The organism is Mycobacterium sp. 852002-40037_SCH5390672 (assembly GCF_001665875.1).
In the GTDB taxonomy this organism is placed as follows: domain Bacteria; phylum Actinomycetota; class Actinomycetes; order Mycobacteriales; family Mycobacteriaceae; genus Mycobacterium.
The window spans coordinates 1-56137 of sequence record NZ_LZTA01000097.1 but is presented as its reverse complement, the minus strand read 5'-3'; the positions used below and the strand labels follow the sequence as shown (position 1 = coordinate 56137).

General features: G+C 67.1%; 63 protein-coding genes and 3 pseudogenes (1 of these 66 cut by a window edge). 52 read left to right on the top strand and 14 right to left on the bottom strand.

Features of this window, described 5'->3' with window-relative positions; genetic code table 11:
• The 4 genes from A5782_RS17370 to A5782_RS17355 form a co-directional block, all read left to right on the top strand.
• Positions 1 to 198: the end of a PE family protein gene (locus A5782_RS17370; protein WP_231986712.1), read on the top strand. Its footprint begins 573 nt before the window's first position; 198 of the gene's 771 nt are visible here — the last part of the coding sequence; its start codon lies off the left edge, out of view; its stop codon occupies positions 196 to 198.
• A gap of 91 nt (positions 199 to 289) precedes the next feature.
• Positions 290 to 1126 carry an SHOCT domain-containing protein gene (locus A5782_RS17365; RefSeq protein WP_067102809.1) on the top strand — a complete coding sequence of 279 codons (837 nt, stop codon included), beginning with the start codon at positions 290 to 292 and terminating at the stop codon, positions 1124 to 1126.
• Positions 1127 to 1217: 91 nt separating this feature from the next.
• A complete protein-coding gene (locus tag A5782_RS17360) occupies positions 1218 to 2045 on the top strand; it encodes a mycofactocin-coupled SDR family oxidoreductase (RefSeq protein ID WP_067102807.1) in 828 nt (275 codons plus the stop codon).
• A gap of 25 nt (positions 2046 to 2070) precedes the next feature.
• Positions 2071 to 3258, top strand: a complete 1188-nt coding sequence (locus A5782_RS17355) for an NAD(P)/FAD-dependent oxidoreductase (RefSeq protein ID WP_067102805.1) — start codon at positions 2071 to 2073, stop codon at positions 3256 to 3258.
• A 7-nt stretch (positions 3259 to 3265) separates the two neighbouring features.
• Here the strand turns inward: A5782_RS17355 and A5782_RS17350 are convergent, their stop codons facing one another.
• Entirely contained in the window at positions 3266 to 4093 is an 828-nt protein-coding gene (locus tag A5782_RS17350) for an inositol monophosphatase family protein (protein WP_067102803.1), read from the bottom strand.
• 542 nt (positions 4094 to 4635) lie between these two features.
• Here A5782_RS17350 and A5782_RS17345 point away from each other — a divergent pair.
• On the top strand, positions 4636 to 5496 hold the full coding sequence (locus A5782_RS17345) for an aldo/keto reductase (RefSeq protein WP_082942987.1): 861 nt from the start codon (positions 4636 to 4638) through the stop codon (positions 5494 to 5496).
• A 60-nt stretch (positions 5497 to 5556) separates the two neighbouring features.
• Here the strand turns inward: A5782_RS17345 and A5782_RS17340 are convergent, their stop codons facing one another.
• The gene (locus A5782_RS17340; RefSeq protein WP_067102801.1) at positions 5557 to 6612 is read right to left on the bottom strand and encodes a DUF2332 domain-containing protein; all 1056 of its coding nucleotides are present in this window, start codon (positions 6610 to 6612) and stop codon (positions 5557 to 5559) included.
• On the bottom strand, positions 6609 to 7205 hold the full coding sequence (gene mftR / locus A5782_RS17335; protein WP_197694261.1) for a mycofactocin system transcriptional regulator: 597 nt from the start codon (positions 7203 to 7205) through the stop codon (positions 6609 to 6611). The genes A5782_RS17340 and mftR overlap by 4 nt, the downstream gene beginning before the upstream one ends.
• Before the next feature lie 99 nt (positions 7206 to 7304).
• Between mftR and mftA the strand changes: the two genes are divergently transcribed.
• The 7 genes from mftA to mftG all read left to right on the top strand — a co-directional run bounded on the left by mftA (position 7305) and on the right by mftG (position 13930).
• Complete coding sequence (gene mftA, locus A5782_RS17330) at positions 7305 to 7394, top strand: mycofactocin precursor MftA (RefSeq protein ID WP_007773607.1); 90 nt, start codon at positions 7305 to 7307, stop codon at positions 7392 to 7394.
• Positions 7379 to 7705, top strand: coding sequence for a mycofactocin biosynthesis chaperone MftB (gene mftB / locus A5782_RS17325; protein ID WP_197694260.1), 327 nt, complete (start codon positions 7379 to 7381; stop codon positions 7703 to 7705). Before mftA ends, mftB begins: the two co-directional genes overlap by 16 nt.
• Positions 7702 to 8925, top strand: a complete 1224-nt coding sequence (gene mftC / locus A5782_RS17320; RefSeq protein WP_067102795.1) for a mycofactocin radical SAM maturase — start codon at positions 7702 to 7704, stop codon at positions 8923 to 8925. The genes mftB and mftC overlap by 4 nt, the downstream gene beginning before the upstream one ends.
• Positions 8926 to 8927: 2 nt before the next feature.
• Positions 8928 to 10115, top strand: a complete 1188-nt coding sequence (gene mftD, locus A5782_RS17315) for a pre-mycofactocin synthase MftD (protein ID WP_067102793.1) — start codon at positions 8928 to 8930, stop codon at positions 10113 to 10115.
• A gap of 163 nt (positions 10116 to 10278) precedes the next feature.
• Positions 10279 to 11022: a mycofactocin biosynthesis peptidyl-dipeptidase MftE gene (gene mftE, locus A5782_RS17310; RefSeq protein ID WP_067102791.1), complete on the top strand. Its 744-nt coding sequence runs from the start codon at positions 10279 to 10281 to the stop codon at positions 11020 to 11022.
• Positions 11023 to 11071: 49 nt separating this feature from the next.
• Entirely contained in the window at positions 11072 to 12484 is a 1413-nt protein-coding gene (mftF, locus tag A5782_RS17305) for a mycofactocin biosynthesis glycosyltransferase MftF (RefSeq protein ID WP_067102789.1), read from the top strand.
• Positions 12485 to 12493: 9 nt separating this feature from the next.
• Positions 12494 to 13930: a mycofactocin system GMC family oxidoreductase MftG gene (gene mftG, locus A5782_RS17300; RefSeq protein WP_067102787.1), complete on the top strand. Its 1437-nt coding sequence runs from the start codon at positions 12494 to 12496 to the stop codon at positions 13928 to 13930.
• On the opposite strand, the gene A5782_RS17295 is transcribed toward mftG, so the two are convergent.
• Complete coding sequence (locus A5782_RS17295) at positions 13924 to 15513, bottom strand: MFS transporter (protein WP_067102785.1); 1590 nt, start codon at positions 15511 to 15513, stop codon at positions 13924 to 13926. The two genes, mftG and A5782_RS17295, sit on opposite strands and share 7 nt — an antisense overlap.
• Positions 15514 to 15656: 143 nt before the next feature.
• Here A5782_RS17295 and A5782_RS17290 point away from each other — a divergent pair, with 143 nt between their 5' ends.
• Positions 15657 to 16256, top strand: coding sequence for a TetR/AcrR family transcriptional regulator (locus tag A5782_RS17290; protein WP_197694267.1), 600 nt, complete (start codon positions 15657 to 15659; stop codon positions 16254 to 16256).
• Positions 16257 to 16311: 55 nt separating this feature from the next.
• Here the strand turns inward: A5782_RS17290 and A5782_RS27335 are convergent.
• A pseudogene (locus A5782_RS27335) lies at positions 16312 to 16520 on the bottom strand (hypothetical protein).
• Between the two features lie 172 nt (positions 16521 to 16692).
• On the opposite strand from A5782_RS27335, the gene rpsJ reads away from it, so the two are divergent.
• The 13 genes from rpsJ (at position 16693) to A5782_RS17225 (ending at position 25711) form a co-directional block, all read left to right on the top strand.
• Positions 16693 to 16998, top strand: a complete 306-nt coding sequence (gene rpsJ / locus A5782_RS17285) for a 30S ribosomal protein S10 (RefSeq protein WP_003873519.1) — start codon at positions 16693 to 16695, stop codon at positions 16996 to 16998.
• 13 nt (positions 16999 to 17011) lie between these two features.
• Positions 17012 to 17665 carry a 50S ribosomal protein L3 gene (rplC, locus tag A5782_RS17280; protein ID WP_067102781.1) on the top strand — a complete coding sequence of 218 codons (654 nt, stop codon included), beginning with the start codon at positions 17012 to 17014 and terminating at the stop codon, positions 17663 to 17665.
• A complete protein-coding gene (rplD, locus tag A5782_RS17275; RefSeq protein WP_067102779.1) occupies positions 17665 to 18333 on the top strand; it encodes a 50S ribosomal protein L4 in 669 nt (222 codons plus the stop codon). Before rplC ends, rplD begins: the two co-directional genes overlap by 1 nt.
• Positions 18333 to 18635 (top strand): 50S ribosomal protein L23, encoded by a 303-nt coding sequence (rplW, locus tag A5782_RS17270; protein WP_007773589.1) that lies wholly within the window; start codon positions 18333 to 18335, stop codon positions 18633 to 18635. Before rplD ends, rplW begins: the two co-directional genes overlap by 1 nt.
• A gap of 28 nt (positions 18636 to 18663) precedes the next feature.
• A complete protein-coding gene (gene rplB, locus A5782_RS17265) occupies positions 18664 to 19506 on the top strand; it encodes a 50S ribosomal protein L2 (protein WP_067102777.1) in 843 nt (280 codons plus the stop codon).
• Between the two features lie 17 nt (positions 19507 to 19523).
• Positions 19524 to 19805, top strand: coding sequence for a 30S ribosomal protein S19 (gene rpsS, locus A5782_RS17260; RefSeq protein WP_007773585.1), 282 nt, complete (start codon positions 19524 to 19526; stop codon positions 19803 to 19805).
• The gene (gene rplV, locus A5782_RS17255; RefSeq protein ID WP_067102775.1) at positions 19802 to 20353 is read left to right on the top strand and encodes a 50S ribosomal protein L22; all 552 of its coding nucleotides are present in this window, start codon (positions 19802 to 19804) and stop codon (positions 20351 to 20353) included. Before rpsS ends, rplV begins: the two co-directional genes overlap by 4 nt.
• Positions 20353 to 21189: a 30S ribosomal protein S3 gene (gene rpsC / locus A5782_RS17250; protein ID WP_067102773.1), complete on the top strand. Its 837-nt coding sequence runs from the start codon at positions 20353 to 20355 to the stop codon at positions 21187 to 21189. Before rplV ends, rpsC begins: the two co-directional genes overlap by 1 nt.
• 3 nt (positions 21190 to 21192) lie before the next feature.
• Positions 21193 to 21609 carry a 50S ribosomal protein L16 gene (rplP, locus tag A5782_RS17245; protein WP_067102771.1) on the top strand — a complete coding sequence of 139 codons (417 nt, stop codon included), beginning with the start codon at positions 21193 to 21195 and terminating at the stop codon, positions 21607 to 21609.
• Complete coding sequence (gene rpmC / locus A5782_RS17240; protein WP_007773580.1) at positions 21609 to 21842, top strand: 50S ribosomal protein L29; 234 nt, start codon at positions 21609 to 21611, stop codon at positions 21840 to 21842. Before rplP ends, rpmC begins: the two co-directional genes overlap by 1 nt.
• Entirely contained in the window at positions 21842 to 22198 is a 357-nt protein-coding gene (rpsQ, locus tag A5782_RS17235; protein WP_067102769.1) for a 30S ribosomal protein S17, read from the top strand. Before rpmC ends, rpsQ begins: the two co-directional genes overlap by 1 nt.
• Positions 22199 to 22288: 90 nt before the next feature.
• Positions 22289 to 24658 (top strand): arylsulfatase, encoded by a 2370-nt coding sequence (locus tag A5782_RS17230; RefSeq protein WP_067102767.1) that lies wholly within the window; start codon positions 22289 to 22291, stop codon positions 24656 to 24658.
• Positions 24659 to 24784: 126 nt separating this feature from the next.
• Entirely contained in the window at positions 24785 to 25711 is a 927-nt protein-coding gene (locus A5782_RS17225) for a DUF4436 domain-containing protein (protein ID WP_067102765.1), read from the top strand.
• A gap of 6 nt (positions 25712 to 25717) precedes the next feature.
• Here the strand turns inward: A5782_RS17225 and pstS are convergent, their stop codons facing one another.
• Positions 25718 to 26854, bottom strand: a complete 1137-nt coding sequence (gene pstS / locus A5782_RS17220; RefSeq protein WP_369815645.1) for a phosphate ABC transporter substrate-binding protein PstS — start codon at positions 26852 to 26854, stop codon at positions 25718 to 25720.
• Between the two features lie 258 nt (positions 26855 to 27112).
• On the opposite strand from pstS, the gene A5782_RS17215 reads away from it, so the two are divergent.
• The 14 genes and pseudogenes from A5782_RS17215 to rplO all read left to right on the top strand — a co-directional run bounded on the left by A5782_RS17215 (position 27113) and on the right by rplO (position 35570).
• Positions 27113 to 28057 carry a DUF4436 domain-containing protein gene (locus tag A5782_RS17215; RefSeq protein ID WP_067102763.1) on the top strand — a complete coding sequence of 315 codons (945 nt, stop codon included), beginning with the start codon at positions 27113 to 27115 and terminating at the stop codon, positions 28055 to 28057.
• A gap of 18 nt (positions 28058 to 28075) precedes the next feature.
• Positions 28076 to 28260, top strand: a pseudogene (locus A5782_RS25660) (formylglycine-generating enzyme family protein); the annotation flags it as partial.
• A gap of 304 nt (positions 28261 to 28564) precedes the next feature.
• Positions 28565 to 29461 (top strand): DUF4436 domain-containing protein, encoded by an 897-nt coding sequence (locus tag A5782_RS17210; RefSeq protein ID WP_067103133.1) that lies wholly within the window; start codon positions 28565 to 28567, stop codon positions 29459 to 29461.
• A gap of 30 nt (positions 29462 to 29491) precedes the next feature.
• Positions 29492 to 31015 (top strand): HNH endonuclease signature motif containing protein, encoded by a 1524-nt coding sequence (locus A5782_RS17205; RefSeq protein ID WP_067102761.1) that lies wholly within the window; start codon positions 29492 to 29494, stop codon positions 31013 to 31015.
• Positions 31016 to 31245: 230 nt separating this feature from the next.
• Positions 31246 to 31614, top strand: coding sequence for a 50S ribosomal protein L14 (gene rplN, locus A5782_RS17200; RefSeq protein ID WP_003403649.1), 369 nt, complete (start codon positions 31246 to 31248; stop codon positions 31612 to 31614).
• Complete coding sequence (rplX, locus tag A5782_RS17195) at positions 31615 to 31932, top strand: 50S ribosomal protein L24 (protein ID WP_067102759.1); 318 nt, start codon at positions 31615 to 31617, stop codon at positions 31930 to 31932.
• Positions 31932 to 32510, top strand: coding sequence for a 50S ribosomal protein L5 (gene rplE, locus A5782_RS17190; RefSeq protein WP_067102757.1), 579 nt, complete (start codon positions 31932 to 31934; stop codon positions 32508 to 32510). The genes rplX and rplE overlap by 1 nt, the downstream gene beginning before the upstream one ends.
• Before the next feature lie 3 nt (positions 32511 to 32513).
• Positions 32514 to 32699 carry a type Z 30S ribosomal protein S14 gene (locus tag A5782_RS17185; protein ID WP_007167851.1) on the top strand — a complete coding sequence of 62 codons (186 nt, stop codon included), beginning with the start codon at positions 32514 to 32516 and terminating at the stop codon, positions 32697 to 32699.
• Between the two features lie 84 nt (positions 32700 to 32783).
• Positions 32784 to 33182 carry a 30S ribosomal protein S8 gene (gene rpsH, locus A5782_RS17180; RefSeq protein WP_007773558.1) on the top strand — a complete coding sequence of 133 codons (399 nt, stop codon included), beginning with the start codon at positions 32784 to 32786 and terminating at the stop codon, positions 33180 to 33182.
• A 23-nt stretch (positions 33183 to 33205) separates the two neighbouring features.
• Entirely contained in the window at positions 33206 to 33745 is a 540-nt protein-coding gene (gene rplF / locus A5782_RS17175; protein WP_067102755.1) for a 50S ribosomal protein L6, read from the top strand.
• A 2-nt stretch (positions 33746 to 33747) separates the two neighbouring features.
• Positions 33748 to 34155 (top strand): 50S ribosomal protein L18, encoded by a 408-nt coding sequence (rplR, locus tag A5782_RS17170; RefSeq protein ID WP_067102753.1) that lies wholly within the window; start codon positions 33748 to 33750, stop codon positions 34153 to 34155.
• Between the two features lie 55 nt (positions 34156 to 34210).
• Complete coding sequence (gene rpsE, locus A5782_RS17165) at positions 34211 to 34894, top strand: 30S ribosomal protein S5 (RefSeq protein WP_067102751.1); 684 nt, start codon at positions 34211 to 34213, stop codon at positions 34892 to 34894.
• Positions 34891 to 35109, top strand: a complete 219-nt coding sequence (rpmD, locus tag A5782_RS17160; RefSeq protein WP_067102749.1) for a 50S ribosomal protein L30 — start codon at positions 34891 to 34893, stop codon at positions 35107 to 35109. The genes rpsE and rpmD overlap by 4 nt, the downstream gene beginning before the upstream one ends.
• On the top strand, positions 35106 to 35570 hold the full coding sequence (gene rplO / locus A5782_RS17155) for a 50S ribosomal protein L15 (protein ID WP_067102746.1): 465 nt from the start codon (positions 35106 to 35108) through the stop codon (positions 35568 to 35570). The genes rpmD and rplO overlap by 4 nt, the downstream gene beginning before the upstream one ends.
• Here the strand turns inward: rplO and A5782_RS17150 are convergent.
• The gene (locus tag A5782_RS17150; protein ID WP_067102744.1) at positions 35551 to 36477 is read right to left on the bottom strand and encodes an LLM class flavin-dependent oxidoreductase; all 927 of its coding nucleotides are present in this window, start codon (positions 36475 to 36477) and stop codon (positions 35551 to 35553) included. The two genes, rplO and A5782_RS17150, sit on opposite strands and share 20 nt — an antisense overlap.
• Positions 36478 to 36515: 38 nt before the next feature.
• Between A5782_RS17150 and sppA the strand changes: the two genes are divergently transcribed.
• Positions 36516 to 38291 carry a signal peptide peptidase SppA gene (sppA, locus tag A5782_RS17145; RefSeq protein ID WP_067102742.1) on the top strand — a complete coding sequence of 592 codons (1776 nt, stop codon included), beginning with the start codon at positions 36516 to 36518 and terminating at the stop codon, positions 38289 to 38291.
• Here sppA and A5782_RS17140 read toward each other — a convergent pair whose 3' ends face one another.
• From A5782_RS17140 to A5782_RS17120, 5 genes are all read right to left on the bottom strand, one after another.
• Positions 38292 to 39206, bottom strand: coding sequence for a class I SAM-dependent methyltransferase (locus A5782_RS17140; protein WP_067102740.1), 915 nt, complete (start codon positions 39204 to 39206; stop codon positions 38292 to 38294). It lies immediately after the preceding gene.
• Positions 39207 to 39228: 22 nt separating this feature from the next.
• Positions 39229 to 40143, bottom strand: a complete 915-nt coding sequence (locus A5782_RS17135; RefSeq protein WP_067102738.1) for a class I SAM-dependent methyltransferase — start codon at positions 40141 to 40143, stop codon at positions 39229 to 39231.
• A gap of 12 nt (positions 40144 to 40155) precedes the next feature.
• Complete coding sequence (locus A5782_RS17130; RefSeq protein WP_067102736.1) at positions 40156 to 41106, bottom strand: class I SAM-dependent methyltransferase; 951 nt, start codon at positions 41104 to 41106, stop codon at positions 40156 to 40158.
• Between the two features lie 114 nt (positions 41107 to 41220).
• The gene (locus tag A5782_RS17125) at positions 41221 to 41874 is read right to left on the bottom strand and encodes an L-fuculose-phosphate aldolase (RefSeq protein ID WP_067102733.1); all 654 of its coding nucleotides are present in this window, start codon (positions 41872 to 41874) and stop codon (positions 41221 to 41223) included.
• Entirely contained in the window at positions 41871 to 42851 is a 981-nt protein-coding gene (locus A5782_RS17120) for an NAD(P)-dependent oxidoreductase (RefSeq protein ID WP_067102731.1), read from the bottom strand. The genes A5782_RS17125 and A5782_RS17120 overlap by 4 nt, the downstream gene beginning before the upstream one ends.
• Positions 42852 to 42881: 30 nt before the next feature.
• On the opposite strand from A5782_RS17120, the gene A5782_RS17115 reads away from it, so the two are divergent.
• Both A5782_RS17115 and A5782_RS17110 read left to right on the top strand, forming a co-directional pair.
• A complete protein-coding gene (locus A5782_RS17115) occupies positions 42882 to 44243 on the top strand; it encodes an FGGY-family carbohydrate kinase (protein WP_067102729.1) in 1362 nt (453 codons plus the stop codon).
• A gap of 9 nt (positions 44244 to 44252) precedes the next feature.
• The gene (locus A5782_RS17110) at positions 44253 to 44918 is read left to right on the top strand and encodes a GNAT family N-acetyltransferase (RefSeq protein ID WP_067102727.1); all 666 of its coding nucleotides are present in this window, start codon (positions 44253 to 44255) and stop codon (positions 44916 to 44918) included.
• Between the two features lie 3 nt (positions 44919 to 44921).
• Here the strand turns inward: A5782_RS17110 and A5782_RS17105 are convergent, their stop codons facing one another.
• Both A5782_RS17105 and A5782_RS17100 read right to left on the bottom strand, forming a co-directional pair.
• On the bottom strand, positions 44922 to 45842 hold the full coding sequence (locus A5782_RS17105; protein ID WP_067102725.1) for a class I SAM-dependent methyltransferase: 921 nt from the start codon (positions 45840 to 45842) through the stop codon (positions 44922 to 44924).
• Positions 45843 to 45958: 116 nt separating this feature from the next.
• Positions 45959 to 46873 carry a class I SAM-dependent methyltransferase gene (locus tag A5782_RS17100; RefSeq protein WP_067102723.1) on the bottom strand — a complete coding sequence of 305 codons (915 nt, stop codon included), beginning with the start codon at positions 46871 to 46873 and terminating at the stop codon, positions 45959 to 45961.
• 290 nt (positions 46874 to 47163) lie between these two features.
• Here A5782_RS17100 and secY point away from each other — a divergent pair, with 290 nt between their 5' ends.
• The 9 genes and pseudogenes from secY to A5782_RS17055 all read left to right on the top strand — a co-directional run.
• Positions 47164 to 48489, top strand: coding sequence for a preprotein translocase subunit SecY (secY, locus tag A5782_RS17095; RefSeq protein ID WP_067103131.1), 1326 nt, complete (start codon positions 47164 to 47166; stop codon positions 48487 to 48489).
• A complete protein-coding gene (locus A5782_RS17090; protein ID WP_067102721.1) occupies positions 48486 to 49031 on the top strand; it encodes an adenylate kinase in 546 nt (181 codons plus the stop codon). The genes secY and A5782_RS17090 overlap by 4 nt, the downstream gene beginning before the upstream one ends.
• 2 nt (positions 49032 to 49033) lie before the next feature.
• Positions 49034 to 49834, top strand: a complete 801-nt coding sequence (gene map / locus A5782_RS17085; protein WP_067102720.1) for a type I methionyl aminopeptidase — start codon at positions 49034 to 49036, stop codon at positions 49832 to 49834.
• Between the two features lie 106 nt (positions 49835 to 49940).
• Entirely contained in the window at positions 49941 to 50486 is a 546-nt protein-coding gene (locus A5782_RS17080; RefSeq protein WP_082942986.1) for a sigma-70 family RNA polymerase sigma factor, read from the top strand.
• Between the two features lie 30 nt (positions 50487 to 50516).
• Positions 50517 to 51236, top strand: a complete 720-nt coding sequence (locus A5782_RS17075; protein ID WP_067102716.1) for an anti-sigma factor — start codon at positions 50517 to 50519, stop codon at positions 51234 to 51236.
• A 45-nt stretch (positions 51237 to 51281) separates the two neighbouring features.
• A complete protein-coding gene (locus A5782_RS17070) occupies positions 51282 to 52478 on the top strand; it encodes an NAD(P)/FAD-dependent oxidoreductase (RefSeq protein WP_067102714.1) in 1197 nt (398 codons plus the stop codon).
• 38 nt (positions 52479 to 52516) lie between these two features.
• A complete protein-coding gene (locus tag A5782_RS17065; RefSeq protein WP_067102712.1) occupies positions 52517 to 53857 on the top strand; it encodes an FAD-binding oxidoreductase in 1341 nt (446 codons plus the stop codon).
• 187 nt (positions 53858 to 54044) lie between these two features.
• Entirely contained in the window at positions 54045 to 55802 is a 1758-nt protein-coding gene (locus A5782_RS17060; protein WP_067102710.1) for a thiamine pyrophosphate-binding protein, read from the top strand.
• Positions 55783 to 56137, top strand: a pseudogene (locus A5782_RS17055) (hypothetical protein); the annotation flags it as partial. The gene A5782_RS17060 and the pseudogene A5782_RS17055, both read left to right, overlap by 20 nt.

The window sequence follows — 56137 nt, the reverse complement described above, 5'->3', positions numbered from 1 at the left end:
TCGGTGGCCACACCGGCCGGCACCCCCGCCGCGCCCATGCAGACCGCAGTGCCGCCGCAGACCTCTGCGGCCCCCGCAATGCCGGTGTCGGCGCGTACCGCGCCGCCCGCTCCGACCGCGGCGCAGCCGGCGCACCCCGCGCAGCCGGCGGGCACGCCGGTCAGGCGGCTGCCGATCGTGCCGCCCGAGCCGCTGTAGGCGACCGGAATCGGTTTGCGCGTATCGGGTTCGCCACGTCACCGCGAGCGCTAGTCTGACACGGATTCCCCAGTAAGCCGAGGAGGGGCATGTGTTAGCTCGCTACCTGAAGGCACAGTTGGTGGTTTTGCTGTGCGGCGGACTGGTGGGACCGATCTTCTTGGTCGTGTACTTCACCCTCGGGCTCGACAGCCTGTTGCAGTGGATGTTCTACGTCGGTCTGCTCATCACCGTGGCCGACGTGTTGATCGCGCTCGCGCTGGCGAATTATGGGGCCAAGTCGTCGGCCAAGGTGGCCGCGCTCGAGCAGACCGGGGTGCTGGCGCTCGCTCAGATCACCGGGATCACCGAGACCGGGACGTGGGTCAACAACCAGCAGGTCGTCAAGGTGCACCTGCACATCGCCGGACCCGGACTCCTGCCGTTCGACTCCGAAGACCGGGTCATCGCCAGCGTCACCCGGCTGGGCAACCTCAACGCCCGCAAGGTGGTGGTCCTGGTCAACCCCACCACTTCCGAATACCGAATCGACTGGGAGCGAAGCGCTTTGGTCAACGGCCTGGTGCCCGCGCAGTTCACGGTGGCCGAAGACAACAAAACCTACGACCTGAGCGGGCAGGCCGGCCCGTTGATGGAGATTCTGCAGATCCTCAAGGCCAACAACGTTGCGCTCAATCAGATGGTCGACATCCGGTCGAACCCGGCGCTGCGCGGCCAGATCCAGGCGGTGGTGCGCCGCGCCGTCGAACAACAGGCGCCGGCCGCCCAACCGGCACCGGCCGCGGCGCCCGCGGCGGCCGCCGTCGTCGCACCCCCCGAACAGACGATCGCCGGGCGACTGCAAGAGCTCATGGATCTGCACGCCCGTGGGGCGTTGACCGACGCCGAATACGCCAGCCGGCGCGCCGCGATCATCTCCGAGATCTAGCGAGCCCGTTCGGCAACATCGGGTGAATTAGAACACGTTTCAATCGCGCTGCTAGCCTGGCTTGGTCTATCGGCGGTCGAAGGGGTTACACGTGGCTGGACAGGCCGGATCACTGCAGGGACGGGTCGCATTCATCACCGGTGCAGCCCGTGGACAGGGCCGCTCGCACGCGGTGCGGCTGGCCCGCGAGGGCGCCGACATCATCGCGCTGGACATCTGCGCGCCGGCGTCCGCCAGCGTGACGTACACCCCGGCCACCCCCGAAGACCTCGACGAGACCGTCCGCCTGGTGGAGGGCGAGGGACGCAAGATCCTCAGCCGAAGGGTCGACGTCCGCGACGATGCCGCGCTGCGGGAATTGGTGGCCGACGGCATCGAGCAATTCGGCCGGCTCGACATAGTGGTGGCCAACGCCGGAGTGCTGAGCTGGGGCCGGGTTTGGGAGCTGACCGATGAGCAGTGGGACACGGTCATCGGCGTCAACCTGACCGGCACCTGGCGCACGCTGCGCGCCACCGTTCCCGCCATGATCGAGGCGGGAAACGGGGGCTCCATCGTCGTGGTCAGCTCGTCGGCGGGAATCAAGGCCACACCGGGCAACGGCCACTATTCGGCCAGCAAACACGGACTGACCGCGCTGACCAACACCCTCGCCATCGAGCTCGGCGAATTCGGCATCCGGGTCAACTCCATTCACCCGTACTCGGTGGACACCCCGATGATCGAGCCCGAAGCGATGATGGACATTTTTGCCAGGCATCCCAGCTTCGTGCACAGCTTTCCGCCAATGCCGGTGCAGCCCAATGGGTTCATGACGGCCGACGAAGTGGCCGACGTGGTGGCCTGGCTCGCCTGCGACGGCTCGGGCACCTTGACCGGCACCCAGATCCCGGTGGATAAGGGTGCCCTAAAGTACTGAGGGCCCAGCGTGCTAAGAACTCCACGTGAGTAGTGACGAAAGCGCCACCAACGGAATCGTGATCGTCGGCGGCGGATTGGCCGCCGCGCGCACCGCCGAGCAGCTGCGCAAGTCGGAGTATTCCGGGCCGCTCACGATCGTCAGCGACGAGGCGCACCTGCCGTATGACCGTCCGCCGCTGTCCAAAGAGGTGCTGCGCAACGAGGTCGACGACACCGCGCTCAAGCCACGCGAGTGGTACGACGAGAACGACATCACCCTGCGACTGGGGTCGGCGGCAACCGGTCTGGACACCGCGGCGCAGACGGTGACTCTCGACGACGGAACGACGCTTCGCTACGACGAACTCGTCATCGCCACGGGCCTGGTGCCCCGGCGCATTCCGGCGATCCCGGATCTCGAGGGCATCCGGGTGCTGCGGTCCTTTGACGAAAGCATGGCGCTGCGCGAGCATGCGTCGGCGGCGCAGCGCGCCGTCGTCATCGGTGCCGGCTTCATCGGCTGCGAGGTGGCGGCCAGCCTGCGCAGCCTGGGCGTGGACGTGGTGCTGGTGGAGCCGCAACCGACGCCGCTGGCCGCGGTGCTCGGCGAGCAGATCGGCGCGCTGGTGGCCCGGCTGCACCGTGCCGAAGGTGTCGACGTCCGTCTCGGCGTCGGGGTGGCGGAGGTACGCGGTGACTCATGCGTCGAGGCGGTGGTGTTGAGCGACGGCACCGAGCTGTCGGCCGACATAGTGGTCGTCGGCATCGGGTCGCGCCCGGCGACCGAATGGCTCGAGGGCAGCGGAGTTCAGGTCGACAACGGTGTCATCTGTGACGAGGCCGGACGCACCAGCGCGCCGAATGTGTGGGCGCTCGGTGATGTCGCATCGTGGCGCGACGCGACGGGACACCAAGGGCGCGTAGAACATTGGAGCAACGTCGCCGATCAGGCCCGTGTCGTCGTGCCCGCCATGCTGGGCCGGGATGTGCCGCAGGTGGTGGTGGTCCCGTACTTCTGGAGCGACCAGTACGACGTCAAGATCCAGTGCCTGGGCGAGCCCGAGGCCGACGACATCGTCCATGTCGTCGAGGACGACGGCCGCAAGTTCCTGGCCTACTACGAACGCGACGGGGCCCTGGTCGGCGTGGTCGGCGGCGGGATGCCCGGCAAGGTCATGAAGGTCCGTGCCAAGATCGCGGCGGCCGTGCCCATCACCGAAATGCTGAGCTGAGCCGCCGCTAGCCGACGGCGGCCGCGTACCGGTCGCTGCGGATGTCGGTGTTGCGGATCACCGTGGCGAGCTGTTCGCCTATGCCCGGCGCGGTGACGATCGTCGACGCGGATCTGTGGGTGTGCGGGTTGCCGTGCGCGTCGGTGAGCTGCGCTCCGGCTTCGCGGGCGATCAGCGTCCCCGCCGCGGTGTCCCACGGCTTGTTGGACATCATCACGCAGGCGTCCAGGGCGCCCTCGGCGACGAAGGCGAGGTCCAGCGTCGCCGCCCCGATCATCCGGATGCGCTCGACGCGGGGCACCAGCTCGGTGGTGATCGCCAGTCGGTGCGCGTTGAGCCGGCCGGCGTCGTGGCCGACGGCGTAGTCACCGAGGGACACGATGGCCCCACTGAGGCTGTCGGTGGCGCTGACGGTGATCCGCTGCCCGTTGACGAACGCGCCTTTGCCTTCGATGGCATGGTAGGTCTTGCCGAGCAGGGGAGCATGGGTGACGGCCAGCACGCTGCGACCGTCGCGCAGCAGGGCCAGCGATACCGCGCACAGCGGCAGGCCGTGGACGAAGTTGGATGTTCCGTCGATGGGGTCAAGAACCCAGAGCCACTCGGAGCTTTCGATGTCGGGCTGTTGTTCGGACTCTTCGGCCAGTAGCGCGATATCGGGTGTGGTCTGGCCGAGGTAACCGGCGATGTCGCGCTGGATCGCGAGGTCGACGTCGGTGACCGTGTCGCGGTCACCTTTGTGCTGCACCGAGCTCGGCTGTGATTTCTTGAGCGTGGCGGCACCGAGTTGTGTTGCCTGCCAAGCTATTTCGAAAAGCTCTTGCGTTGTCTTCATGGGACAGGTCTGCCTCGCTTCCGGAGTTGGCGTGCGTTCGGCGTTTTTCGAGCATAAGGCATCGGCGATTTCGCATCGTGCGCACCCCGCTCGATCGATCGATAGATCGAAAGCGCTTAGCCCACCGAGACTTTCGTTCACACGACTAGGCCTTCCTGCGCTTTCGACACGAATTGGGCATACGCCACAGCATAATTCGATGGTGATACACCTCACTCGACGTGCGGCATTTGCAATGCTCAACGGCGGCCGCACGGTAGCGCTGTAGTAGGTGTCACACAATTGCCAGTACCGCAACGCCAAACGCATTGTGCTGGAAAACCGTAACTCGCAGCGGTGACGAATTTTGCTGTGCTGACACGCCTCGCCACGTTTTGTGCACCACTTGCCGGGCTCCATTACTGTCTGCGGGCGAACGATGTTGGGGACCTTGCACAATGCGGTGGGGTTGGCTGAACCGCCCGGCTTGACGGCCGCCTGAAAAATCATCGTTCTTAACCAGAAAACCCAGTAACCCAAATTGGCAGGCAGGTGATTGGCAAGTGACAGTGATTGATGAGATATACAGCTCGCCCAGCGCAATTCCGACCGTCGCCCTCAATGACGAGGCGAAGATGCCCGTACTCGGCTTGGGGGTAGCCAAGCTGTCCGATGAGGAGACGGAAGGCTCGGTACTCGCGGCGCTGGAAGCCGGCTGCCGCCTCATCGACACCGCCGCCTCCTACGGAAACGAGGAAGCCGTCGGGCGTGCGATAGCCGCGTCCGGCATCCCCCGCGAGGAGTTGTTCGTCGCCACCAAGCTGGGCACCTCGAAGCAGGGCTTCCATACCGCCCAGGAATCGTGCAAGGAGAGCCTGGACCGACTCGGGTTGGATTACCTCGACCTCTACCTGATCCACTGGCCGGCGCCGAAGCTGGGTAAGTACGTGGAGAGCTTCGAGGGCATGAAGGTGGCCCGCGAAGAGGGGCACGTCCGCTCGATCGGTGTCTGCAACTTCACCGAGGAACTGCTGGCGTCGGTCATCGAGGAAACCGACGAGGTGCCCGCCGTGAACCAGGTCGAGTTGCACCCGCGGTTGAATCAGGCCCAGCTGCGCCAAGCCCACGTCCAGCACGATGTGACCACGCAGTCCTACAGCCCGCTGGGCGTCGGCCGGCTGATCGAGGACCCGGTGGTGACGTCGATCGCCGCCGAGTACGGTCGCACTCCCGCGCAGGTGCTGGTCCGCTGGAATTTGCAGTTGGACAACGTCGTCGTCTCGCGGTCGTCCAAGCCCGAACGCGTCGCCCAGAACCTGGACGTGTTCGACTTCACGCTCGACCCCGAGCACATGGAGGCCATTGAGGGATTGCACGACGGCACCCGCGTGCTGCACGATCCGATGACCTTCATGGGGACCTGATAACTCCTACCTCAACGTGGCCAATTGCCGGACGTAGTCCGGCAATTCGGCCGCGTCACGCTACCGCCAGTCCACCGGCGGGCCGTGCGGATGGCATTCGCCCAGAATCCGCGTATCGCCGCCGGGCCAGCTGCGGGCCCGCACCACGAACTTGATCGGCGAGCCCGGGCCTTGCGATGCGGAGCGTGCGGGCTCCATCGTGAGGTGGGCGAACGGCGAGCGCGCACTGGCGCGGCCGGCCAGCGCGGCCACGTGAGCGCGCACCGCGCCGCGTTCGTCGGCCGACAAATACTGCCAGGTGATCGAATGCCACAAGACGGTCAGCGCCCCGTCGGCCAGTGTCAGGCCGCCGACCGCGTCGGCCGCCGTCTTGCGCTCGAGCGTCGCCGGAACCCGGCGGGCGACCTCGATGGCGCCGCGCAGCCGCGCCAGCCGGGCACCCTGGTCGGGCCAGACGTAGCTCAGCACGGTCATCTCCCCGTCGGGGTGACCGACGTCGATGGGGGCGATGTCATACCCATGGCGCGCCACGATCCGCAATTCGCGCCCGGGCGGCAGCGCCCCGCGCCATGCGTCATCGATGGTCACCGGTGAGTCGGGCGGCCCCCACTGGCCGCCGGCGAAGCGGTAGTGGTAATGATCCGGGCGCAGGTTGAGCCCAGCGCTCGATCCGATCTCGAAAAGCCTTATCGGCAAGCCGAATTCGTGACCAATGTGCAGTAGTCCGCCGATCAGTGCGGCCGACCGGCCCACCTCGTTGGTCTGTGGCGGCTGGCCCAGGGCCGCGCGCAGTACGTCGGCGTGACCGGCCGCGGTGTCCAGGATTTCCGGCCAGGCACCTCCGGCATCCCACACGCCGCCGGTGCTGGGATAGAAGCGGCGCAAGGGCGCCGCCCGGCCGTCGAGCACCAACCGGTGCAGCCCGCCGAGCAACCGCAACGGCACGGCGTCGCGTGACGGGGCGTCCTCGCGCCCGGACAGGACGGTCGCGAAGACGCCGCCGGCTTCGACGTCGGCGGCCACCAGTTCGAACAGATCGCCATACATCCGTGAGCCCGACGCGGCGCAGAATCTGCCCTGTGACCGCAGGGTGTGCACCAGGTGCTCGGCGGTCACCTGTCCAGCCCGTCCAGCCCGGCGCCGACAGCGTCGAAGGCATTGCCCAGGGCAACCGGCAGCGGGACGGATTCATCGCTCAGCCAGTGCTCGTAGGCCGCCAGCGCCACCCCGAGCATGGTCCAGGCGACGGTCTGGGGCAGCAGATCGGCCGTCTTGCATTCCAGGCGTCGGGCCACGAACGCGGCGATCACCTCGCGCCAGCCGGCGTACATCGTCATCGAATACGCTTGCAGCTCGGCGGTTTGCAGGATCACCCGCATGCGTTGGCGGTGCCGAGCGGTCTCGGATTCGTCAAAGGTGTTGAACGCCAACAGTGCAGCGCGCAGCGCATCGCCCAGGCGCACATCGGAATCGACGTTGTCGAGCAAATCACGCAGGTGGGCAAGGTGATTGTCGAAATCGCCCCAGGGAATGGCGTTCTTCGACGCGTAGTAGCGGAACAGGGTCCGGCGGGAGATACCGGCGGCCTGGGCGACGTCGTCGACACTCACGTCGGCGAAACCGCGGGCCGTGAACATGTCGATGGCGACGTCGGTGATGTGGTGCGGGGTGGTCGAGCGGCGCCTGCCCACCCGCGGCTGCGGCATCATCGAACCCCGCCCTTTCATTTCGGCACTCGATGCCATATTCTGACGGCGAGTGTGACTCAGACCCCATCGTTGTCAAGACCGGACGAAAGGCAAGGCCCCGTGGACCACGAGACCGAAACTGACACCCAACTCGTCACCGAGACCCTGGTCGAAGAGGTGTCCATCGACGGCATGTGCGGGGTTTACTGACCGTGCCCGCGCCCGCGCAGGCCCGGACGGCAACCTCGTTCGATCCTGATCGCGGCTGGCGATTGCACCCCCAGGTGGCGGTTCGGCCCGAACCGTTCGGCGCTCTGCTCTACCACTTCGGTACCCGCAAGCTGTCGTTCCTGAAGAACCGCACCATCCTTACCGTGGTGCGGTCGCTGGCCGACCATCCCGACATCCGGTCCGCCTGCCGTGCGGCGGGAGTCGAGGACGCCGCCCACGCGCCGTATCTGCATGCGCTGGGTGTGCTCGCCGAGTCCAACATGCTGGTGCCCCGAGAGGACCATCAATGACCGCACCATCGCAGGCACCCGTGCCGCGGCTGATCGAGCAGTTCGAGCACGGGCTGGACGCACCCATCTGCCTCACCTGGGAACTGACGTATGCCTGCAACCTGGCCTGCGTGCACTGCCTGTCCTCGTCGGGCAAGCGTGACCCGCGGGAGCTGTCCACCCGTCAATGCATGGACATCATCGATGAGCTGGAACGCATGCAGGTGTTCTACGTCAACATCGGTGGCGGGGAACCCACTGTGCGACCGGACTTTTGGGAACTGGTCGACTACGCGACGGCCCACCACGTCGGCGTGAAGTTCTCCACCAACGGCGTCCGGATCACGCCCGAGGTGGCCGCGCGGCTGGCGGCCAGCGACTACGTCGACGTCCAGATCTCGCTGGACGGTGCCACCGCCGAGGTCAACGACGCCGTCCGCGGACCCGGGTCCTTCGACATGGCGGTACGTGCGCTGGAAAACCTTGCCAACGCCGGTTTCTCCGACGCCAAGATTTCGGTGGTCGTCACCCGGCACAACGTCGACCAGCTCGACGAATTCGCGGCGCTGGCAAGCCGTTACGGTGCCATGCTGCGGATCACCCGGCTGCGCCCGTCCGGGCGTGGCGCCGATGTCTGGGAAGAGCTGCATCCCACCGCCGACCAGCAGGTCCAGCTGTATGACTGGCTGGTTGCCAAGGGTGAGCGGGTGCTCACCGGCGACTCCTTCTTCCACCTGGCTCCGCTCGGCCAATCCGGCGCACTAGCCGGTCTGAACATGTGCGGCGCGGGCCGCGTGGTGTGCCTGATCGACCCGGTGGGCGACGTGTACGCCTGCCCGTTCGCCATCCACGACCGCTTCCTGGCCGGAAACGTGTTGACGGACACCGGTTTTGGGCTTGGGTTCGCCAACGTCTGGAAAAATGCCCCGCTGTTCCGCGAGCTACGCGAGCCCCAGTCGGCGGGTGCCTGCGGCAGCTGCGGGCACTACGACAGCTGCCGGGGCGGATGCATGGCCGCCAAATTCTTCACCGGCCTGCCGTTGGACGGACCGGACCCCGAATGCGTCCAGGGCCACAGCGAGTCGGCGCTGGCGAACGAGCGGGAGACGCCGCGTCCCCGGGCCGATCACTCCCGCGGGAAGCGCATCCGCCAACCGGTGCCGCTCACCCTGTCGGTGCGGCCCCCGGTGGTCACGCCGGCAACGCCGCCGGCCCGCATGTGCAACGAAAGTCCGGTGTGACAGTGGCCGACGCATGGTTTGAAACCGTCGCCATCGCGCAGCAGCGTGCTAAGCGCCGGTTGCCGAAATCGGCCTATTCGTCCTTGATTTCGGCCAGCGAAAAGGGAGTCACGGTCTCCGACAACGTGGCAGCCTTCAGCGAACTCGGTTTCGCGCCGCATGTGATTGGCGCGCTGGAAAAGCGCGACATGTCGACCAGCGTTATGGGGCAGGAGATTTCGCTGCCGGTGCTGATCTCGCCGACCGGCGTGCAGGCGGTGCACCCCGAGGGTGAGGTGGCCGTGGCGCGGGCCGCCGCCGCCCGCGGCACCGCCATGGGGCTGTCCTCGTTCGCCAGCAAACCGATCGAAGAGGTCGTCGCGGCGAACCCCAAGGTGTTCTTCCAGGTGTACTGGCTGGGTGACCGCGACGCGATCGCCGCACGGGTCGAGCGCGCCCGGGCGGCCGGGGCGGTGGGCCTGATCGTCACCACCGACTGGAGCTTCTCGCACGGGCGCGATTGGGGCAGCCCCGCGATCCCGGAGAAGATGGACCTGAAAACCATCGTCAAGATGAGCCCCGAGGTCATCACCAAGCCGCGATGGTTCCTGCAGTGGGCGAAGACCATGCGGCCGCCGGAGCTGCGCGTGCCCAACCAGGGTCGCCGCGGCGAGCCCGGGCCTCCGTTCTTTCAGGCCTACGGGGAGTGGATGGGCACGCCGCCGCCGACCTGGGAGGACATCGCCTGGCTTCGCGAACTGTGGGGCGGGCCGTTCATGCTCAAGGGCGTGATGCGCGTCGACGACGCCAAAAGGGCGGTGGACGCGGGGGTTTCGGCGATTTCGGTGTCCAACCACGGTGGCAACAATCTGGACGGGACCCCTGCCTCGATTCGCGCCCTACCCGCGGTGGCCGCGGCCGTCGGCGATCAGATCGAGGTGCTCCTCGATGGTGGCGTCCGGCGCGGAAGTGACGTCGTCAAGGCCGTGGCGCTGGGAGCGCGCGCGGTCATGATCGGCCGGGCCTACCTGTGGGGGCTGGCCGCGGCCGGCCAACCGGGTGTGGAGAACGTCCTCGACATCTTGCGCGGCGGCATCGACTCGGCGCTGATGGGTCTGGGGCTCTCCTCGGTACACGACCTCGGACCGGACCACATCCTGGTGCCGCCCGGTTTCGTCCGGGCGCTGGGTGTGCCCCCGGGCGTCGCGTAGCAGCAGCCCGGTTATCCTGGGCGGCTTTATCCGGATTAAGTGACGCCCGCGCAAATCGTGATACGGGCGGGGTAACCGTGACGGACGAGTCCACAATTCGAACGCCCGGTGAACGACCCAGAAAAAAAGTTATTTTGAAGCTTCAACAATTGGTGCACGCCAGGTGAATTCGTCCTACCATCACCGAGTGCCCGTACTCGGCGAATTGGGAACGGCGACGTCGAGCCAGCTATCCAGCAAGGCGGCGTCGCTCATGGTTCCGCTGGGGTCGACCGAACAACACGGTCCGCACCTGCCGCTGGACACCGACACCCGCATCGCGACGGCGGTTGCCGGCGCCGCTCAAGCCCGTCTCAACCAGCGCCCGGGGGACGGGTGGCTGGTGGCGCCGGCCATCGCCTACGGCGCCAGCGGCGAGCACCAGAGTTTCGCCGGGACGATCTCGCTGGGCACCGAGGCGTTGACCTCGCTGCTGGTCGAGTACGGCAGGTCAGCGGCCCGCTGGGCCCCGCGCCTCGTCTTCGTCAACGGCCACGGCGGCAATGTCGCGGCGTTGGACGCCGCGGTGGCGCTGTTGCGGACCGAGGGCCGCGACGTCGGCTGGTGCCCCTGCCTGACCGCCGGCGGTGACGCCCACGCCGGCCATACCGAAACATCGGTGTTGCTACATATCTCGCCGGCCGAAGTCCGGACCGATCAGTGGGTGGCCGGCAACACCGCGCCCCTGCCCGAATTGCTCGGGTCGATGCGGCGTGGGGGAGTCGCGGCGGTCAGCCCGGTCGGCGTGCTGGGCGACCCGACCACCGCCAGCGCCGCCGAGGGCAGACGGATCTTCACCGAGATGGTGGACGGCTGTGTCCGCCGGGTCACCCGGTGGCGCCCCGGGCCCGACGGGATGCTGACATGAGCGCGCCGGCGAGGATCCACGGCGAAAGCGATGGGGAGGAGTGGCGCACATGACGGCGCCCCGGCTGCCCAACGGGTTCGCCGTTCAGGTCGATCGCCGCGTGCGGGTGCTCGGTGATGGCTCGGCGCTGCTCGGCGGGTCGCCGACCCGGCTGCTGAAGTTGGCTCCAGCCGCGCAGGACATGCTCTCGGATGGCCGGCTGAAGGTGCGCGACGACCTCAGCGCCCAACTCGCCCGCACGCTGCTGGACGCCACGGTGGCGCATCCCCGGCCCGCGGGCGGCCCGTCGCACCATGACGTGACGGTGGTAATCCCGGTGCGGGACAACCTTTCTGGCGTGCGACGCTTGGTGAGCTCGCTACGCGGCCTACGCGTCGTCGTGGTGGACGACGGCTCGTTCCCCCCGGTCGTCCGGGAGGACTTCGTCGGCGCACACTGCGACATCGAGGTGTTGCGCCACCACCGCAGCAGGGGCCCGGCTGCGGCCCGCAACAGCGGGTTGGGGGTCTGCCGGACGGACTTCGTCGCGTTCCTGGACTCCGACGTCGCGCCGCGCCGCGGCTGGCTGGAAGCCCTGCTCGGTCACTTCTGCGACCCCACGGTCGGCCTGGTCGCGCCGCGCATCGTCGGCCTGTCGCACAGCGAGAATGTGGTGGCACGCTACGAGGCGGTGCATTCCTCGCTCGACCTCGGTGAGCGCGAAGCGCCGGTGTTGCCGCACAGCACGGTGTCCTACGTGCCCAGCGCGGCGATCATCTGCCGGTGCTCGGCAATCCGGGAGGTCGGCGGGTTCGACGAGACCTTGCAGTCCGGCGAGGACGTCGACCTGTGCTGGCGGCTCATCGAGGCGGGCGCTCGGCTGCGCTACGAGCCGATCGCGCTGGTCGCCCACGACCACCGCACCGAATTGCGGGATTGGCTTGCGCGCAAAGCGTTTTACGGCGGCTCGGCTGCTCCGCTCTCGGTACGCCACCCGGACAAGACGGCGCCGGTGGTGATTTCCGGTTGGGCGCTGATGACGTGGATTCTGATGGCGTTCGGGTCCACCCTGTCGCGGCTGGTGTCCGTCGTCCTCGCGGTCCTGACCGGTCGCCGGATCGCGCGGGCGATGCGCACCGCCGAAACATCGATGACCGATGTCGCGATGATCGCGGGCCGTGGCCTGTGGTCCGCGGCGCTGCAACTGGCGTCGGCGCTGTGCCGCCACTATTGGCCGCTGGCGTTGGTGGCGGCCACCCTGTCGCGTCATTTCAGAAGGGTGGTCCTGGTCGCGGCCGTCATGGACGGGGTGGTCGACTGGCTTCGCCGCCGCGACGCCATCGGTGACGATGTCGAACCGATCGGGCTGCCGACCTACCTGTTGCTCAAGCGCGTCGACGACCTGGCGTACGGGCTCGGATTGTGGTGGGGTGTGCTGCGGGAGCGCAACGTGCGCGCCCTGAAACCCCAGATCCGGAATTAAACCACCACCTTGACCACAGCCGTCTCGCACAGCGATGTGCTGATCGTCGGCGCCGGCAGCGCAGGATCGGTTGTTGCGGAACGTCTTTCCGCCGACCCGGAGTGCACGGTGACCGTCCTCGAGGCGGGGCCGGCGCTCGACGACCCGGGACTGCTCGCCCAAACCGCCAACGGGTTGCAGTTGCCGATAGGTGTCGGCAGTCCGCTGGTCCGGCGTTATCAGACCCACCTCACCGACGAACCCCCGCGCCGGCATCCCCTCGTGCGGGGGGCGACGGTGGGCGGATCGGGCGCGATCAACGGCGGTTACTTCTGCCGCGGATTACCACGCGACTTCGATCGGATGGACATACCGGGCTGGAAATGGTCCGACGTGCTGGAGAGCTTCCGTGCCATCGAGACCGACCTGGATTTCGACGGTCCCGCCCATGGCGACAGCGGCCCCATCCAGGTGCGCCGGACGCACGAAATGACCGGGACCACCGAGCGTTTCATCGGTGCCGCGCAGCGCGCCGGATTCGGTTGGATCGCCGATCTCAATGACGCCGGATCGGAGCCGGTTTCGGGGATCGGCCCCGTCCCGCTCAACATCGTCGACGGCGTGCGGCGGGGCTCCGGCGCGGGATACTTGATCCCGGCGCTGCGCCGGCCAAACCTGAACCTGCATGCGCGGACCAGCGTGGCCCGGCTGCGTTTTGCCGGCACCGTCGCGGTGGGCGTCGACGCGATCGGTCCGCACGGTCAGGTGGCGTTTACCGCCGACCGAGTGGTGTTGTGCGCCGGCGCGATCGAATCGGCACACCTGCTCATGCTCTCGGGGATCGGGGACGAGCCCATGCTGGCCGCCGCGGGGGTGCCGGTGGTGGCGCCGCTGCCGGTGGGGGCGTTCAGCGATCATGCCGAGTGGGTGTTGCCCACCGATTGGACGGTGGCCCCCGGGCGGCCGGTCCTCGAGGTGGTGCTCAGCACCGCCGACGATCTCGAGATCAGGCCGTACACCGGTGGATTCGTGGCGATGACCGGTGACGGTACCGCCGGGCACGCCGACTGGCCACACATCGGGGTGGCGCTGATGCAACCACGCGCGCGCGGGCGCGTGTCGCTGGTCTCGGCGGATCCCGATGTGCCGCCGCGAATCGAGCACCGCTACGACAGCGAGCCCGACGATGTCGCGGCGCTGCGCCGGGGCAGCGAGCTGGCGCGCGAATTAGCCGGTGGGCCAACCGATGCCGCGGCGCCCGTCTGGTCGACCTCGCAACATCTCTGCGGCACCGCACCGATGGGTGTCGACGGCGACCCGCGGGCCGTCATCGACCCGCGGTGCCGGGTCCTTGGCATCGACAACCTGTGGGTGATCGACGGCTCGATCCTGCCGGCGATCACCAGCCGAGGCCCGCACGCGACGATCGTGATGATCGGGCACCGCGCTGCGGAGTTCGTTCAGTGACGCGACAGCATCCGCCGCACCGGGCGTAGCTGGCGGCCGTCGCGGCCCGGGGCCCATACCCCGATCGCCACGGCGGCGACGGCGACGATAGCGGCCATCGTGATGGTGGAGGCGTGCAGGGCCGCCAGGAATGCGGACTTACTGATGTCGGCCAGTTGCCGCCCCTGGGGTCCGAGCCGGCCGGCGATCTCGATCGCCTTGGCCAGCGAGTCGGTGGCCTGGTCCCGGACCGGTGCGGGAAAATTCGCCAACCTGGGCGCCAGCTCGTGCGAGTAGCGACCGGCCAGGATGGAACCGGCCACCGCGATGCCCAGCGCGCCGCCCATTTCGCGGGATGTGTCGTTCACCGCGGAGGCGACGCCCTGCTTTTCGTCGGGAACCGCACCCATGATCGCCGAAGTCGTTGGCGCCGTGCAGATTCCGATTCCTGTAGCGAGAATGAGTGTGGGCCAGGCGAATTCGAGATACGTCGAGTGCAGGCCTAACCCGTACATGCACCCGAATCCGACCGCCATCAGAAGTGTGCCGACGAACAACACCAGCCGCAGACCCAGCTTGGGCACATACCAGAACGACAGGGCGGAGAAGATGCCCAGCGGCACCATGAACGGCCCGAAAGCGGTCGCCGTCGTCAGCGCGGAGTAGCCCATGATCTGCTGCACGTATTGCATGCCGATGTAGAAGAACCCGAAGGTGGCGCCGAACAGAATGACGATCGCGGTCACCCCGGTGGCGAAATTCGGGTCGGCGAACAACCGGACATCCAGCAGTGGTTGTCGACCCCGTAAGGCCAGTCGCAGCTCGAGGGCGCCGAACGCCGCGGCGATGACCGCGCCGACGCCGAGCCCGCCCCACACCAGTGGATCGCTCCATCCGCGCCCGGGCGCTTCCAGGATGGCGGCCACGGCGACGGCGACCGCCGCGCCGATCAGGACCGCGCCCAGCGCATCGATCCGGGGAGCGCCCGCGTCGCGTGACGATGCGACGGTGCAGGCCAGCGCGAAAATCACCAGGCCGGCGATGCCCAGCGACCAGAAGATGGCGTGCCAGTCCCAAAAGCGAAGCAACAGGCCAGAACCGAGCATGCCAAGGACGCCGCCGGAACCGGCCGTCCCGGCCCAGATGCCGACGGCTTTGGTGCGGTCGTCTTTTGGATAGGCCACCGTCAGCAGCGACAGTGTGGCGGGCATGACGAACGCGGCGCCGATCCCGGCCACCGCGCGGCCCGCGATGATCTGGGACGGGTCGTGCAGCAACGCCGGTGCCATCGAGCCGATCGAGAACACCAGCAGTCCGGTCAACAGCGCTCCGCGGCGGCCGTAGCGGTCACCGATCGCGCCGGCCGGCAGCAGCAGGCATGCCAGGGCCACGGTGTAGCCGTCGACGATCCAGTTCAGCTGGGATGCGGTGGCCGAGGTGGCCACCGCCAGATCGCCGAGTGCGGTGTTCAGGGCCGTCATCGACGCCACCACCAGCGCAACACCCATGCAGGCGACGGCCAGCGTCCAGTTTCGTGCCCGGAAGCTATCGCCGATGCCGACCGCGTCAGTACGCTGGTCAGTCCGGACCAGGGTTTCGACCATGCGGTGCGCCTCCTTGGGAGCGTGCGAAGTTTCGAGACCAACAGTCTTGTAGGTAGACCAATAGTCTCGTTTTCAAACAGGAGGTGGGCGCAATTACCACCGGGACGTCCGATCCGCGCCCGGCGAGGTCGCGGGCCAGGCTGTTGGAAGCCGCCGTCACGTTGCTGCGTGCCGGGGGTCCCAGTGCGGTGACGGTCGACGCGGTCACCCGCACCGCCAACGTCGCCCGGGCAACCCTGTATCGCCACTTCCCGAGCGGAAACGATTTACTGGCAGCGGCTTTCAACAGCCTGATACCGGCGTCACCCACCCCGCCGGCCGAGGGTTCGCTGCGCGACCGTCTGGTCGCGGTGGTGCTGGCTCAGGCCGAAGCGGTGGCGCTGGCCCCGACCGTCATGACCGCCATGTCCTGGCTCGCGCTGGGTCGCGATCTGGAAGGCATGCCCGAGCCCCGGCACAGCCACAACGCCGACAGCGCGGCGATTACCACCCTGCGCGAGCGCATCGCCCAGCAGTACGCGGAGCCCTTCGACGTGATCTTCGACAGCCCGGAGGCCGCCGAGCTGGGGGAGGTGGACCGGTCGAGGGCGATCGCCCTGCTCATCGGGCCCCTGGTGCTGGGCCGCTTGTCCACCCTCCCCGATTTCGACTACCACCAATGCGCGCTGGCGGCCGTCGACGGCTTCCTACACGTACAGTGCGCCAGGGCCGGCGCACCGGATATCGAATCGGCGGGTGCCTGAGACCCCGGCGCCCGCCGAGCTCAAGGCCTCTGACCAGCGCATTTAAGCTCCGCTGCTACCGTCCCCGGGAGGGGCGCGGCGGATTCGGCCGGCGATCCGGGCCGAATTTTGTTCGGGCCACGATCTGAGGCATACTGTTCAGGTTGCCTTGAGCCGGGTTCGCGCCTGGTCGGGCATACGACCAGCGTCCACACGGGCGCGTCCGGTCCCATCCTTTGAGAGCGATGAATTTCGATCGCGGATGAGGCTGCGTGAGGGTGACACGCCCGACCGCGGGGGCCGGTGGACCACGACAGGTAAACAGCGGCGCAGTATCCGGCGCAACGCTCGATCGGCCCAGAGTTGGCCGGCCCGATCGGCGCGCCGGTGGCACTGAGGACATTGGATTATTTGAGCCCGGGTACCGGGCCTCAACAGGAGTGAGGGTAGGAGAAGCGTGGCGGGACAGAAGATCCGCATCAGGCTTAAGGCCTACGACCATGAGGCTATTGACGCGTCGGCGCGCAAGATCGTCGAGACCGTCGTCCGCACGGGTGCCAGCGTTGTAGGTCCGGTGCCGCTGCCGACTGAGAAGAACGTGTATTGCGTCATCCGCTCTCCGCACAAGTACAAGGACTCGCGGGAGCACTTCGAGATGCGCACTCACAAGCGGCTGATCGACATCCTCGACCCGACGCCGAAGACCGTCGACGCGCTGATGCGCATCGACCTTCCGGCCAGTGTCGACGTCAACATCCAGTAGGAGATCCAGACTCATGGCAAGAAAAGGCATTCTGGGTACCAAGCTGGGCATGACGCAGGTGTTCGACGAGAACAACAGGGTTGTGCCGGTGACGGTCGTCAAGGCCGGCCCGAACGTGGTGACCCGGATCCGTACCCCCGAGCGCGACGGCTACAGCGCCGTGCAGCTGGCTTACGGCGAGATCAGTCCCCGCAAAGTGAACAAGCCGGTGACCGGTCAGTACGCCGCCGCGGGCGTCAACCCGCGCCGCCACCTGGCCGAGCTGCGGCTGGAAAACCCCGAGGCGGCCGCCGAATACGAAGTCGGCCAGGAGCTGACGGCGGAGATCTTCGCCGACGGCGCGTACGTCGACGTCACGGGCACCTCCAAAGGCAAGGGCTTCGCCGGCACCATGAAGCGCCACGGTTTCAGTGGTCAGGGTGCCAGCCACGGTGCCCAGGCGGTGCACCGTCGTCCCGGTTCCATCGGTGGCTGCGCCACCCCCGCGCGCGTCTTCAAGGGCACCCGGATGGCCGGCCGGATGGGTAGTGACCGGGTGACCGTGCAGAACCTGGTGGTGCACAAGGTCGATGCCGAGAACGGCGTGCTGTTGATCAAGGGTGCGGTCCCCGGCCGCACCGGCGGACTCGTGGTGGTCCGCACGGCGATCAAACGAGGTGAGAAGTAATGGCAGCGGTAAAGATTGACGTCAAGACCCCGGACGGCAAGGTCGAGGGCTCGATCGAGTTGCCGGCCGAACTGTTCGATGCGCCGGCCAACATCGCGCTTATGCACCAGGTCGTCACCGCGCAGCGCGCGGCGGCGCGTCAGGGCACGCACTCGACGAAGACGCGTGGCGACGTCAGCGGTGGTGGCCGTAAGCCGTACCGGCAGAAGGGAACCGGCCGGGCTCGACAGGGTTCGACCCGTGCCCCGCAGTTCACCGGCGGTGGCATCGTGCATGGACCCAAGCCCCGCGACTACAGCCAGCGCACGCCCAAGAAGATGATCGCCGCGGCGTTGCGCGGCGCACTGTCCGACCGCGCGCGCAACGGCCGCATCCACGCGATCACCGAGCTGGTGTCGGGTCAGACGCCGTCCACCAAGAACGCCAGGGCGTTCCTGGGCACGCTGACCGACCGCAAGCAGGTGCTGGTCGTGATCGGCCGCAGCGACGAGGCCGGCGCCAAGAGCGTGCGCAACCTGCCCGGTGTGCACCTGCTGACTCCCGACCAGCTCAACACCTATGACGTGCTGCGCTCCGACGACGTGGTGTTCAGCGTTGAGGCGCTGGGCGCTTACATCGCCGGGGCCACCGGCGGTGCCGCCGACAAGGATGTGGAGGTTACGGCCTGATGGCTACCATCACTGACCCCCGCGACATCATTCTGGGCCCGGTCATCTCGGAGAAGTCCTATTCGCTGCTCGACGACAACGTGTACACGTTTGTGGTGCACCCCGATTCGAACAAGACGCAGATCAAGATCGCGATCGAGAAGATCTTCTCCGTCAAGGTCGCATCGGTGAACACCGCGAACCGGCAAGGTAAGCGCAAGCGCACCAGGACCGGATTCGGCAAGCGCAAGAGCACCAAGCGGGCCATCGTCACGCTGGCGCCGGGTAGCAAGCCGATCGATCTGTTCGGGGCACCGGCGTAGCCGCCGGCGAGAGGAAACCTGATTAGACATGGCAATTCGTAAGTACAAGCCGACGAGCCCCGGCCGCCGCGGCTCGAGCGTGTCCGACTTCTCCGAGGTCACTCGTTCCACCCCGGAGAAGTCGCTGGTGCGCCCGCTGCACGGTCGTGGTGGGCGAAATGCGCACGGCCGCATCACCACCCGCCACAAGGGTGGTGGCCACAAGCGCGCTTACCGGGTGATCGACTTCCGTCGCAACGACAAGGACGGGGTGAACGCCAAGGTCGCGCACATCGAGTACGACCCCAACCGGACCGCCAACATCGCGTTGCTGCACTTCCTGGACGGCGAGAAGCGCTACATCATTGCGCCGCAGGGACTCTCGCAGGGCGACGTGGTGGAGTGTGGCCCGAACGCGGACATCAAGCCGGGCAACAACCTGCCGCTGCGCAACATCCCCGCCGGTACCGTGGTCCACGCCGTGGAACTGCGGCCGGGCGGCGGCGCCAAGCTGGCGCGCTCGGCCGGGTCGAGCATCCAGCTGCTCGGTAAAGAGGGCACCTACGCGTCGCTGCGTATGCCCAGCGGCGAGATCCGCCGCGTCGACGTGCGTTGCCGCGCCACGGTCGGCGAGGTCGGCAACGCCGAACAGGCGAACATCAACTGGGGCAAGGCCGGCCGGATGCGGTGGAAGGGCAAGCGCCCTTCGGTCCGTGGTGTGGTCATGAACCCGGTGGACCACCCGCACGGTGGTGGTGAGGGTAAGACCTCCGGTGGTCGCCACCCGGTGAGCCCGTGGGGCAAGCCGGAGGGCCGCACCCGCCACCCGAACAAGGCCAGTAACAAGCTCATTGTCCGACGCCGGCGCACCGGCAAGAAGCACGGTCGCTAGGAAGTCAGGAGTAGCACATGCCACGCAGCCTGAAGAAGGGCCCGTTCGTCGATGGCCACCTTCTCAAGAAGGTGGACACGCAGAACGAGAAGAACACCAAACAGGTGATCAAGACATGGTCGCGGCGTTCGACGATCATTCCTGATTTCATCGGCCACACCTTCGCCGTCCACGACGGACGCAAGCACGTCCCGGTGTTCGTCACCGAGGCGATGGTCGGTCACAAGCTTGGTGAATTCGCGCCCACCCGCACCTTCAAGGGACACATCAAGGACGACCGGAAGGCCAAACGGCGATGACCACAACGGAATTCCCATCGGCGGTGGCCAAAGCACGATTCGTGCGGGTGTCGCCGAGAAAGGCGCGCCGGGTCATCGACCTGGTGCGCGGCCGGTCGGTGGCCGACGCGCTGGACATCTTGCGCTGGGCTCCGCAGGCCGCCAGCGAGCCGGTGGCCAAGGTGATCGCCAGTGCCGCGGCCAACGCGCAGAACAACGACGGACTGGACCCGGCGACCTTGGTGGTCGCCACCGTCTACGCCGACGAGGGCCCCACCGCCAAGCGCATTCGTCCGCGCGCCCAGGGCCGCGCGTTCCGGATCCGTAAGCGCACCAGCCACATCACGGTCGTGGTGGAAAGCCGGCCGGGCAAGGACCAGGGATCGGCGAAGTCGACCCGGGCCCGTCGTGCCGAGGCCAGCAAGGCCGCCGCGAAGGCACCCGCCAAGAAAGCGCCGGCCAACAAGGCGCCCGCCAAGAAGGCCGCCACCAAAGCGCCCGCGAAGAAGGCGGCGAAAGCCGAAGCCAAGACGTCTGAGACCTCTGACGCGAAGGGAGGCTCAGACTAGTGGGCCAGAAGATCAATCCGCACGGTTTCCGGCTGGGCATCACCACCGACTGGAAGTCCCGCTGGTACGCCGACAAGCAGTACGCGGACTACGTCAAGGAAGACGTCGCGATCCGGCGGCTGCTCTCGACCGGCCTGGAGCGGGCCGGCATCGCCGACGTGGAAATCGAGCGCACCCGCGACCGGGTCCGGGTGGACATCCACACCGCGCGTCCCGGCATCGTCATCGGCCGCCGCGGCACCGAGGCCGACCGGATCCGTGCCGACCTGGAGAAGCTGACCGGCAAGCAGGTTCAGCTCAACATCCTCGAGGTCAGAAACCCGGAGTCGCAGGCACAGTTGGTGGCCCAGGGCGTCGCCGAGCAGTTGAGCAACCGCGTGGCGTTCCGCCGCGCGATGCGTAAGGCCATCCAGTCGGCGATGCGTCAGCCCAATGTCAAAGGCATCCGGGTGCAGTGCTCCGGCCGTCTCGGTGGTGCCGAGATGAGCCGCTCGGAGTTTTACCGCGAGGGCCGGGTTCCGCTGCACACGCTGCGCGCCGACATCGACTACGGCCTGTACGAGGCCAAGACCACCTTCGGCCGGATCGGCGTGAAGGTGTGGATCTACAAGGGCGACATCGTCGGTGGGAAGCGCGAATTGGCCGCTGCGGCACCGGCGGGCGCCGAGCGTTCGCGTCGCGAGCGTCCGTCGGGCACCCGTCCGCGGCGCAGTGGCGCATCGGGCACCACGGCCACCAGCACCGAAGCCGGCCGCGCGGCCGCAAGCGCCGAAGAGGGCACTGCCGCGGCGGCCCAGTCCGCACCCGCTGCAGAACCACAAAGCACGGAGAGCTGAATCATGTTGATTCCCCGCAGGGTTAAACACCGCAAGCAGCACCACCCCCGCCAGCGCGGTATCGCCAGTGGCGGCACGGCGGTGAGCTTTGGTGACTACGGCATCCAGGCTCTGGAGCACGCCTACGTCACCAACCGGCAGATCGAGTCCGCTCGTATCGCCATCAACCGGCACATCAAGCGTGGCGGCAAGGTGTGGATCAACGTCTTCCCCGACCGTCCGCTGACCAAGAAGCCCGCCGAAACCCGCATGGGTTCGGGTAAGGGTTCGCCGGAGTGGTGGGTGGTCAACGTCAAGCCCGGCCGGGTGCTGTTCGAACTCAGCTACCCCAACGAGCAGATCGCTCGGGCGGCGCTGACCCGCGCAATCCACAAGTTGCCGATCAAGGCACGCATCGTGACTCGAGAGGATCAGTTCTGATGGCAGTGGGAATTTCGCCTGGCGAACTGCGTGAGCTCACCGAAGAGGAGCTGGCCGAGCGTTTGCGCGAATCCAAGGAAGAGCTGTTCAATCTGCGTTTCCAGATGGCGACCGGACAGCTCACCAACAACCGCCGGCTCCGCACGGTGCGTCAGGAGATCGCGCGGGTCTACACCGTGCTCCGCGAACGAGAATTGGGCCTGGCTTCCGGGCCCGACGGTAAGGAGTCGTGATGGCAGAAGCCAAGAAGGCAGCGCCGAAGAAGGCCGCCGCAACCGAGGCCGCGTCGAAGGACGGGAATCTCAAAGGCCCCAAGAACACTCCGCCCAACCCGAAGGTGCGGGGACGGCGCAAGATGCGCATCGGTTACGTGGTGAGTGACAAGATGCAGAAGACCATCGTGGTCGAGCTCGAAGACCGCGTGCGTCACCCGCTGTACGGCAAGATCATCCGGACCACCACGAAGGTCAAGGCGCACGACGAGAACAGCGCCGCAGGCATCGGTGACCGCGTCTCGCTGATGGAGACCCGCCCTACCTCGGCGACCAAGCGTTGGCGGCTCGTCGAAATTCTGGAAAAGGCTAAGTAAGCCCCCGCACGACCAACACCACAACGCCCGGCCCCGGGTGTAGTCTTCACGCACGTTCGGCGCGAGTCCGCTACGAGAGTGAGGCTGACGATGGTGGCTGGGTCGGGGCAATCCGGGGAATTCAGAGGCAAGGTCGAGCTCGACATCCGGGATTCCGAACCGGACTGGGGCCCCTACGCCGCACCGACCGCGCCTGCGAACGCACCGAACGTGCTGTACCTGGTGTGGGACGACACGGGCATCGCGACCTGGGACTGCTTCGGCGGTTTGGTGGAGATGCCCGCCATGTCGCGCATCGCCGAGCGTGGCATTCGACTCTCGCAGTTTCACACCACCGCGCTGTGCTCGCCGACCCGGGCGTCGTTGCTCACCGGGCGTAACGCCACGACCGTCGGCATGGCCACCATCGAGGAGTTCACCGAGGGCTTCCCCAACGCGAACGGCCGCATACCGTTTGAAACCGGGCTGCTCTCCGAGGCTCTCGCCGAACAGGGATACAACACCTACTGCGTGGGCAAGTGGCACCTGACCCCCCTCGAGGAATCGAACCTCGCCTCGACGAAGCGGCACTGGCCGACCTCGCGGGGCTTCGAACGGTTCTACGGATTCCTGGGTGGTGAAACCGATCAGTGGTATCCCGACCTCGTGTACGACAACCATCCGGTGACCCCGCCGGGCACCCCGGAGGACGGCTATCACCTCTCCAAGGACATCGCCGACAAGACGATCGAATTCATCCGCGACGCCAAAGTGATTGCGCCCGAGAAGCCTTGGTTCTCCTACGTGTGCCCCGGGGCAGGGCACGCACCGCATCACGTCTTCACAGAGTGGGCGGACCGATACGCCGGCCGCTTCGACATGGGTTACGAGCGCTACCGCGAGATCGTGCTGGAACGGCAGAAGTCGCTGGGGATCGTGCCGGCCGACACCGAGCTGTCGCCGGTCAATCCGTATCTCGACGTGACGGGACCGAGCGGTGAACCGTGGCCGTTGCAGGACACGGTACGGCCCTGGGATTCGCTCAACGACGAAGAGAAGAAGCTGTTTTCGCGGATGGCCGAAGTGTTCGCGGGGTTCCTGAGTTACACCGACGCCCAGATCGGTCGGATCCTGGACTATCTCGAGGAATCGGGTCAGCTGGACAACACCATCGTCGTGGTGATCTCCGACAACGGCGCCAGCGGTGAGGGCGGCCCGAACGGGTCGGTCAACGAGGGCAAGTTCTTCAACGGCTACATCGACACCGTCGAAGAGAGCATGAAGGTGTTCGAACACCTCGGCGGTCCGCAGACCTACAACCACTACCCGATCGGCTGGGCGATGGCCTTCAACACGCCCTACAAGCTGTACAAGCGATACGCCTCCCATGAGGGTGGCATCGCCGACACGGCAATCATCTCGTGGCCCAACGGCATTGGCGCACACGGGGAAGTCCGCGACAATTACGTCAACGTCTGCGACATCACCCCGACCGTCTACGACCTGCTGGGCATGACCCCTCCGGAAACCGTCAAGGGCATCACTCAGAAGCCGCTGGACGGCATGAGTTTCAAAGCGGCCCTTGCCGATCCCGCCGCGGCCACCGGAAAGAGCACCCAGTTCTACACCATGCTGGGTACCCGCGGGATCTGGCATCAGGGCTGGTTCGCCAACACCGTGCATGCGGCGACACCGGCCGGCTGGTCGCACTTCGATGCCGACCGCTGGGAACTGTTTCACATCGAGGCCGACCGCAGCCAGTGCCACGACCTGGCCTCCGAAAACCCGGACAAACTCGAAGAACTCAAGGCGCTGTGGTTCTCGGAGGCAGCCAAATACAACGGGCTGCCGTTGTCGGATTTGAACATTCTGGAGACCCTGGGGCGGTCGCGGCCGTATCTGGTCAGCGACCGGAGCAGCTACATCTATTACCCCGACTGCGCGGATGTGAGCATCGGTGCCGCCGCTGAAATCCGCGGCCGGTCGTTCTCGGTGCTCGCCGAGGTGACGATCGACACGATCGGTGCCGAGGGGGTGCTGTTCAAGCAGGGCGGCGCGCACGGCGGGCATGTGCTGTTCATCCAGGACGGCCGGCTGCACTACGTGTACAACTTCCTCGGCGAGCGTCAGCAGGAGGTCTCCTCGTCCGAGGCCGTGCCCCTGGGCAGACATCTGTTCGGCGCCAGCTATTCACGCACCGGAACGGTCGAGAACAGCCATACGCCGCTGGGCGACGTCACATTGTTCATCGACGACAAGGTCGTCGGCACGCTGACCGGGGTGGCCACCCATCCCGGCACCTTCGGGCTGGCGGGTGCCGGTATCACGGTCGGGCGCAACGGCGGATCGGGAGTGTCCAGCCGCTATAAGGCACCATTCACGTTCACCGGCGGCACCATCACCCAGGTCACCGTCGACCTGTCCGGCCGGCCCTACGTGGACGTGGAAACCGAGGTCGCGCTTGCCTTTTCGCGGGACTGATCCGTAGGTAAAAGGGAAATCGCCGATTCCGTCGTCCGCTGAGCAAACCGATGCGCGGTAAGCCGTCATCGTTATCCGCTGAAAAGTCGGGTCTGCGCTGCTAGCATCACGCTGCGTGATGCCCCAATGACTGCCGGGCCGCCGGCGCCGCCGGTACCCACCGGTGCTCGAGGACGGCAAATCGCGATCGCGTTCGGGATCGTCGCCTCCCTCATCGTCATCTACGTGCTGTCGCTGATCGCCGTGCATCTGTTGGCCAAATCGGCGCCCCCACTGCCCGCGGTGGACCTGAGCAAGGTCGAGGCCGAGGACAGCGTCGTGCAGGTGCGGCTGGAGAAACTGGACACCGTCGCGAACCGGTTGACGGTCAATGTGCTGGTCTACCCCAAAGACACGTTGTACGACAAGAACTTCGGCGTGCTGACCACCGACGCGGCGGTCCGGTTGTATCCCGATAACGACCTGGGTGACCTGCAGTACCCCGTCGGCAAGGCGCCCGCGCAGGTGACCACCACCATCGAGGCGCACGGCGATCCCGCGAACTGGCCGTTCGATTCCTACCGAACCGGAGTCATCTCGGCCGATGTGTTCACCGGGTCCGGCTCCAGCAAGGAGAAGACGGCCGCCCGCGTCGAAGCCACCGGAGGACTGGACGGGTGGGATGCCACCGTCACCCGCGTCCACGACGCCGAAGACAGCAACCCAGATCTCAAGGACGACTTGGTCATCACGCTGCAGCGGGCCAAGGGGCAGCTCATCTTCGACGTCGGCATCTGCCTGGTCTTGATCTCGCTGCCCGTCTTGGCCCTATGGGTCGCCATTCCGGTGGCGCTGGGCAGGACGTCGTTCCTGCCGCCTCTCACCACGTGGTACGGCGCAATGCTTTTCGCCATTGTCCCGCTGCGTAACATCCTGCCGGGCAGCCCACCCTACGGCTCGTGGGTGGATCAGGCCATCGTGCTGTGGGTGTTGATCGGACTGGTCGCCGCGCTGACGCTGTTCCTGGTCGGCTGGTGGCGACAACGCGATCGAAAAACGCCCACTAAGACCTGAACTCGGTCATTCTGCTTTCGGTGCGTTCGCGGAACTGATCGCGTCGACCGCGCTGGACACCCGCGCCTGGAAGGCGGGCGACAACGGGATGTAGCCGTTCCTGGCCAGTTCGATCTGGCCGGGACCGATGGCCGCCTGCAGAAAAGCCTTGACCGCCTTGGCCACATCGTCGGTGGGGTACTTGGCGCAGACGATTTCGTAGGTGGCCAACACGATCGGGTAGACGTCGGGCTGGGCGGGGTTGTAGAACGACGACAGGTCGAGCACCAGGTCGTTGCCGGCGCCGGTGATCATGGCGCCCTTGATGGTTTTGCCGACCGTGTCGGTGCCGATCCGCACCGGACGCAACGACCTACGGCTCGCCGGCGTCTTGATGTCGGCGGCGAACAGGCCTTGCGCAAGAGCGAACGACAGTTCGTTGTAACCGATGGCGCCCTCGGTGCTCTTCACGGCGGCCGCGGTGCCGGTGTTGCCGACGGCGCCGGCACCGACGCCGCCGTTGAAGGTCTTGCCCGCACCCTTGCCCCACGCCCCGCCGGACGCGGACTGCAGGTAGGCCTGAAAGTTGTCGGTGGTGCCCGACCCGTCGCTGCGGTAGATGACGTGAATGTCCTCGGCCGGCATGGAGGCGTTGAGCGAGGTCAGGGCCGGGTGGTCCCAGCGCGTGACGGTGCCGTTGAAGATCTTGGCCAGTGTGGGCGCGTCGAGCACCAGGGAGTCGACGGTGGCGAGGTTGTAGGTGATGGCTAGCGGGCCGAACACCACCGGCAGGTTCCAGGCGTCGGCACCGCCGCAGCGCCGCTTGGCGGTGGCGTATTGGTCGCCCGACAGCGGTGTGTCCGATCCTGCGAAATCCGTTCTGCCGGCCAGGAAGTCGGCGATGCCGTTGCCCGACCCGTTGGCGGTGTAGTTCAGGGTCTGCCCGGCGCAGGCATGGCGATAGGCGTCGATGAACCGGGTCATCGCGTTGGCCTGCGCGGTCGAGCCGCTGGCGGCCAGGGCCTGGGTGCCGCCACAGTCGACCTTGGCCCCGGCGGTGTACGGCAGGCTCGCGGATGAGTCGCTGCATGCCGAGACCAGCATGGCGGCGGCCGCCAGAACGCCGGTGGCCAGTGCCGGACGATTGCGCTTCACACCCGACATTTACCGCCACCGCATTAACAGGCAAACAAACGCCGGATGAACTGGTGCGCCCGGCGGCACGCCGCACCAGGTTTGCGCGCGCGGCTTGGCCGCTGTCGCCGGGGCGCCGAGCGGGTTTCGCTGGCGCGGTGAGCGGCTCTCGACAAAGCGGCGAAAATTACCTAGACATGACGAAATCCCAAAGTCACCCCGCCTCGTTCGGGAGTTCGCTAGCATCCGTCCTCGAGTGCTCGAATTCCCCACCGGAGGTATTGACCGATGACCCACCAAGCGCCACCCTCGCCACCGCATCCGGCGCCGTCGGAGCAATCACTCCCAACACCTCCGCCCGCGGCCGTGCCCGACCGGCACAAGCGGCGCAGGGGCATTGTTCTGGCCGCCGTCGCGGGTTTCGTCGCCGTGTACGCCCTGTCGCTGTTCGGCGTGCATCTGCTGGCGAAATCGGGCGGGCCGCTCAAACCACCGGACCTCAATGCCACCAATGACACGGTCGTGCTGGTGCGTCTGGAAAAGCTGGACACCACCGCGAACCGATTGACGGTGAAGGTGTTGGTGATCCCCGAGGAGTCGATGTTCGACAAACGCCTCGAGGTGCTCAAGACCGACACCGCGGTGCGGATGGATCCGCCGAACGACCTCGGCGACCTGCAGTACCCCGCCGGCAAGTCGCCTGCGCAGGTCGCGACCACCGTCGAGGCACACGGCGACCCCAACAACTGGCCGTTCGATTCCTACCGCACCGATGCCCTGTCCGCCGATGTGCTTGTCGGCCAGGGTGATGCGCGCCGCTACATACCCGCGCGGGTGGAGGTCACCGGCGGCTTGGACGGCTGGGACGTCAGCGTTCAGCGCGTCGGCGAAGCCAGTCAGGATTCGGATCGCGCCGACAACGTCATCATCACCTTGCACCGGGCCAAGGGGCCGTTGATCTTCGACCTGGGAATTTGTTTGGTCCTTTTCGCGCTGCCCGCGTTGGCTTTTGCCGTGGTCATCCAAATCGCCTTGGGAAGAAGGAAATTCGTGCCGCCGTTCGTGACGTGGTTTGCCGCCATGTTGTTCGCCGTCATCCCCATTCGCAACTTCTTGCCAGGGGCGCCCCCACCGGGCGCATGGATCGACCAAGTCCTGGTGATCTGGGTGTTGATCGCGCTGGTCGCGGCGATGGCCCTGTACATGCTGACCTGGTATCGGCAATCCGAGTAGGCGCTCGATGGGCCGCCCAAGTCCTGCTGCGCGCCGTCGGGCCCCGCCGATCCGTCCGTCAACCAGAGGCTGAAGGGGAGCTGCCACCGGTGCGTGCCGGAGTACTGCCACCGCTACCTTCCGGCGGCCCGATCACCGCAATCGCGGGCTCAGCGACGACCCACATCGGGTTTCGCTGCGTGGCGGACTCGTCATCTAGCTAGCAAATCCCTAGCGCCCGTGTCGGCCCGTTGCGCGCGGGCGTTGCCGGCCGGTGACGTGAACGGCGGATGGCCGGGAGGTGACAAACGCCTCTTGCGTTTCCAGCCAGGGGATTTCGTCGCGCGCACGGCCCCGTGATTCGCTAGCATCTGACGACGTGTCGCTCCGTTTCGGCCGGATTTCGCCAGGGCTGCCGGTCCGGTGCCAGCAAGCCGCACGACGCCCCCGGTGCGCTGTTGCTCGCGGCGGCGTCCGGTGACCACCGAGGCCCCGAGCCCGGTTGCGCCGGCGGAGCAGCCGGCTCCGGTGCCCCCCACCAAGAAGCAGCGCGAGGCGCCGCGGATCGCGATCGGCGTGTGCATTCTCGCGGCGGTCATCGTCGTCTATGTCCTGTCACTTTTCGGCGTGCATTTTCTGCAGCGGTCGGAGGGCCCGCTGCCACCACTGGACCTGAGCCAGGGCGGCGGCGACGCCACGATCGTGCAGTTGCGCCTCGAAGAGTTGAAGCCGGTCGCAAACCGGCTCTCCGTCGAGGTGCTCGCCTATCCAGGAGTTGCTCAGTACGACAACCGTTTTGACGTGCTGGCCAATGACGTCGCGGTGCGCCTGTATCCCACAAGCGATCTGGGCGATCTGCAATATCCCAAGGGCAAGGCGCCGGCCCAACTCAGCACCACCATCGAAGCCCACGGCGACCCCGGTAACTGGCCGTTCGACTCCTACCAGACCGAGCCGATCGCGGCCGACGCCTTCGTCGGGACCGGCGACAACCGCAAGAAGGTGCCCGCCCGCGTCGAAGTGACCGGCGCGCTGGACGGCTGGCAGGTCAGCGTCAACCGGGTGCACGACCCGAGCGCGCTGCCCACCTCCCGCGCGACCGACAACGGCAACGTGGTGATCACGCTGAAGCGGGCCAAGGGTCCGCTGATCTTCGACCTCGGGATATGCCTGGTGTTGATCAGCCTGCCCACGTTGGCCCTGCTGGTCGCCATTCCGATGGCGATGGGCCGAAGGAAGTTCCTGCCGCCGTTCGCCACCTGGTACGCCGCGAACCTGTTCGCGATCGTCCCGCTGCGCAACATCCTCCCCGGGGCGCCCCCGCCGGGGTCGTGGATCGACCAGGCGATCGTGCAGTGGGTGCTCATCGCGCTGGTCACTGCGATGACCCTGTACATCATCGCGTGGATGCGGCAGGGCGACTGAATGTCGGAGCCCCGTGGCATGATCGAACCTATGTTCGAATGCAGCTCGGGGACGGGATCGCCGCCGGAGGTGATCGCCCGGTTTGACGAACTCGTCGAGCGGCACTACCCGTCGACCACGCCGGAGTCCCAGGCGCTCATCGAGGCGATCTGTGCGTCGGCGCGGGAGGAGAACCGGGCCGCGGCCGCCCAGCTGGTCGCCATCGGAAAGCTGTTCGCGTACCGGTTGTCGCGGTGCTCGGAGACCGAGGACTGGGCGGTCGACACGCAGGAGGCGGTAGCCGCCGAGGTGGCTGCGGCGTTGCGGATCGGGCAGGGGCTGGCCGGAAGCCGGTTGCGGTATGCCCGGGCGATGCGCGAACGGCTGCCGAAGGTGGGCGCGGTCTTCACAGCCGGGGATATCGGCTACCTCATGTTTCAAACGATCGTGTTCCGCACCGATTTGATCGCGGACCCCGAGGTGGTCGCCGCGGTGGACGCCGAGCTGGCCGTCAACGTGGCGCGCTGGCCGTCGATGACCCGGGGACGGCTCTGCGCGCAGGTAGACAAGATCGTGGCCAAGGCCGACGCGGATGCGGTGCGGCGACGCAAGAAGTTCGTGGCCGACCGCCAGGTGTGGATCGCGGAAGGGGTCGGGGGTATCGCCGAGATCCACGGCGGCCTGCTCACCCCGGATGCGCATGCGCTGGACAAACGGCTCGATGCGTTGGCGGGCACGGTATGTGAGCACGATCCACGCAGCCGTGAGCAGCGCCGGGCCGATGCACTGGGGACCCTGGCGGCCGGGGCGGACCGGCTGGGCTGCCGCTGCGGGCGCCCCGACTGCGCGGCCGGGAAGCGGCCCGCGCCCGGCGCGGTGGTGATTCACGTCATTGCCGAGCGGCCAACGCTTGACCAGCCTGGTGCCGCGCCCGCCTCCGAGCTGGGCGCCGACGGACTCATCGCCCCCGAACTCGTTGCCGAATTGGCCGCTTCGGCCAAGCTGGTGCCGCTGGTGCACCCCGGTGACGCCGCCCCTGAGCCCGGTTACGTGCCCTCGAAGGCGCTGGCCGATTTCGTGCGCTGCCGGGATCTGACGTGTCGCTGGCCCGGCTGCGACCGCCCGGCCACCGAATGCGACATCGACCACACGATCCCGTACGCCGCGGGCGGGCCAACGCATGCCTCGAACCTGAAGTGCTATTGCCGCAGTCATCACCTGGTCAAGACGTTCTGGGGCTGGCGGGATCAGCAACTGCCCGACGCGACGCTGATCCTGACCTCGCCGGCCGGGCACACCTACGTCACGACCCCGGGCAGCGCGCTGCTGTTTCCGAGCCTGTGCTCGAGCACCGGCGCGATACCGGCCGCCGAAGCCGATCCGCCCCCGGATTACTGCGGTCAGCGCACCGCGATGATGCCCAAACGCCGCAGCACCCGTGCTCAAAACCGCACCGCGCGCATCGCCACCGAACGCCGCCGCAACCGCGACGCACGGATGGCCCGGGCCGCCCCGGCCGTGAGCTACGCCTGGCCCGCCAGCTGCGGGCCCGACGAGGATCCGCCACCGTTTTAGGTGCGTGATTTCCCCATCTCGATCGCCTTCGCACAGAATTTGGCTCTGAGCTGGTCGTCCCCTAGACTCTAGGGGTTGCCTTGGGCAGACCTCGGCCGGTGCGAATCGGCCCCGCGTGCCTTTCGGTGACAAAGACCGCGCACGTCAGGTTTTTTGGTGGGTCATGCCCGCCGAATGCTCACTCAGGTGGGTTCTCCTGCCGTGCACACGCAACCAGGTCAGGAGATCGAGTGATTCAGCAGGAATCGCGACTGAAGGTCGCCGACAACACCGGCGCCAAGGAGATCTTGTGCATCCGTGTGCTCGGCGGTTCGTCGCGACGCTACGCCGGCATCGGTGATGTCATCGTCGCCACCGTCAAGGACGCCATTCCGGGCGGCAACGTCAAGCGTGGGGATGTCGTCAAAGCCGTCGTGGTGCGCACGGTCAAGGAGCGTCGGCGTCCCGACGGCAGCTACATCAAGTTCGACGAGAACGCCGCGGTGATCATCAAGCCCGACAACGACCCGCGCGGGACGCGCATCTTCGGGCCGGTGGGCCGCGAACTGCGCGAGAAGCGGTTCATGAAGATCATCTCGCTTGCCCCGGAGGTTTTGTAAATGAAGGTCCGCAAAGGCGACACCGTCCTGGTCATCGCCGGCAAGGACAAGGGTGCCAAAGGCAAGGTGCTGCAGGCTTACCCGGAACGCGACCGAGTGCTCGTCGAGGGCGTCAACCGGATCAAGAAGCACACCGCGATTTCGACCAACCAGCGCGGAGCGCAGTCGGGTGGGATCGTCACCCAGGAAGCCCCCATCCACGTCTCCAACGTGATGGTCGTCGACTCGGACGGTAAGCCCGCCCGCGTCGGTTACCGGCTTGACGAGGAGACCGGCAAGCGGGTTCGTATCTCCAAGCGCAACGGCAAGGACATCTGATGAGTACTGCAGAAAAAGTTCAGCCGCGTCTGAAAGAGCGCTACCGCAGCGAGATTCGTGATTCGTTGCAGCAGCAGTTCGGCTACGCCAACGTCATGCAGATCCCGACGGTGACCAAGGTCGTCGTCAACATGGGTGTCGGCGATGCGGCGCGGGACGCGAAGTTGATCAACGGCGCGGTCAACGACCTGGGTCTGATCACCGGCCAGCGCCCCGAAATCCGTCGCGCACGCAAATCCATCGCGCAGTTCAAACTGCGTGAGGGCATGCCGATCGGCGCGCGGGTCACCCTGCGGGGCGACCGGATGTGGGAGTTCCTGGACCGCCTCACCTCGATTGCGCTGCCCCGTATCCGCGACTTCCGGGGGCTTTCGCCCAAGCAGTTCGACGGTGTCGGCAATTACACCTTCGGACTGGCCGAGCAGTCGGTGTTCCACGAGATCGACGTGGACAAGATCGACCGGGTCCGCGGCATGGACATCAACGTCGTCACCTCGGCGACTACTGACGACGAAGGACGAGCGCTGTTGCGGGCCCTCGGCTTTCCCTTCAAGGACGAACCTCAAAGAGGAGCTTGAGCGATGGCAAAGAAGGCGCTGGTCAACAAGGCCGCACGCAAGCCGAAGTTCGCGGTGCGCGGCTACACGCGGTGCAATAGGTGCGGCCGCCCGCGCGCGGTCTTCCGCAAATTCGGCCTGTGCCGGATCTGCTTGCGCGAGATGGCGCACGCGGGCGAACTGCCCGGCGTGCAGAAGAGCAGCTGGTAACAGCCCAACCCCTAAGACCAACCCACAAAAGGTGCGCGACAGGCCCGGACCGGGAACCATCGCGAGGAAGGTACCAACGCTGTCATGACGATGACGGACCCGATCGCAGACTTCTTGACACGTCTGCGCAACGCCAATTCGGCGTACCACGACGAGGTGACATTGCCGCACTCGAAGCTGAAGGCAAACATCGCCCAGATCCTCAAAAGCGAGGGCTACATCACCGATTACCGGACCGAGGATGCTCGTGTCGGCAAGTCGCTGATCGTCCAGCTCAAGTACGGGCCGAGCCGCGAGCGCAGCATCGCCGGCCTGCGCCGCGTGTCCAAGCCCGGTTTGCGGGTGTATGCGAAATCCACCAATCTGCCGCGCGTGCTCGGTGGCCTGGGTGTGGCGATCATCTCCACCTCCTCGGGCCTGCTGACCGATCGCCAGGCGGCCCGACAGGGCGTGGGCGGCGAAGTCCTCGCGTACGTCTGGTAAGGGCGGGGAGGTAACGAAAGACTATGTCTCGCATTGGTAAGCAGCCGGTTCCGGTCCCGACCGGGGTCGACGTAACGATCGATGGTCAGAAGGTTTCGGTGAAGGGGCCCAAGGGCGTCCTGGACCTGACCGTGGCCGAGCCGATCACCGTGTCGCGCAACGACGACGGCGCCATCGTGGTCGCCCGTCCCAACGACGAGCGGCGCAACCGCTCGCTGCACGGACTGTCGCGCACCCTGGTGTCCAACCTGGTCACCGGCGTGACGCAGGGATACACCACCAAGATGGAGATCTTCGGCGTCGGTTACCGGGTGCAGCTCAAGGGCTCCAACCTCGAGTTCGCGCTGGGGTACAGCCACCCCGTGGTGATCGAGGCCCCGGACGGCATCACGTTCGCCGTCCAGTCGCCGACGAAATTCACCATCACCGGGATCGACAAGCAGAAGGTCGGCCAGATCTCGGCGAACATCCGCCGTCTGCGCCGCCCCGACCCGTACAAGGGCAAGGGCGTGCGCTACGAGGGTGAGCAGATCCGCCGCAAGGTCGGAAAGACAGGTAAGTAATCATGGCGCAAACACAAGCTGGCACTGCCGCGCGAAAGCCGGCGGGGCAGAGCGTATCCGCGACTCGTCGCGTCTCTCGGCTGCGTAGGCACGCACGACTGCGCAAGAAGATCGCCGGTACCCCGCAGCGTCCGCGGCTGGTGATCAACCGGTCCGCGCGACACATTCACGTGCAACTGGTCAACGACGAGAACGGGACCACGGTGGCCGCCGCGTCGTCGATCGAGGAGGACGTGCGCGGCCTGCAGGGAGACAAGAAAGCCCGCAGCGTGCGGGTGGGCCAGCTGATCGCCGAGCGCGCCAAGGCCGCGGGCATCGACAGCGTGGTCTTCGACCGTGGCGGATACACCTACGGCGGGCGGATCGCGGCGCTGGCCGATGCCGCACGCGAGAACGGATTGCAATTCTGATGAACAACATCAGCGTGATGACCGAGAGCCTGAACACGACTGGAAGGACCGCATAATGGCGGAGCAGCCAGCCGGCGGACAAGGCGCCGGCGACAGCCGCGATTCGCGCGGAGACCGCGACAACCGCGGTCGGCGCGGCGACGGCGGTCGTGGCGGCCGCGACCGCGACGGCGACAAGAGCAACTACCTGGAGCGGGTTGTCGCGATCAACCGCGTCTCCAAGGTGGTCAAGGGTGGTCGGCGATTCAGCTTCACCGCGTTGGTGATCGTCGGCGACGGAAACGGCATGGTCGGTGTCGGCTACGGCAAGGCCAAGGAAGTTCCCGCGGCCATCGCCAAAGGCGTCGAAGAGGCCCGCAAGGGCTTCTTCCGGGTGCCGCTGATCCGCGGGACCATCACCCACCCGGTGCAGGGTGAGGCGGCCGCCGGCGTGGTGCTGCTGCGCCCGGCCAGCCCGGGTACCGGTGTGATCGCCGGTGGCGCCGTCCGTGCGGTGCTGGAATGCGCTGGCGTGCACGACATTCTGGCAAAGTCGCTGGGTAGCGACAACGCGATCAACGTGGTGCACGCGACGGTCACCGCGCTCAAGCTGCTGCAGCGCCCCGAGGAGGTGGCCGCTCGCCGCGGCCTGCCCATCGAGGACGTTGCGCCGGCCGGAATGCTCAAGGCGCGCCGGGAAAGTGACGCGATGGCCAGTGCGGCGGCACGAGAGGCCCAGACGCCGGGGGCGCAACCATGAGTAGTCAACTGAAGATCACCCAGGTGCGCAGCACCATCGGCGCCCGCTGGAAGCAGCGGGAGTCCCTGCGCACCCTGGGTCTGCGGCGGATTCGCCACTCGGTGATCCGCGAGGACAACGCGCAGACCCGCGGACTGATCGCGGTGGTCAGCCACCTCGTCGAGGTGGAGCCCGCCGAGGCGAGGACCGCGGGTACCGGAGGTAGCAAGAAATGACGATCAAGCTGCACGATCTCAAGCCGGCGCGCGGATCGAAGACCGCGCGCACCCGGGTCGGTCGCGGTGAGGGTTCCAAGGGCAAGACCGCCGGTCGCGGTACCAAGGGCACCAAGGCACGCAAGAACGTGCCGGCGACCTTCGAGGGTGGCCAGATGCCGATCCACATGCGGCTGCCCAAGCTCAAGGGATTCAAGAACCGGTTCCGCACCGAGTACGAGATCGTCAACGTCGGCGACCTCAATCGGCTTTTCCCGCAGGGTGGTTCGATCGGCGTGGACGAGCTGGTGGCCAAGGGCGCCGTTCGCCGCAACTCGTTGGTCAAGGTCCTCGGCGACGGCAAGCTGACGGTCAAGGTCGAGGTGTCCGCGCACAAGTTCAGCGGCAGCGCCCGCGAGAAGATCACCGCCGCAGGCGGTTCGGCCACCGAGCTGTCCAAAGCTAGCTCAGCTGCGGAATAACCTCCGCGGCAAGGCGTTCCATCTGCTCGCGGTTCTCGTTGGCGTCGACGCCGACGGGATTCAGTAGCACCATCTGCGCCCCGGCGTCGATGACCTCACGCAACCCGCGTACCACGCCGTCGGGTGTGCCGGAGACCGGCACATCCTGCACGCCGGGCATCGGCCCGTAAATGCGGTCCAGCCCGTCGAGCACACGCTCCCGGGCCTTGCCCGCGTCGTCGTCGACCATCAGGTAGACCCGTTTGCCGATGGTGAAGTTCGCGGGGTCCTTGTGTTGCTCGTCGAGTTCGCGGCGCACGACGGTCACGGCGCCGGCGAACGCTTCGGTGGTAGACGAGCCGGCGCCCAGGAATGAGTCGCCGTGCCGCACCGCGCGGGCCAGGGCCTTGGGCGCGAGGCCGCCGAACCAGATCGGCGGGTGCGGCCGCTGCACCGGCTTGGGTTGGATGGGCAGGTCGTCGACGTCGCGGAACCGACCGTGAAACGTCACCCTCGGTTCGTCGGACCAGGCCGCCTTCATCAGCTCCAGGCCCTCGGTGAAATACGAGATGAAGGTGCTCTTGTCCACGCCGAAGGCGGCGAACTGCCGCCTCCCGCCACCGGGAGCGACACCAATGTCGAGGCGGCCGTGGCTGAGTCGGTCGACGGCGGTGGCGGCGGAGGCCAACTGCAGCGGGTCGTGCAGCGACGTCACCAGGACGGCGACGCCCAGGCGCAGCCGCTCGGTGCAGGCGGCGCAATACGCCAGCAGCTCCAGCGGTGCCAGCAGCGGTGCGGGCCCGATGATCTGTTCGAGGAGCCAGCCGCCCTCGAAACCGAGCTCTTCGGCGCGCGCGAGGAAAGCGCGCAGCCCCGCGCCGTCGAAGCTGCCGTAGTCGAACTGCGGGATCGCGATGGAGAACCTCACCCGACCACCGTACGGCCGTGCATCGGTAGTCTGCAGACATGTTCGCTTTCCTGCCTTCGATCCCCGGAGTCGACGAGGTTCGGGCCTTGGCCGGCCGGGTCGATACCGTCCGCCATCACGGCGTGCCCAACGGCTGTGTGCTCGAATTGGACCTGCGCTCGATGCCGCCGGAGATATCAGGCTTTGACCCGCTGGCCATCATCAGCGGGGGAAACCGGCCGGCAGTGCTGCGCGACACGGTGGCCGCCATCTACCGCGCCGCCGAGGACCCGCGGGTCGCCGGATTGATCGCGCGGGTGCAACTCACGGCGTCGCCGGCGGCCGCGGTGCAGGAGTTGCGCGAGGCCATCGTCGCTTTCACCGCCGCCAAGCCCTCACTGGCCTGGGCCGAGACCTACCCGGGCACGTTGTCGTACTACCTGGCTTCGGCGTTCGGTGAGGTCTGGATGCAGCCCGCGGGAAGCGTCGGGCTGATCGGCTTCGCCAGCAATGCGACCTTCCTGCGCGACGCGTTCGACAAGGCCGGCATCGAGGCGCAATTCGTCGCACGCGGCGAATACAAGTCGGCGGCAAACCGTTTCACCGAGCACGGCTTCACCGAGGCCCACCGCGAGGCCGTCACCCGGATGCTTGCAAGCCTGCAAGAGCAGGTGTGGGAAGCGGTGGCGCACTCACGCAAGCTGGATGCCGGTGCCCTCGACGCGCTTGCCGATCGCGCCCCGCTGTTGCGCGAGGAGGCTGTGGCCTCGGGCCTGGTCGACCGGATCGGCTTCCGGGACGAAGCCTATGACCGCATGGCGGAACTGGTTGGTGTGGAAGATGTTTCCGAGGAGAACACACCACCCCGGCTGTACCTGTCGCGCTACGCCGGCGCGGCCCGGTCCCGGCTGACCCCGCCGGTACCCTCGGTTCCCGGACGCCGCGCCAAGCCGACCGTGGCCGTCATCAACATCGACGGCACGATCGTCGACGGGCGAGGGGGACCGCAGTTCCTGCCGTTCGGCGCCTCCACTGTCGGCAGCGACACCATCGCCCCCGCGCTACGGGAAGCCGCCGCCGACGATTCGGTGTCCGCGATCGTGCTGCGGGTGAACAGTCCCGGCGGCTCGGTCACCGCATCGGAAACCCTTTGGCGCGAAGTGAAAAGGGCTCGTAAACGCGGCAAGCCGGTGGTGGCGTCGATGGGTGCGGTCGCCGCGTCCGGCGGCTATTACATCGCGGTGGCCGCCGACGCGATCGTCGCCAGTCCCGCCACCATCACCGGTTCGATCGGCGTGATCACCGGCAAGCTGGTGATTCGCGATCTGCTGGAGCGGATGGGCGTCGGGTTAGATGCCGTGCGCACCAACGCCAATGCCGATGCCTGGTCGATCGAGACGCCGTTCACCCCCGAGCAGCGCGCTCACCGCGAGGCCGAGGCCGACCTGGTGTACAGCGATTTCCTGGAGCGAGTCGCCGACGGCCGCAATCTGACGACCGAGGCCGTCGATCGGGTCGCCCGGGGCCGGGTGTGGACCGGCGCCGATGCGCGCGAGGGGGGATTGGTCGACGAACTGGGCGGCTTTCGAACGGCGCTGCGCCGGGCGAAAATCCTTGCCGGACTGGACGAAGACACCGACGTGCGCATCGTCACCTACCCGGGCGGATCGCTGCTGGACATGCTGCGGCCACGGGCCTCCTCGCAGCCGGCCGCCGCGTCGCTGCCCGACGCACTGGGCGCGCTGCTGGGCCGCACCATCGGCGGCATCCTGGACAACGCCGAACGGTCCTGCAACGGTGCCAGCGCGCTGTGGCTGGGGCCCTGGCGGCTCTAGCTAGCCGGTGAGCCTGGCGCTGATGAAGACGATCTCGCCGAGCGGGTCGTCGTTCTCCGGGGCGGGCGCCTCGATGCCGTTGCGCTCGAAGAGTTCCGTTCGGGTCACGCCCTGGGCCTGCCACCCGATGCTGGACAGATAGTCGACGACGTGGTTGCGTTCGCCGGTGTAGACCAACGACGCCATGTCGATGTCGACGCCGTGCTCCCGGAATGCACCGGACATCTCGCGCACCTTTTCCGCGTCGAAATCCACGATGCCGGGCACGAATTCGGTGGCGATGGTGCTGCCGGGTGCACTGAGCGCGGTGATGTTGTCGAACAGCCGGTCCTGGGCTTCGGGCGGCAGGTAGATCAGCAGACCCTCGGCCAGCCATGCCGTCGGCGCCGTCGTATCGAATCCCGCCGCCTTCAGGGCGGCGGGCCAGTCCGCGCGCAGATCGATGGGAATGGTGCGCCGCGACGCGGTCGGCCCGGCGCCGACATCGGCCAGGGTGCTGCTCTTGAACTCGATCACCCGCGGCTGGTCGATCTCGTAGACGACCGTTCCGGCCGGCCAGGGCAACCGGTAGGCACGCGAGTCCAGCCCGGAGGCCAGGATCACCACCTGGCGCACCCCGCCGCCGGTGGCGTCGACGAAGTAGTCGTCAAAGTATTTGGTGCGCACCGCCATTCCATCGACCATCGACTGGATACGCACCGGCGTGGCATTCTCGATGGCATCCAGGTCGAGATCGCCGTCCATCATCTTGGTGAAGAAGTCCACCCCGACCGCGCGCACCAGCGGCTCGGCGAACGGATCGTTGATCAAACCGCGGGGATCCTTGGTCGCCATGGCACGTCCGGCCGCGACCATGGTCGCCGTCGCGCCGACGCTGGACGCCAGATCCCACTCATCGTCGTGAGTGCGTGACATACCCCGAACCCTAACCCGAGCGTTACTTGAGGGTCGCGGCGACGTAGCTCATGTCACCGAAGGTCGCCGTCATCTCGTCCTCGGGGAATTGGAACCCGTTGCGGGCGTACAACTCCCGGGCGGTAGACGGCGTAACCTGCCAACCCTTGCGGGTCAGGTAGTCGACGACGACGTTGCGCTGGCCCCGGTAGAACAGGTCGGCCGCGTTGAGGTTGAAACCGAAGCGCTGCCAGCGCTCGGAGATGCGCGCCAAGCGCTCGTCGGAGAACGCGTCGGGGTCGGGTATGTGTTCGGTCGCCAGCCGGCTGCCCGGCGCGCTGAGCGCGGTGATGTTGTCGAACAGCCGGTCCTGGGCTTCGGGCGGCAGGTAGGGGAGCAGCCCTTCGGCGCTCCACGCCGTCGGTTGGGTGACGTCGAATCCGCCGTCGCGCAAGGCCGCAGGCCAGTCGTCGCGCAGGTCGATGCTGATGGCGCGGCGCTCGGCGGTGGGGTCGGCGCCGAGGCCGGCCAGCGTGTCGGTCTTGAAGGCGATGACCTCCGGTTGGTCGATCTCGTAGACGACGGTGCCGGCCGGCCACCGCAGGCGGTAGGCCCTGGTGTCCAGGCCGGACGCCAGGATCACCGCCTGGAGCACACCGTCTTCGGTGGCACCGGTGAAGAACTCGTCGAAAAACCTGGTGCGCACCGTGATCTGCTCGGCGCGCGCCTTGCGGTTGAACAGCGGGTCGTCCTCGAAGTCGATCTCGCCGTCGATGATGCGGATGAACGGGTCTAGCCCCACGGCACGCACCAGCGGGTCGGCCAGCGGATCGTCAAGCAGGGCATCGGGTCCCTTGGACGCTACGGCGCGGGACGCGGCGACCATGGTGGCCGTCGCTCCCACGCTGTGTGCCGGACCCCAGGTGTCGCCGTCGGTGCGTCCCGCGTCGATGGTCATGCCTCTTGTCTCCTATTTCTCGCCGAGTGTGCCGCTGGTGTAGAGCATCTCACCCATGCGCATGTCGTCGTCGGTGAGCGGGTCAAGTCCGTTGGCCGCGAACAGTTCTCCGATGCTGGCGCTCTTCAGCCGCCAGCCACGGTCGGACAGGTAGGGCGCCGCTTCGTTGCGATCGCCGAAGTAGACCAGCCCCGCCATGTCCAGCTCGAAACCGTGCGCACGCCAACGCTCGGAGATCGTCTGCATGCGCTCCTTCATCTTCTCCTCGTCGCCGGGCTCGCGGTTGGGCGCGCTCTCGGTGGCGAGCCGGCTGCCCGGCGCGCTGAGCTCGGTGATGGTGTCCAGCAGGCGATCCTGCGCGTCGGGCGGCAGGTAGCCGAGCAGGCCCTCGGCGCTCCACGCGGTCGGCCGGGCCGGGTCGAATCCAGCGTTGCGCAATGCGGTGGGCCAGTCGTCGCGCAGATCGACGGCCACCACCCGCCGCTCGGCGGTCGGAGCGGCACCCAGATCGGCCAGCGCTCGCGTTTTGAATTCGATGACCTGCGGCTGGTCCACCTCGTAGACCACTGTCCCGGCCGGCCACGCCAACCGGTACGGGCGGGCGTCCAGCCCGGATGCCAGGATCACCGCCTGCTTGATGCCGGCGTTCGTCGCGTCCAGGAAGAACTCGTCGAAGAACTTGGTTCGGACCGCCATGTTGTCGGCCATGCGTGACATCGCCCCGGCGGACCCGGCGGCGCCGTCGTGCACGTCGTTCAACTCGGCGGGATCCAGCTCGCCGCCGGCCAGCCGGGAGAGCAGGTCCACGCCGACCAGCTTGACCAGCGGCTCGGCGAACGGGTCGTTGATCAGTGGTTTGTCGGCGCGGGTGGCCATGGCGCGGGCCGCCGCGACCATAGTCGCGGTCACCCCGACGCTGGACGCCAGGTCCCAGGTGTCGCCTTCGTACCTGGTGGAGGTCATATTTTGTGCCCCTTATCGGAGATAGTCCATCTAATATTTAGCCGATATAACAAGCTTCACCCACTGTACGCTTCCCCCGATTCGCGGCAACCTGTCCTGATGGCGTTCGCGGCGTCAGGTGTTCGCTCGCAGATAGCTGTAGACGGACGCGAAGTTGCGGTTGACGTCCTCGGGGATGGGCACCGGACCGCCGAGAGCCCTTGCACCCCAAACGATCTGGGCGGTCCGCTCGACCAGCGCGGTGATATGCAACACCTTGTCGGGCCGCGGTCCCACCGCCACCAGGCCATGGTTGGCGATCAGCGCGGCGCCGCGGCCCTCGAGCGCCTTCACGGCATTGGTGCCGACGTCGGGCGTGCCCGACGCGGCGTAGTCGGTGCACCGGACATCGCCGCCGCAGTAGACGGCGAACTCGTCGATACAGGCCGGGATCGATTCGTGGGCGATGGCGAACATGGTGGCCCACACCGGATGACTGTGAATGACGCTGCCGACGTCGTCGAAGGCCCGATAGCACGCCAGGTGCAGCTGCATCTCCGACGACGGTGAGCGCCCCTCGGCCGCCTGCAGCACCGAGCCGGCCGGGTCGATGAGCACCAGGTCGTCGAGCTGCATGTCGCGGTAGTCCACCGACGACGGGGTGATGACGATGTTGCCGTCGGCGCGGCGGGCCGAGATGTTGCCGGCCGTCCCCTCCACCAGGCCACGGCGCAACATGTCCTTGGCGGCGTCGAGCACCGCGGTTTCCGGGTTGTCGACGAACTTCACGGCCCTAGCACCTCCGGGTTGACGATATGGGCGGGTGCGTTGCCGGCCAGCAGCGCTTCCAAGTCGTCGGCCACCATCTGCGCCTGCCGCGCCTCGGTGTTGAAGGTGGCGCCCCCGATGTGCGGCGTCAGCACGACGTTGGGCATGCCCACCAGTGGGTGGTCGGCCGGCAGCCATTCGCCGGCGAAGTGGTCGAGCCCCGCGGCGCCCACCTTGCCGGCGACCAGCGCTTCGAGCAGTGCATCGGTGTCGTGCAGCTGGGCGCGGGCGGTGTTGAGGAAGACCACGCCGTCGCGCATCGCCGCGAACTCCCGCGCACCGATCATGCCGGCCGTGTCGTCGGTGACCGGGGCGTGCAGCGAGACGACGTCGGCCTCGGCCAGCAGCCCGTCGAGGCTGTGCCGGGCGTCGGCGTTGTAGGGGTCGTGCGCGATGACCCGCAGGCCCAGACCGGACAACCGCCACTGCGTCGCGCGGCCGACGGCGCCCAGTCCCACCAGCCCGGCGGTCAGACCGGCGATCTCGGCGGCGCGGAACCGCTGATAGGGGATGCTTCCGTCGCGAAAGATGTTGCCGCTGCGCACATCCGCGTCCGCAGTCAGCACGTGTCGGGTGGCGGCCAGCAGCAGGGCCACCGTCATCTCGGCGACGGCATCGGCGTTGCGTGCCGGGGTGTTCAGCACCGGGATGCCGGCCGCGGTGGCTCCGGCGATGTCGACGTTGTTGGGGTCACCGCGGGTGGATGCGATCACCCGCAGGCCGAGGTCGAACACCGGACCGCGCACCGAATCGCTTTCCACCACCACGATTTCGGCGCCTTCGCGGGTGACCCGCTCGGCCAGCTGCTCGGCGCTGTAGATGCGCAGCGGGGTCTGCTCGATCCAGGGGTCGTACACGACGTCGGCCAGCTCGCGCAGTTTGGCGAAGCCCGGACCCCGCAGCGGGGCGGTCACCAAGGCGCGTGGTTTAGACGTCACGAGTGCCAATGCTGGCGTACGGTGACGCCCGTGTCACGCAAAGACGTCACGATCGGCATCGACGTCGGCAGCACCGCGGTCAAGGCGATAGCCGCCGACGCCGACGGCAACGTGACGGCGCGCGTGCGCATCCCCCACGAGCTGCGGGTCCCGGCGCCCGACCGGCTGGAGCACGACGCCGAGGCGGCGTGGCGGCGCGGGCCGTCGGCGGCACTGAACGAACTGGTCGACCAACCCGGCATCGCGGCGGTGGCAGTCTCGGCGATGGTGCCGTCGATGACCGCCGTCGACGGCGCCGGCACGCCGATCACGCCGGGTCTGCTCTACGGCGACGGCCGGGGCCGCGCTCCCGGCGGGGAAGCGCCGCCGCTTCCCGCGTTGGGTGAGGCCGCCGAGTTCTTGCGCTGGACGGCCGCCCACGCGCCGGGCGCCGCCGGCTATTGGCCTGCGCCGGCGGTGGCCAACCACGCGCTGTCGGGTCAGGCGGTGATCGACATCGCGACCGCCGCCACGGCGTTTCCCTTGTTCGACGGCACCGGCTGGAATCCCGAAGCATGCGCCGAGCGGGGCGCGGACGTCGGGCAGATGCCGCGGGTGGAAAGTATGGGAGCCGTCGTCGGACAGGTGCACGGCACGGAGGCCGCGTTGGCCACCGGCACCATCGACGCGCTGTGCGAACAGATGGTCGCCGGTGCCGACGGCGACGGCGACGTCCTGGTGATGTGCGGCACCACGCTGATCGTGTGGACGACCATCACCGAGGCCCGGCAGATGCCCGGCCTGTGGACCATCCCGCACACCACGCCCGGCAAGAGCCAGATCGGCGGGGCCAGCAACGCCGGCGGGCTTTTCCTGGGGTGGGTGGATCGCGTTGTGGCAGCGGCAGATCCGTCCGCCGTCCAGCCCGGGCGCATACCGGTGTGGTCGCCCTATCTGCGCGGCGAACGCACGCCGTTCCACGACCCGGATCGCCGGGGCGTGCTCGAGGCCCTGGACCTGACGCACGACGCCGCCGCGCTGCGCCGGGCGGCCTACGAGGCGTCCGGCTTCGTGGTCCGCCAGCTCATCGAACTCAGCGGGACGCCGGTGTCGCGCATCGTGGCCACCGGCGGTGGCACCCGGGTGGAGGCCTGGCTGCAGGCCATCGCCGACGCCACCGGGCGCCCGGTCGAGGTGTCCGGGGTGGCCGAAGGGGCCGCGCTGGGAGCGGCCTTTCTGGCGCGCATGGCGGCGGGCCTGGAGACGACCATCGCCGATGCCGCTCGATGGGTGCGCACCGAGCGCATCGTCGAGCCCGACCCCGCGTGGGCGAGCGCGGTCGAGGATCGCTACCAGCGCTTCCTGGCGCTGGGAAACCACCGATGTAGCGCGGTGGTACTACCGGCGTTCTAGGCTGGTGCAATGACCGACCAGGACCGCAAAGCTGCCCGCCGTGAGATCGCCGACGCCCTGTTGAAAGCTCTTGAACGACGCCACGAGATAGCCGACGTCGTGGTGGAGTCTGAAAACAAGGCGGCCGCGGTAAAGGCGATCGTCCGCTTGCTCGACACCTCGCAGGTCGCCGCCGAAGCGGTGATGGGCATGTCGTTCGATCAGCTCACCGTCGACTCGCGCCGCAAGATCCTGGCCGAACTCGAAGACCTGAACAAACAGCTGAGCTTCACCCTGGGCGAGCGTCCGGCGAGCCTGGGGGAGACGCTGGAACTGCGGCCCTTCTCCGCCGCGATCGACCGCGACATCTTCGCCGTGCGCACCGAGGACATCGGCTTTGCCGGCGACGGTTCCGGGGGGCCGGCCGGCAGCGTGGACGACGAGATCAGCGCAGCGCTGGGCCGGGTGGACGACGAAGAGGCCGCCTGGTTCGTGGCCATCGATTCCGGTGAGAAGGTCGGCATGGTGTTCGGCGAGCTGGTCCGCGGCGAGGTCGACGTCCGGATCTGGATTCATCCCGATCACCGCAAGCGGGGCTACGGCACCGCCGCGCTGCGCAAGTCGCGCTCGGAGATGGCGGGGTGTTTCCCCGCGGTGCCGATGGTGGTGCGCGCACCGGCGGCCGATCCCCGCTGAGCGTTATCGCAGAACGGCGTCCACGTATCTGATGTCTGCGAAAGCGGCCATTGACGGCTGCTCGGGGAAGTCAAAACCGTTGGCCGCGTAGAGCTCCGGGGTGCTGTGCACCGAAGAGTCCCAGCCCTGTGCGGACAGGTAGGTCACCACGTCGTTGCGTTCGCCGGGGTAGACCAGATCGGCCCAGTTGAGGTCCAGCCCCATGCGCCGCCAGCGCTCGCTGATCTCACGGCCACGCTTTTCGATACGGCCGCGGATGTCGGGCACGTAGCCGGTGCCGATCCTGCTGCTGTGGGCGGACAGCGCGGTGATGTTGTCGAACAGGCGGTCCTGTGCCTCCGGCGGCAGATACCCCAGCAGCCCTTCGGCGCTCCACGCCGCGGGTGCGCCCGGGTCAAATCCACTGTCGGCCAACGCGGCCGGCCAATCGTCGCGCAGGTCGACGCCCACCGCTCGCCGGTCGGCGCTCGGTGCGGCGCCCAGCTCCGCCAGGGTGCGCGTCTTGAACTCGATCACCCGCGGCTGGTCGATTTCGTAGACCACGGTTCCCGGTGGCCAGGCCAGCCGGTAGGCCCGGGTGTCCAGCCCCGAGGCCAGGATGACGGCCTGGCGGATACCGGAGTTGGCCGCCTGCAGGAAGAACGAGTCGAAGAACCGGGTGCGGACCGCCATGCCCTCACCGAGTCGCTGCGCAGTGAACGCGGGATCGTCCTCTGGCGTCTCGATCTCTCCGTCCATCATCCGGATGAAGGCCTCGACGCCGACGGCGCGCACCAACGGCTCGGCGAAGGGATCGTCGATCAACGGGTTCGGGCCCTTGGATGCCAGCGCTCGCCGGGCGGCCACCGCGGTGGCGGTGGCTCCCACGCTGGACGCCAGATCCCAACTGTCGCCGTCTGATCGCTTGCTGTCGGTCTTCGGCATACCAGTCTCCTAACTTGATGGTGGCGGCCCGCTGCGCCCGGCTTGGACTATGCGGCGACCCGCTGCGCCCGGCTACGCCGCGCTTGCGATCGCCGCGGCCGCGCTTGCGTCCGCCACTAACGCAGGGTTGCGGTCACGGCAACGATGTTGCGGAACTGCGCCATCGCCTCGTCGTCGCGGAATTCCAGGCCGTAGTCGCCGAACAGTTCGCGGCGCGGCCGGGCGGCCACCTCCCAGCCCCGGCCGTTGAGATAGTCGACGACGTTGCTGCGCTCGCCGTCGAAGAACAGTCCGGACAGGTCGATGTCGCAGCCGACCTTGGCCCACCTGTCGTTGAACTCCCGGGCCCGTTGCGACATCGTCGTGCCGGCGGTGTCGGGGTGATATTCGGTGGCCAACAAGCTGCCCGGAGCGCTGAGCTCGGTGATGTTGTCGAATAGTCGGTCCTGCGCGGCGGGCGGCAGATACATCAGCAGGCCCTCGGCGCTCCACGACGTCCGTTGCGTCGCGTCAAAGCCGCTGTCGCGCAACGCGGCCGGCCAGTCCTCGCGCAGATCGATGCTGACCGTGCGCCGCTCCGCCGCCGGGGCGGCACCCAGTTTGGACATGGTGGTGCTCTTGAACTCGACGACGGCGGGTTGATCGACCTCGTAGACCACACTCCCGGGCGGCCAGCTCAGCCGGTAGGCGCGGGCGTCGAGGCCGGCCGCCAGGATCACCGCCTGGCGAACCCCGTCACGGGCGGCGTTGAGGAAAAAGTCGTCGAAGAAGCGGGTGCGCACGGCGATGGAGTCGGTCTCGAGCCCCAGGTCCTTGTCGCTGCCCTCGTAGGCCTCGGGGTCGGTGACTTCACCGTCGACCAGCCGCCGGAAGAAATCCAGCCCGACCGCGCGCACCAGGGGCGCGGCGAAGGGGTCATTGATGATCGGATTGGTGCCCTCGCTGGCCAGCGCGCGGGCCGCGGCGACCATCGTGGCTGTGGCGCCGACGCTCGAGGCTAGGTCCCAGCTGTCTTGGTCAGTGCGTGTCATGCTGCTCCCAAGTTATTTAGCAAATGCAACGAGTCAGGGGAACTCTACGCCTCACGGCTTATGGCTTCCTGTGTTTTTCTTCCGGGTTGCGGAGGTGGCGCAAACACCCGGTTAACGGCCCCGCGAGGGGCCTTCAAGACTGCCTTCAAAGAGACCGCGCAAAGGCCCTGACCCGACCTGCCCGTACCAGCTGTTAGTCTCGTACACGGTTTGACGCGCGACGCCGTACGTCCTGGCCTGCGGGTGTTGGGCGCGTGATGCAGGAACCCCCGGCTGCGCAGGAGGAAGAGTTGCTTTCCGCTTTCATCTCATCGCTGCGGACAGTCGACCTGAGACGGAAGATCCTCTTCACGCTGGGAATCGTCGTCTTGTATCGGGTCGGCGCCGCGCTACCGTCCCCTGGCGTCAACTATCCGAACGTCCAGCAGTGCATCAAAGAGGCCAGCGGCGGCGCGGCCGGACAGATCTATTCGCTGATCAACCTGTTTTCCGGTGGTGCGCTGCTAAAACTCACCGTGTTCGCGGTGGGGGTGATGCCGTACATCACCGCCAGCATCATCGTGCAGCTGCTCACGGTGGTCATCCCGCGGTTCGAGGAGCTGCGCAAGGAAGGCCAATCCGGCCAGGCCAAGATGACGCAGTACACCCGTTATCTGGCGATCGCGCTGGCCATCCTGCAGGCCACCAGCATCGTGGCCCTGGCCGCCAACGGCGGGCTGTTGCAGGGCTGCTCGCTGGACATCATCGCCGACCAGAGCATCTTCACGCTGGTCGTCATCGTGCTGGTGATGACCAGCGGCGCGGCGCTGGTGATGTGGATGGGCGAGCTGATCACCGAGCGCGGCATCGGCAACGGCATGTCGTTGCTGATCTTCGTGGGCATCGCCGCGCGCATCCCCGCCGAGGGCAAGACGATCCTGGACAGCCGCGGGGGGATGATCCTCGCCGCCGTCCTGGTCGCCGCGCTGGCCATCATCGTCGGCGTGGTGTTCGTCGAGCAGGGCCAGCGCCGGATCCCGGTCCAGTACGCCAAGCGCATGGTCGGCCGGCGCATGTACGGCGGAACCTCGACGTATCTGCCGCTCAAGGTCAACCAGGCCGGTGTTATCCCGGTGATCTTCGCGTCCTCGCTGATCTACATCCCGCACCTGATCACCCAGCTGATCCGCAGCGGCAGCGGCGGCGTGGGCAACAGCTGGTGGGACAAGTTCGTCGGCAGCTACCTGTCCGACCCGAGCGACCCGGTGTACATCGCCATCTACTTCGGACTCATCATCTTCTTCACGTACTTCTACGTGTCGATCACGTTCAATCCCGACGAGCGCGCCGACGAGATGAAGAAGTTCGGCGGGTTCATCCCCGGCATCCGGCCGGGCAAGCCGACCGCCGATTACCTGCGTTTCGTGCTGAGCCGGATCACCCTGCCGGGTTCGATCTACCTCGGCGCAATTTCGGTGCTGCCCAACTTGTTCTTGCAGATTGGCAATGGCGGAGCGGTTCAGAATCTGCCGTTCGGCGGTACTGCGGTGTTGATCATGATTGGCGTCGGCTTGGATACGGTCAAGCAGATCGAGAGTCAGCTGATGCAGCGCAACTATGAAGGGTTCCTCAAGTGAGAGTCGTTTTGCTGGGACCGCCGGGAGCGGGCAAGGGAACGCAGGCCCAGAAGCTCTCCGAAAAACTCGGGATCCCGCACATCTCCACCGGAGAGCTGTTCCGCAGCAACATCGAGAATGGAACCAAACTCGGGCTGGAGGCCAAGCGCTACCTGGACGCCGGCGACCTGGTGCCCTCGGAGCTGACCAACCAGCTCGTCGACGATCGCCTGAGCGATCCCGACGCGGCCAACGGATTCATCCTGGATGGCTTCCCGCGGTCGACGGAGCAGGCCAAAGCGCTGCACGACATGCTGGGACGCCGCGGCACCGACATCGACGCGGTGCTGGAATTCCGGGTCTCGGAGGACGAGTTGCTGCAGCGGCTGAAGGGCCGCGGCCGTGCCGATGACACCGAGGACGTCATCCTGAACCGGATGAAGGTGTACCGCGACGAGACCGCGCCGCTGCTGGAGTACTACAGCGACGAACTCAAGACGGTCGATGCCGTCGGCACCATGGACGAAGTGTTTGCCCGCGCGCTGCGGGAGCTGGGCAAGTAGGGATGAACCCGCTGGCGCGGCTGCGGAGTCGCAAGGTGGTGCCACAGCGCACCGCCGGTGAACTCGACGCCATGGCCGCGGCGGGCGCGGTGGTGGCGGCCGCGTTGCAGGCGGTGCGCGCGGCCGCGGTTTCCGGAGTGTCGACGCTGAGCCTGGACGAAATCGCCGAATCGGTGATCCGGGACGGCGGCGCCGTGCCGTCGTTCCTGGGCTACCACGGTTACCCCGCCTCGATCTGCGCCTCGGTCAACGACAGGGTGGTCCACGGGATACCCTCGGCCGCGGAAATTCTGGCGTCCGGTGACCTGGTGTCGATCGACTGCGGGGCGGTGCTGGACGGCTGGCACGGGGACGCCGCGATCACCTTCGGGGTGGGGACGCTGGACCCGGCCGACGAAGCCCTGTCGCAGGCCACCAGGGAGTCGCTGGAGGCCGGGATCGCGGCGATGGTCCCCGGTAACCGGCTGACCGACGTGTCGCACGCCATCGAGATGGGCACGCGCGACGCCGCGACCCGCCATTCGCGTGCCTTCGGGATCGTCGAGGGCTACGGCGGCCACGGCATCGGCCGGCAGATGCACATGGACCCCTTCCTGCCCAACGAGGGCTCTCCCGGACGCGGGCCCCTGCTGGCCGCCGGGTCGGTGCTGGCCATCGAACCCATGCTGACGCTGGGAACCGGCAAGACCGTGGTGCTCGACGACCAGTGGACGGTCACCACGACCGACGGGTCGCGCGCGGCACACTGGGAGCACACCGTCGCGGTCACCGACGCCGGGCCCCGCATCCTGACCTTGGCTTAGGACTGGCACCCGCCGCGATGGCAAGCGCGGCGGAGCCGGGCGCGGCGGGTCGGGGCCATTGAACCGAGTGCCTGTTCCGCTCGTTTATCTGGCAGGAGGTGATCGAGTGGCTCGTGTGGCTGGCACGTGGAGGGCTTCCGGGGCTGCCGAAGCTGCTCTAATGAAGGCGCTCTACGACGAGCACGCCGCGGTGCTGTGGCGCTACGCGCTGCGGCTGACGGGGGATGCGAGCCAGTCCGAGGACGTGGTCCAGGAGACGTTGTTGCGGGCATGGCAACACCCCGAAGTCGTCGGCGACACGGAGCGCTCGGCGCGGGCGTGGTTGTTCACCGTCGCCCGCAACATGATCATCGACGACCGGCGCAGCGCGCGGTATCGCAACGTCGTCGGATCCACAGACGTATCGGGGGCGCCCGAACAGTCCACGCCGGATGAGGTCAATGCGGCGCTGGACCGGTTGCTGATAGCGGACGCGATGGCCGAGTTGTCCGCCGAGCACCGAGCAGTGATCGAACGGTCCTACTACCGCGGATGGACCACTACACAGATTGCTGCAGACCTCGACATCGCTGAGGGAACAGTGAAGTCGCGACTACACTATGCAGTGCGGGCGTTGCGACTCACTCTGCAGGAACTGGGAGTTACCCGATGAGGGGCTCCGAATGCTTGAGGGGTGACGAAAATGAATGAAATGAGGACGCCGGTGCAGGATATCGGCCCTCCCGAAGACCGCTACGCGATGTGGGATGCCGCATACGTGTTGGGATCTTTGTCGGCCGCGCAACGGCGCGAATTCGAGACGCACATGGCGCACTGCCCGGCTTGCCGGGGGGCCGTCGCCGATCTCAGTGGTGTGCCGGCCCTGCTGTCACAGCTTGACCGTGAAGAAGTGGCCGCGATCAACCAATCCGGTCCGGCCCCGGAGATGTCTCCGGAATTGCTGCCGTCGCTGCTGGCGACGGTTCGGTGGCGCCGTCGCCGTACCCGGGTGGTGACCTGGGTGGCGTCGGCGGCCGCGGCCGTAGTGCTGGCTATCGGGGTGTTCGTCGGTCTCGAGGGGTGGTCGTCGACTCCGTCCCAGCAGGTGACCGCATCGTCGGCGCCGATGGCGCAGGTGGGCACCAGCCTGCTGACGTCGACGGTCGCGGTCAGCGGCCAGCACTGGGGCACATCCATCGACCTGCGCTGCGTGTGCCTGGCTCCGCTGAATGCGCACCATGACACGCTCGCGATGGTCGTGGTGGGTCGTGACGGCAGCAAGACCCGGTTGGCGACGTGGGTGGCCGTGCCCGGTCACACCGCGACGCCCGCGGGCGCCATCTCGACTCCGGTCGACCAGATCGCCGCCGTGCAGGTGGTGGCCGCCGATAGCGGCCAGGTGCTGCTGCAGCGATCGCTGTAAACCGGACACGGTGAACTGAAGGTACTCGCCTGTCGTGTTATAGCCATGCCAGGCACGCATCAGGCGGTAGACCACACTCCCGACGTCGTCGTGATCGGGGCGGGGCCTGCGGGCCTGGCTGTCGCGCGGGAGCTCGACTATCGGCATGGCGTCAAAGCGCTTGTTGTGGACCGCGCGGCGGCCCCGGCGATTTCCTGGCGCACGCGCTATGACAACTTCCGCCTCAACACGACGGGGTCCCTGTCACACCTTCCCGGACAACGGATTCCGTTGCACGCCGGTCGTTGGCCGACCAAGGAGGACATGGTCCGCTACTTCGATCGCTACGTCGTGCGGCAGAACATCACGCTGCTGCTCGGATGCGATGTGCGCGGCGTCATCCGTGCCGGGGGAGTGTGGCAACTTGACACCTCATCGGGTGAAATACGAACCCCGGCAATAGTTCTCGCCACCGGCAACTACAGCGTGCCCACCATCCCGCCCTGGCCCGGACTTCATCGCTTCAACGGCGCGATCGTTCACTCGGGCGACTTCACCAACGCCTGGCCCTACCGTGGCTGCGATGTACTCGTTGTCGGGGCGGGCAACTCGGCTGCCGACATCGCCGTCCAGCTCGCCAACGACGGCGCGTCCCGGATCTGGCTGGCGGTGCGCACACCGCCGCATCTGGTGCGGCGGGCCATCGGACCGTTTCCCTCCGACATCTTCCTCGAGCTGTTCTCCAGGGTCCCCGCGCGGCTGGTCGATCCGGTGATCGCACGCGTGAACCGCCTGATGTTCGGTGACCTGTCGGGCTACGGCTTCCACCGACCGCCGCTGGGGCTCAAGGCGATGGTGGAAACGCGAGGTCGCATACCGACGCTGGCCGACGCGCTCGTCGACGCCGTGCGGGCCGGGCGCGTCGAGGTCGTCAGCGCCGTCGAGGCGCTCGAATCCGACCGCGTGGTTCTCGCCGACGGCACGTCGGTGGCGCCTCAGGTGATCGTCGCCGCTACCGGGTTCCGGACGAATCTCGACGGTTTGGTCGGACACCTCGGCGTCCTCGACGGGCGTGGCAACCCGCGCGGCGGCTTTGCCTCCCACGTCGGCGACGGGATGTTCGCGATAGGATACGGCATTCCGCCCAATGGCCCGCTGCGGGCGATCCGGCGGGCCGCCACGCCGCTGGCCGCAGAAGTCGCGGCCCACCTGAAACGGCCACAGGGCAGTCATGTCGGCCAGTTGACGGCGGTATCTCATTAGCACCAAGCCAGGCGGTGCGCCAAACCCGAGGGAATGCAATGGAATTACTTTCCCCTGAAAAGACGTTCGTGCGCGGCGCGCCGGGATACGAAGCGGCCCGACGCGACACGGTATGGAATGGCCTTGTGCCAGAACGTTTCCCCGACGTGATCGTACAAGCGCACGACACCGGCGACGTGGTCGCGGCGATGCGTTACGCGCGGGCCGGCGGACATCGCGTCGGCGTACGTTCGGGCGGACACAGCTGGGCGGCCAGTCACCTGCGCGACGGTGGCCTGCTGCTCGACGTCAGCCGGCTCGATCATTGCACCGTTGAACCGGATCGGATGACCGCGGACGTCGGCCCGGGCAAGGTCGCCAGCGTGTTCGCGGCCGATCTGGACGCGCAGGGCCTGTTCTTTCCCGCGGGGCATTGCGAGGGAATTTGTCTCGGCGGCTATCTCCTGCAGGGCGGCTATGGGTGGAACAGTTCGGTGCTCGGGCCGGCATGCGAGAGCGTGCTCGGACTCGAGGTCATCACCGCCGACGGTGAACAGATCTACTGCGATGCCGAGAACCACTGCGACCTGTATTGGGCGGCCCGCGGGTCGGGGCCGGGCTTCTTCGGTGTGGTGACCTCGTTCAAACTGCGGATCTATCCCCGGCCGCCGGTATGGGGCACCTGCCTGTACATGTACCCGATAGAAGTCGCCGACGAGGTGTTCACGTGGGGACGCGCGATCAGTTCCGAGATCGACGAGCGCGTCGAACTGCAGATGCATACCGCGCGCAGCTTTCCCGGTGCCGGGCTCAATCAGCCCGGCATCACGATTGCCTCGCCGGTCTTCGCCGACTCAGAAGACGAGGCAATCAAAGCCCTTGCGCCACTGAGCAGCTGCCCGGTTCTCGACAAGGCGATCGTCAACCTCGCTTATGCGCCGACGACCCTTACCAATTGGTACACCGCGGTGATGACCAGTTATCCGAAGGGCCACCGCTATATCGCCGACAGCATGTTCACGTCGGCTTGCGCCGAAGAACTGCTGCCCGGCATCCGCAAGATCATCGAAACCATGCCACCGCACCCCTCGCACTTCATCTTCACGGGGTGGAAGACGTCCGCGGACCGCGCCGAGATGGTGTACGGCTTGGAAGACGAGATCTATATGGCGCTCTACACCATCTGGCAAGATCCGGCCGACGACGAACGGTACCGCGACTGGGCCGCGTGCAACATGGCGGCGATGTCGCACTTGGCGACCGGAATCTCGCTCGCCGATGAGAACCTGTGCCGGCGTCCGGCGCGATTCATCACCGAATCGAACATGGCACGCCTGGACAAGGTGCGGTCGGCCTACGACCCGGATGGTCGATTCCACAGCTGGATGGGCGGCGTCTGAAGGACCCCCGGACGCCAGCGATGGTGCGGCCATGCCGCACTATTAGGCGTGTGTCGAATGAAAGGCTCAGGGGGCAAGAGTTTTTCGCCGACACGACCCGTGCCGGGGCTCGGTGAATTCGGTTCCCTATTGAACTGAAGTCATCTCGGGGACGTAGTACTGGCATCGTCACAAGTTAGGCGGGCGGATGTCCAGGCAACACCGAGTGGTCGACCATATCGTCGAGCACCTCGCGAGAACAGACAGCGATTACATATTCGGTGTCGACGGCGCCAACGTCGAAGACCTTTACGATGCGGCGCACTTCTGTTCGGGCATCACCGCGGTGTTGGCCAAGCACGAGTTTTCCGCGGCCACGATGGCCGACGGGTACAGTCGCAGTGGCGCCGGGTTGGGGGTGGTAGCCGCGACCGCCGGCGGGGGTGCGCTGAATCTCGTTCCCGGACTTGGAGAATCATTGGCCAGCCGGGTGCCGGTGTTGGCGTTGGTCGGTCAGCCCGCGACCACAATGGACGGACGAGGGAGCTTTCAGGACACCAGTGGCCGCAATGGTTCGCTGAATGCCGAGGCGCTGTTCTCCGCGGTGTCGGTCTTCTGCCGGCGCGTGTTGAAGCCCTCTGACATCCTGACGGCGCTGCCTGATGCCATCGCGGCGGCCCTCGCCGGAGGTCCCGCGGTTTTGTTGTTGCCCAAGGATGTTCAGCAAATGGCTGTCACGGTCAACGGATACGACGGACATGCGCAAAACGCCATCACGTCATCGGCGCCCGGGATCGGCGCCGTACATCCGATAGTGCGCGCGCTGCGCGCTGCCAAAGGACCGGTCACGATCATCGCCGGTGAGCAGGTGGCCCGAGACGATGCCCGAGCCGAGCTGGAGAATCTCCGCGCCATGCTGCGCGCACAAGTGGCATGTGTGCCCGACGCCAAAGATGTAGCCGGCACACCTGGTTCGGGTGCGTCGTCGGCGCTGGGTGTGACGGGTGTGATGGGCCACCCCGGTGTGGCTGAGGCGGTCGGGGCCAGCACGTTGTGCTTGGTGATCGGTACGCGCCTGTCGGTGACCGCCCGCACCGGCCTCGACAACGCGTTCACCGCGGTGCGCACGATCTCGATCGGTTCCGCGCCCCCGTATTTCGCATGCACCCACGTGCACACCGACGACCTGCGGGCGTCGTTGCGAATGCTGACCACGGAGCTGTCCGGGCGGGGGCGGCCAAAGGGCCTGCGGGTGCCCGACTTTGCGGCACGCACCGAACTCAGTCCACCGGACTTCGACGGTCCGGGCGTGCGCTACCGCAATGCGATGGCGGTGCTGGATCGGGTGCTGCCCGCCGGTGTCGACATCGTCGTCGACGCCGGCAACACCGGTGCAGCCGCCATCCACCACCTGCCTGTCCGGCGTGGCGGGCGGTTCGCTGTCGCGCTCGGCATGGGTGGCATGGGTTACAGCTTCGGTGCCGGGATCGGGATGGCCTTCGGCCGTGCTCTCGGTAAGGGGCCCAGCAGCCGCACCGTGGTCATCGCCGGAGACGGCGCCTTCTTCATGCACGGCATGGAGGTGCACACCGCGGTGCAGTATCGGCTGCCGGTGACGTTCGTCTTGTTCAACAACAACGCCCATGCCATGTGCGTGACCCGCGAGCAGCTGTTCTACGACGACCTGTACAGCTACAACCGGTTCGGCCCCAGCAAGTTGGGGGCCGGGCTGGCGGCGATGTTTCCCGGGCTGTCGTCGCTCGACATCACCGACATCGACGCGTTGCCCGGCGCACTGGAATGGGCGATGGCGACAGACGGTCCGTCGGTGGTCAGCATCGAGTGCTCCGCCGACGAAATCCCGCCGTTCGCAGCATTTCTCAACCGACAGCCCACCAATCACGTTGCTCAGCACAGCACAACAACCCACGAGGGGAAGAAAACTGATGTCACTGCCAGCGCTTGACGATATTCACGTTCACACCGGCACCACCGAGCCGATCGAGGGAGTGGTCCGTATCGAGACCTCGCCCTTAGAGCAGACCGCCCCGATGTTCATGGCGAAGATGCGGTCGGTGTATCCGCACGACGAGGTCTTCGGCCAGTACTGCACGGTCAACGATTACGTCGACTGCCCGCCCGACGAGCTGTTCGAATACCTCTCCGATACCCGCAGCCTCGAGGAGTGGACCTATACCCTGCGTGACTTCGCACCCACCGACGAGCCCGGGCTCTGGCTGGCCTACGACCGGTTGCTTCCCTGTCTCTTATACACATCTGACGCTGCCGAGGATCGCATCA

Coding starts and splice junctions, on each gene's coding strand:
- A5782_RS17350 (WP_067102803.1), bottom strand. CDS start 4,093: ATGAAGACAACGCAAGAGCTTTTCGAAATAGCTTGGCAGGCAACACAA.
- mftR (WP_197694261.1), bottom strand. CDS start 7,205: ATGATGCCGCAGCCGCGGGTGGGCAGGCGCCGCTCGACCACCCCGCAC.
- mftC (WP_067102795.1), top strand. CDS start 7,702: ATGACCGCACCATCGCAGGCACCCGTGCCGCGGCTGATCGAGCAGTTC.
- mftF (WP_067102789.1), top strand. CDS start 11,072: ATGACGGCGCCCCGGCTGCCCAACGGGTTCGCCGTTCAGGTCGATCGC.
- A5782_RS17295 (WP_067102785.1), bottom strand. CDS start 15,513: ATGGTCGAAACCCTGGTCCGGACTGACCAGCGTACTGACGCGGTCGGC.
- rplC (WP_067102781.1), top strand. CDS start 17,012: ATGGCAAGAAAAGGCATTCTGGGTACCAAGCTGGGCATGACGCAGGTG.
- rplD (WP_067102779.1), top strand. CDS start 17,665: ATGGCAGCGGTAAAGATTGACGTCAAGACCCCGGACGGCAAGGTCGAG.
- rplW (WP_007773589.1), top strand. CDS start 18,333: ATGGCTACCATCACTGACCCCCGCGACATCATTCTGGGCCCGGTCATC.
- rplB (WP_067102777.1), top strand. CDS start 18,664: ATGGCAATTCGTAAGTACAAGCCGACGAGCCCCGGCCGCCGCGGCTCG.
- rpsS (WP_007773585.1), top strand. CDS start 19,524: ATGCCACGCAGCCTGAAGAAGGGCCCGTTCGTCGATGGCCACCTTCTC.
- rplV (WP_067102775.1), top strand. CDS start 19,802: ATGACCACAACGGAATTCCCATCGGCGGTGGCCAAAGCACGATTCGTG.
- rplP (WP_067102771.1), top strand. CDS start 21,193: ATGTTGATTCCCCGCAGGGTTAAACACCGCAAGCAGCACCACCCCCGC.
- rpmC (WP_007773580.1), top strand. CDS start 21,609: ATGGCAGTGGGAATTTCGCCTGGCGAACTGCGTGAGCTCACCGAAGAG.
- rpsQ (WP_067102769.1), top strand. CDS start 21,842: ATGGCAGAAGCCAAGAAGGCAGCGCCGAAGAAGGCCGCCGCAACCGAG.
- A5782_RS17230 (WP_067102767.1), top strand. CDS start 22,289: ATGGTGGCTGGGTCGGGGCAATCCGGGGAATTCAGAGGCAAGGTCGAG.
- A5782_RS17225 (WP_067102765.1), top strand. CDS start 24,785: ATGACTGCCGGGCCGCCGGCGCCGCCGGTACCCACCGGTGCTCGAGGA.
- pstS (WP_369815645.1), bottom strand. CDS start 26,854: ATGTCGGGTGTGAAGCGCAATCGTCCGGCACTGGCCACCGGCGTTCTG.
- A5782_RS17215 (WP_067102763.1), top strand. CDS start 27,113: ATGACCCACCAAGCGCCACCCTCGCCACCGCATCCGGCGCCGTCGGAG.
- A5782_RS17205 (WP_067102761.1), top strand. CDS start 29,492: ATGTTCGAATGCAGCTCGGGGACGGGATCGCCGCCGGAGGTGATCGCC.
- rplX (WP_067102759.1), top strand. CDS start 31,615: ATGAAGGTCCGCAAAGGCGACACCGTCCTGGTCATCGCCGGCAAGGAC.
- rplE (WP_067102757.1), top strand. CDS start 31,932: ATGAGTACTGCAGAAAAAGTTCAGCCGCGTCTGAAAGAGCGCTACCGC.
- A5782_RS17185 (WP_007167851.1), top strand. CDS start 32,514: ATGGCAAAGAAGGCGCTGGTCAACAAGGCCGCACGCAAGCCGAAGTTC.
- rpsH (WP_007773558.1), top strand. CDS start 32,784: ATGACGATGACGGACCCGATCGCAGACTTCTTGACACGTCTGCGCAAC.
- rplF (WP_067102755.1), top strand. CDS start 33,206: ATGTCTCGCATTGGTAAGCAGCCGGTTCCGGTCCCGACCGGGGTCGAC.
- rplR (WP_067102753.1), top strand. CDS start 33,748: ATGGCGCAAACACAAGCTGGCACTGCCGCGCGAAAGCCGGCGGGGCAG.
- rpsE (WP_067102751.1), top strand. CDS start 34,211: ATGGCGGAGCAGCCAGCCGGCGGACAAGGCGCCGGCGACAGCCGCGAT.
- rpmD (WP_067102749.1), top strand. CDS start 34,891: ATGAGTAGTCAACTGAAGATCACCCAGGTGCGCAGCACCATCGGCGCC.
- rplO (WP_067102746.1), top strand. CDS start 35,106: ATGACGATCAAGCTGCACGATCTCAAGCCGGCGCGCGGATCGAAGACC.
- sppA (WP_067102742.1), top strand. CDS start 36,516: ATGTTCGCTTTCCTGCCTTCGATCCCCGGAGTCGACGAGGTTCGGGCC.
- A5782_RS17140 (WP_067102740.1), bottom strand. CDS start 39,206: ATGTCACGCACTCACGACGATGAGTGGGATCTGGCGTCCAGCGTCGGC.
- A5782_RS17135 (WP_067102738.1), bottom strand. CDS start 40,143: ATGACCATCGACGCGGGACGCACCGACGGCGACACCTGGGGTCCGGCA.
- A5782_RS17130 (WP_067102736.1), bottom strand. CDS start 41,106: ATGACCTCCACCAGGTACGAAGGCGACACCTGGGACCTGGCGTCCAGC.
- A5782_RS17110 (WP_067102727.1), top strand. CDS start 44,253: ATGACCGACCAGGACCGCAAAGCTGCCCGCCGTGAGATCGCCGACGCC.
- A5782_RS17105 (WP_067102725.1), bottom strand. CDS start 45,842: ATGCCGAAGACCGACAGCAAGCGATCAGACGGCGACAGTTGGGATCTG.
- A5782_RS17100 (WP_067102723.1), bottom strand. CDS start 46,873: ATGACACGCACTGACCAAGACAGCTGGGACCTAGCCTCGAGCGTCGGC.
- map (WP_067102720.1), top strand. CDS start 49,034: ATGAACCCGCTGGCGCGGCTGCGGAGTCGCAAGGTGGTGCCACAGCGC.
- A5782_RS17075 (WP_067102716.1), top strand. CDS start 50,517: ATGAATGAAATGAGGACGCCGGTGCAGGATATCGGCCCTCCCGAAGAC.
- A5782_RS17070 (WP_067102714.1), top strand. CDS start 51,282: ATGCCAGGCACGCATCAGGCGGTAGACCACACTCCCGACGTCGTCGTG.
- A5782_RS17065 (WP_067102712.1), top strand. CDS start 52,517: ATGGAATTACTTTCCCCTGAAAAGACGTTCGTGCGCGGCGCGCCGGGA.
- A5782_RS17060 (WP_067102710.1), top strand. CDS start 54,045: ATGTCCAGGCAACACCGAGTGGTCGACCATATCGTCGAGCACCTCGCG.